A 57,671-nucleotide genomic window follows, 5' to 3' on the forward strand; every position below is an offset into this window, starting at 1 on the left:
AATGATGTGACGTTCTGTTAGCTGCATTCTCAACCTCCTGACCACATAATACCATGCTTGATTACTTATGCTTACAAACTGAATGAAGTTTTACAATACCCAAATTATCCATTTTGATACCACTTCAAAAAAAGAATGCAACCAAGCGTCGAAATTTTGTAGAGTGGAGGCAAGGCGATGAGCGATTAATCTGTAGCACCTGCGCGATAAATCTCCAACCGTACCGCCACCCAGCACGAACCAAAAACTAAAAACCGAGTAAATTCACAATTTTTGAAACCAGCGCTGTATCAGCCAAAAACCTTCGTACTATCGCGGTATTTTTCGGTCGAAAGCAGTCGCCAACTCCCATCACCCAAAAGTTCCAAAACCTGCTGGTGATATTTCAACAAACTCAATCGGTGGCCCACACTCACAAATGTAGTTTTAGTTGCTTGCAACTGTTCGTATAAAAGTTGCTCGTTCTTCAAATCCAAAGCACTTGTGGCCTCATCCAAAATAGCATATCGCGGTTTCGTCAACAACAATCTGGCAAAAGCTAAACGCTGCTGTTCTCCCAGGGACAAAATCTCGACCCAATCTAAAGCCTCATCAAAACCGCCCAATCTGTCCGGCAAATCTGCTAAGTTGACTAATGCCAAAACGCAGCGCAATTGTTCCTCATCAACCTCGCTGCTGGTATTGGGATAAAGAAGTTGCGATCGCAAATTGCCCAAAATCAGATAAGGACGCTGCGGCAAAAACAGCATTTCTCCCAATTCCGGCCGCGCCAGACGACCCGTTCCCGAGTCCCACAAACCCGCAATAGCCCGCAGCAAAGAACTCTTCCCAGAACCGCTTTCACCGACAATTAACAGTCCTTCTCCCGGCGACACCGCTACCGACAAATCCTTAATCAAAGTCTTTTGATGCTTCGGAGTATCTAAAGTAACCTGTTTCAGCATCAACTGAGAATCTACTACGACATCTATAGTAGTTCCTCCGGCACGAGATACCGCCTTTTTTGCTTCCAAAGTATCTGTAAATACAGTTAAACGATTGATACTAGCTGCAAAAGAACTAAGGGGTTCAATGCGACTGACAATCAGTGAAAAAGCGGCTAAAACCTGACGGAAAGCAAAACCCGCCTGAGTGATGTCTCCAAACTGAATCGTATCGGTTGTGTCGGCAAAATAAGCAGGAGCGAGAAACAAAGCCGGAATAATCACCACAGCATACCCATATCCAGTTGTAAAATAATCCAAATTTCGCTGCCAGCCAATTAGCAAATTAAAATTGCGGAATACTTCCACGAACCGCTGCTTTATTTGGATCGATTCTCGCTCTTCCCCTCCATAAAAAGCAATGGATTCAGCATTGTCGCGAATGTGAACCAGTCCGTAGCGGAAATTAGCTTCTTGTTTAAGTTGCTCGAAATTCAGAGGCACTAATTTTTGACCAAAAATCAGACTGGCGGTCGTCCCCAACATAGCATAGACAATCAGGAAAATTGAAAGTTGTTTCGAGATTGACCACAGGATACCCGTGAAAGATATAATATTAACTATTGAACTCAGGAGCGCCAGCATAAATGTCAAACTTGTACGAGTAAACGATTTGACATCTTCAGAAATTCTTTGGTCGGGATTGTCGATTTCCTTGTGTGAATTTATTTCGTAATAAGCCCGATTCTTAAAATACTTGTCCAGGAACTTATTTGTCATCCACTGTCGCCAGTAGAGACTCAATTTATCTTGGATGTAGCCGTAAATTACCACAATGGGAGTGCCGACTGCAAAAACCCCTGCATAGACAAAAAGATACTTCCAATAATTGAGCTGGTCTTTTTTTGCCAGTGCTGTATTGAAAAAGTTACTGACGTAACTAATGATTACATTCAAACCGCTTACGGACAGGGACAATAACAGCAATAAAGCTAAAAAAAACCACGACTGCCAATGCGCTATCAATCTGCCTTTAAAAAACCAAAAAGCGCTCAAAGGAATAATTAGCATCAAGGCAACAATGATAATTGTCGGGGAATCAATAATCTGCTGCAACAAACTAACTAACCCAGCAGCAATATTATTGACAAAATCCGGAAAAAGAGCGGCACCCCCCAAACATACAATACTAACGAGTACAAACATAGCAGCGAACAGAAATATTAATAACAGCGCTACTAATCCCAGAAAAACCCTGCCTCCTCCAGGCTCTAAAGGATAAAAGTAAGGCTGAGCGATCGCAATAAATCTTTCCCACAACTGACGGTCAAATCGATTCATCTTTACTGTTTGCAAAACTACTTCAACTGTTCTAACATATCAAGTTTGATTCTCCATTGTCGCAGTAATTTATTTGGGAGTTTAGGGAAGAGATTGGTCTCCTATGAGGTGCGCGGTCACGACTACAATTAAATTGGTTTGTAGTGAGGACTTTAGTCCTCATGAAAATCAGAGGACTAAAGTCCTCACTACCAACCAGATCGCGGTTATTTTACCGGAGATGATGTCACTCACAGAGGAATATTTGTTTTCCGATTTAAGTCGTGGAGACGCAAACAGTTTGTAGGTTAGTTGTGGGGTAAATCTAAAATCTTAAATCTATGGGATCGGGAGAAGTGGTGGTTTCGCCGATCGACTCCGACGACGATAGATTGTAGTAAAATCGGTGGCTAATCCCCAAACTAACTTGCTTGAGTACCCAATACAAAACAGCAATAACGACAAATGTTGCAGCCATTACTACAACCGGACGCTTACCAATCAAATCATTCATGACGGTGTTAACCAACGCATCGGGATTCGCCAGAATGTCCCAAGTGTTGAACCGGATAAATCGGCCTAAATAAATGCCGATCGCCGAAAGTGCGTGTATAGTTATCTCCGTTGCCAGAATAAATCTACCCCAACCCTGTTGCTTCAGATAGTAACCCAAACCCATCACCGACAGTACATAGGCCTCAAATCCCGCCAACATAAACACCAGATACTGCGGAATCAGCGCCAATGTCACCACCCACACCGAGTTCCCCTCTTTAATCTGCTCGATCAGGTGAATGATATCAGTTAAAACGTAGGGTGCATTGGGCAAAAACGCGATAAACCAGAAAAAACCGCCCCACCAGCGGAGAGAGCGAACTCCGCGCTGTCGCAGCACCCAGATATCTAAAGCCATTAGTGCTAGCGTAATTGCGATCGCCCCCAAAACGTAAGTTGTACCCACATCTTGCACAATGTGCTTGAGATAGGACACAACATGGCGCGTGCTAGGCAAAAAAGTAGCGCCCAGGAGAACCCACGTACCCCACAGCAGCCAGCGCGATCGAGGTTTGCGGAAGAGCCAAAAACTCAACGCCAGCGGTACTAAACCTAAAAACAAATTCCAAGACATCCAGCGGACATTCTGTCCCATTGCTGCGATCGCTTCCAGGATTAATCCCATCATGTCAGTTTTTATACAATTAAAGGTTTCATGCAGCACCGCTTTCTCAGCAGCGTGAATCTATCTTAGTCGCTATAGCATTCGGAAGAGTTGACAGTTGACAGTTGACAGTTGACAGTTGACAGTTGACAGTCTGATTTGTAGGGTGCGTCAGCTAGCCACTTCTCGCTCCCCGCTGTCACATTACATAAAGGTACGTTGTTGCGCTTCAGCGCTCTTCGACGATCTATGAAAGAGCGCTGAAGCGCAACAACGTACCTAAGGAACCTACAGATAGGTTTTGCCGATCGGGATTTCGATCGCAAAAGTCGTTCCGCCTCCGACTTGGGAGAAACAGTCAATCTTGCCCTTGTGCTTTTCTACCACAATCGAGTGCGCGATCGACATTCCCAAGCCAGTACCTTTCCCCACAGCTTTTGTCGTAAAAAACGGGTTAAAAATGCGATCGATCACCGCCTGCGGAATCCCCGTACCGTTGTCCGAAATTTCCACCCTCACAGTGCCCTGGGCCGTGACACCAGTGCAAATCACAATCCGGCCGCTCTTAGTCGCTGCTTCTGGAACTGACAACTTGTGATATTGTTCTTCAATAGCATCAATTCCATTAGCAATAATATTCATAAACACTTGATTCAGTTGGCTGGCATAGCACTCCACCGGTGGCAGTTTCCCGAACTCCTTAATTACTTCTATTTCCGGGCGCCTATCGTGACTCTTTAAGCGATGCTGCAAAATCAACAAAGTGCTATTAATTCCCGCGTGAATATCGACAGGCTTCATTGCCGATTCGTCCAGCCGCGAGAAATTTCTCAGCGACAGCACAATTTGCCGGATGCGATCGGTTCCCACCTGCATCGAACCTACAAGTTTTCTTAGATCCTCAGTCATGAAATCCAAATCAATCTCTGCAATGCGATCGACAATTTTTGCATTAGGTTCGGGATACTCATGTTCGTAAAGATTCACCAGATCCAGCAACTGTGTAGTATACTGGTGTAGATAAGCAATGTTAGCGTGAATAAAGTTAACCGGATTATTAACTTCGTGGGCGATGCCTGCAACTAATTGACCCAAAGAAGACATTTTTTCAGTTTGAATGAGTTGAGATTGAGCAGAGCGCAATGACCGCAGCGCTGACTCTAGCTCTGTAGCTCTTTCTCTTTCTCGCGCCTCGCTTTGTCGCAGAGCTTCCTCTGATTGTTTCCGAATCGTAATATCCTGGGCAAATCCAATTATTACCTTTGACTGACCCTGAGAATTTCTGCTAAAAATAGTATCCCGACTTTGCAGCCAAAACCATTCACCGTTTGCTGCCAGCATCCGGTACTCAATTTCCCTGATTTCGCCATCTTTAATTTCTGCAAAGCTCGCGTGATATTCCAAAATTTTTGGCAAATCTTCGGGGTTAATTAACTGAGTCATTAGTGATGAACCCATCGCTTTAATTTCATCAAATGTATAGCCAAGAAGCGTGCCCATAGAAGAATTAGCATAGACATTTCGCTGTTCTTCCAAGTCATAAAGATACAAAATGCCGGGAGTAGCATCCGCAATTTTTTGAATAAACTGCTGGCTCTCTTGCAAAGCTAACTCAGCTTGTTTGCGATTCGTAATATCAATAGTGATACCGTCCCAAAGAATATCGCCGTTTGCTTTAGCTTCAGGACGCGAAATTGACTGAAACCAGTGAATTTTTCCTGAAGGCAGCACGAACCGTCCTTCCCAGTACCAAGGTTGCAAAGTTTGCGCTGAAATAGCAACAGATTCGTTATAATCTTGGCGGTCGTCGGGATGAACCAAATCTATTAGCAAAGCCGCATTTTTACGAAGACTTTCTGGTTCTAGCTCAAACATTTCTAGGGAAGCAGGACTGACGTAAGGGAAACTTAAATAACCATCTCCACCAAGCAAACATTGATAAATTACTCCCGGCAAATTAGCCGACAGCTTTTGGAATTTTGCTTCACTTTTTTGCAGTGCTTCCTCTGCTTCTTTGCGCTCCGTGATGTCAGTAATTGAACCAACAATGCGGACAGCTTTTCCAGATGCATCCCACAAAGCTTGTCCGCGACTGAGTATCCATTTGTAGGTGCTGTTGTAGCACCACAAGCGGTATTCGGTGATGTAATGCGGCGTTTTTTTGTCTAAATGGTCTTGGAAAGCTTGCATTACTAAATCTAAATCATCGGGATGCGTGTTTCTGTTCCATTCGTCAAAGTAATCGAGCATGGGGATGTGTTCGTATCCCGTGATTTCTTTAAATCGATCGGACAGAAATATTTCTCCTGTTTGCAAGTTCCAATCCCAAATGCCGTCATTGTTACCTTTGAGTGCTAACTGCCAGCGTTCTTCTGTTTGCATCAATTGAGCAGTTCTTTGTTCGACTCTATTTTCTAGTTCTTCATTGAGCTGTTTGAGACTTTCTTCTGCCTGTTTCCGCTCGATCGCAATTCCCGCTAAATGCCTGACAGATTCTATCAATTGCAGCTCAAAATTTTGGGGAGTGCGCGGTTGGGCGTAATACATACCAAAAGTTCCCAAAACTTGACCCCCAGATGAGACAATAGGAGTAGACCAGCAAGCTCTCAGTCCAAAACTCAAGGCTAAATCTCGAAAGTCTTGCCACAAAGGATCGCTGGCAATATCTGTAACGATCACCTGTTCGCAGCGATAGGCAGCAGTGCCGCAAGAACCGACATTCGGGCCGATGGCTACTCCATTAATAGCAGCATTATAACTTTCTGGCAAACTGGGCGCGGCTCCGTGCAGCAAATGTTTGCCGTCTGGAGCTAGAATCAAAATCGAACCCATGACATTTTTAGATTGCTGTTCGATAATTTTAATTAAAGTATTTAAAGTATCGCCAAGAGTTGCGTCCTGAGCAATCATTTCTAAAATTTGTTTTTGACCTGTCAACCAATTTTCAGCTTGCTTGCGCTCGGTAATGTCCCGGGCAATCCACAAAGCCGTGTTGTCTTTCATTGGCGAAATGGTAGCAGCAAACCACTTTTGTTCGCTGCCAATTTCCAGGTGATATTCACAATTCAAAGTTTGATTAGTAGAGACAGCGATAGTAATTTGCTCCAAAAAAAATTCTGCTGTTTCTGGATCGAATAGATCGTGAATTTTTTGACCTATAACTTCCGTCGGTGGCTTGTACAAAAGTTCGGGATTTGTCTGGGCAACTTTTAGATAGCGTCCCTCAATATCGAACACAAAAATTACGTCGTTCATGGCAGCGAACAATGCCCGCAATTCTGCTTCTGAAGCTTGCAGGGCGAGTTCAGCTTGTTTGCGATCGCTAATGTCGCGCCCCACTCCTTGGTATTCGATCGCCGCACCTCGATCGTCAAAAGTTGCTCTGTCAGTCCACTGTATCCAGCGAATTTCGCCCGTGTCGAGAATTACGCGGTGTTCCCAGGTAATAGCGGGATTTTGTAGGCTTAAAGAATTGAAAATATCGCTGCAAAAGTTTCTATCTTCTTCCCAAATCAAAGGCATAAAAGAATTGCCGATCAGCTCCGATCGCGATTTATTGAAATAGCGGCAGTAGGCATCGTTGACAAAAGTCACAACTCCGCTGGGCAAGAAACGGCAAATAAGTTCGGTTTGGTCTTCAATAATTGCCCGATAGCGAGATTCGCTCGCTTGCAGCGCGGCTTCTGCTAGGATGCGATCGCTAATGTCTGTACCGACGAACAGCAGCCCGATCGATCGCCCTTTGGAATCGACCACAGGTTTGTTTCTCCAGGTTATCCAGACTTTTTCCCCATTGCGGCGGATGTTTTCATTTTCGTGTTTGAAGTATTTGTCCGGCTGTGCCACACAGTCTCGAATCATTATGACTAACTGATTTTCCGACAATGTGGCCGGATCTACAATTGTGCCGATCGCACTTTTGCCAAGAATTTCTGCTTGTGAATACCCGAAAAAATTTTCCGCAAACTCATTAAAAAAAGTAATCTTGCCTTCATTGTCTAACTGCACAATCATGCTGTTAGCGTTCTCAACCAGTTGTCGGTACTTAGCTTCGCTCGATCGCAGCATCGATAGGCCGTACATCCCCGTAAAAACCGCCACCCCGCTCAAAACTGCCAGCAAGCCACCTCCTGAGAGCAACCACCCCCGCCGTGGCGAATTCTCGGGCCATCCTCCTGCGGGAATTGCTGCCAACTGCCAGGAACCGTTGGGCAAAATCACTTCCAACACCACCGGATTGTTCTGAAAAATCGAGTTGTCGCCGAAAAACACCTCACCTGACACTCCCTTCGCGTCTTTCCCCCGGACAGCGTATTGCACCTTGGCTGAGGGATCGTTGAGTCCCGCTTCCTCAAGCAGGACATTTTTTTCGAGGATCACACCGATCAACCCCCAGTAAACTCCTGTTTCGGGCTCGGCGTCGGCGGGGGTCAGAAAAATTGGCGATCGGCTGACGAAGGCCACGCCTCCCTCCAATAATTGCACGGGCCCGGCAAGCAGAGTTTTTCTGGTGTGGATCGCATCTTTGACCATTTGCCGCTGTTTGGGTAGCGTCATCAAGTCAACGCCGATCGCCTTTTCATTTCCATCCTTCGGATAAATATCAGCGATCGTCGTCCCTTTAACTAAAGTGATGTTGCGAATGCCGGTTTGCTGTGCCAGCAGAATTCTCGCCGTAGCTGCAAACTCGGCTGCGGTGATGTCTGGGTTGTGGGAAATGTCAGCTACCAATCCCCGGATCAAAAATAGCCGGGAATTCAAAGAACCTTCCAACTTTGAGCGGACTGTGCTGAGCCGATCGATCGTGCTAGCGCGGTTGTGTTGCAAAAATCGCTCTTGTTCCGATCGGTCTAAAATGCCAACTCCGACCAAAATTGCTACTAATGCCGAAAATGCTGCTAAATACGGTGAAATTTGGAATTTTTTCAGCTTAAAGTATTCCATCTGTCGGCAGTTCAACTATATTTTTAAGTCTTTAGATAGATTTATTTTAGTTTCATTTTCCTATGCCGATGCAAGATTTCCGGCAGACGGAGCTTTTCACAAGTCTGCACGAGTTTTGTGTGTTCTAAGCTGTTGTACATCTCAATTGTTTATTTCAATTTCCTCGCACATTCTCCCCATTGGTGTCAACTTAAGGTCAAAAACTTTTGTATTTTTCGTTCGCAGCCGAAGCCAGATCCCCCTAAATCCCCCTTAAGAAGGGGGACTTTGAGTGCTTCTTGTCCCCCCCGACCTAAGGGGGGTTAGGGGGGATCTGGCATTAATCATCAGACAGAAGACTGGAATTACATTTGACGTGTTTGTTGACACCAATTCCCTCTCCCCCTCTCCCACTCTCCAGACTCGCGCACCCGAAACACGGGATTTGTTGGCTAAAATAAGGTTAGCAATAATTTTTGTCAGCGCTGGGCGCAAATAATTCATAGGGGCAATTTGATGCAGGAACAGTTGATGGAAGCGATCGCACCTTACCGCGATCGAGTAGATTATCTAGAAGTTCGCCTCGAACAAAGCGAGTCAACAGCCATTAGTTTTCGCGGCCCTCAGTTAGATGCAGTCAACCGCAGTTTCAGTCTAGCCGGCGGCATCCGCGCCTGTCACAAAGGCGGCTGGAGTTTTGTAACATTTAACGGTTTGGCTGAATTAAAAGCCCGGATTGAAGAAGCTGTCGTGCAGTCTCGTTTGGTAGGTAGCGAAAAAACTGTACTAGCAGATGTCACTCCGATTCAAGATTATGTAGCGGTGGAATTCGGTCGCGATCCGCGGTCTATTACTCTAGCAGAAAAACGCAAGTTGCTCGAATCTTACAACCAATTGCTGTTAGATTTCGACCCGCGAATTCAGACGACAATGGCCGGTTACAGCGATCGATTTGGGATTACTTATTTTGTGAATTCTCAAGGCACTTGCATCGCTCAAGAGCGTTTGGACGTGACGGGGCGGTTTGGGGCGATCGCCCGTGGAGAAGGCGGTGTCGTCCGTCAAGGGTTTGAATCGATTCATTCGCGATCGGATTACAATGTCTTGACAAATATTGAAGATCGTGTTAAGAGCGCGGCGGTGCGAGCTGTGGGCCAATTAGAAGCAAAACCGGTCAAAGGCGGCCAGTATCCAGTGATTTTAGACCCTTATTTGTCGGGGGTATTTATTCACGAAGCTTTCGGCCATTTGTCGGAAGCTGACGGCATTTACGAAAACCCGAAAATGCAGGAATTATTGACTTTGGGCAAGCCTGTGGCGATCGAACAATTGAACGTAATTGACGATGCAACTTTGCCGGGATTGCCGGGAACTTTGAAATACGACGACGAAGGAGTGCCAGCTCAGTGCAAGCATTTAATTAAAAATGGAGTTTTAGCAGCGAGAATGCACAATCGCGAGACTGCGGGCAAAATGGGCGAAGCTCCGACGGGAAATGCTCGGGCCTTGAGCGCTACTTTTATGCCGTTGGTACGGATGACTAATACTGCGATCGAATCTGGCGCACATTCTTTCGATGAAATGGTGGGCGACATTGAGGAAGGAGTCTATGCAGTACGGATGTTGGGAGGACAAACCAACGGCGAAATGTTTACCTTTGCAGCAGCCGAAGGCTTCATGATTCGCAACGGCAAATTGGCCGAACCGGTGAGTGATGTCACGTTAAGCGGCAACGTATTTCAGACTTTAAAGGATATAGAGTCGATCGGCAACGACTCAGTTTATGCCTACGGCGGCTGCGGAAAAGGCGGCCAAAGCGGTTTAGCTGTCAGCGTCGGCGGCCCCCATTTACGGATCAAAAATGTTGTAGTCGGAGGCAGATAATACAATTTTCGATTTCAGATTTTCGATTTTCGATTGAGGATGAAGGATATCATCTCCGGTAAATTACTCAAAAACAGTTCGTCGTGCGGCTCAGTTCATAGTGCGGACTTCAGTCCGCTCTGGGGCAGAGGAATGGGATGGCGCACTACAAACCTTACTTATTGCGGTTCGTAGTGCGGACTTGAGTCCGCTCTGGGGCGGCGGACTGAAGTCCGCACTACAAACCTTACCGTATTGGTTTTTATCCCAGTCAGGTGAACATTTCGCAGCCAAAAGTTCAATAAAAAACCCGGTTTCTTCAAGAAACCGGGTTTTTTTCTACCAACTAAGAGAGGATTGAAAAATTATCGGGTAGAGGTTGCGGGAATTCTGCATTTCTCGCGCAACCCTCTCAACCAAACTACGGGCTAATTTTAGTGGCAGCGACTTAAAGCTGTCTCATCTCATCTTCAAGCACCCGAACCAAATCTTGATTGCCACTGGCTCTAGCGACTTCGATGCGGTGCATCAGTTGCTTTTGAATGTTAGCGCGGTGGGTTTCAGCGATTTTTTTTACGTTTTGGCGATTTGTGTTCATGGTGAACTTTCCTTATATTAAATTTGGTGTAACTCCTACTTCTTTAATATAGCGCAAAATTTCAAAAAGTATCTAAATTTACAAAAAGTTTACAGTTATTGACCGATCGACCACAATAGTGTATACTATATCGCATAAGTCAATAGCGATATCTTGACATTTCCAATAATTTAAATAGTAGGCGTCGGTCAGATTCCCGATCGCCAACAAAATAATTTCCCAAATCAAAGGTACGTAGTTGCGCTTCAGCGCTCTTAGGTACGTAGTTGCGCTTGGGCGCTCTTAGGTACATAGTTGCGCTTGGGCGCTCTTAGGTACGTAGTTGCGCTTGGGCGCTCTTAGGTACGTAGTTGCGCTTGGGCGCTCTTAGGTACGTAGTTGCGCTTGGGCAAAAGCGCCAAAGCAAAGGTACGTGCCTTAGTCAAAACTGAAAACTTCCCCCAGCACCTCTAGCAAATGGTGAAGGTGTGCGAGCTCGTGAGTTGCCATCAGCGAAATCCGAATGCGACTGACACTGACAGTCGGAGGCCGAATCGCCACAGCCAAAATACCCATTTCCTTGAGTTGGCTGCTAACTGCTAAAGCTGTGGCTGCATCTTTTAACAGCAGACTGAAAATTGGGGAGAGGGAATTGCTAATTGGTAATTGGCGATTGGTAATCGCCCCATATTTGAAAGTTTCAATATTTTGTTGCAACCGAACTCGGCGCTCTGGTTCTTGCTGTACAATTCTCACAGCTTCCAAAGCAGCCGCCGTGTCAGCCGGCGTCAATGCTGTAGTATAAATCCAACTCGCGGCTCGATTGCGGAGAAAATCAATTAAAGTAGCGGAGCCCGCAACGTAGCCGCCCAAACTTCCCAAAGCTTTGCTAAGCGTGCCAACTTGAATTAGCGGCAATCCCTTACAGCCGAAATGTTCTGCACAACCGGCACCGCTAGCACCGAAAACTCCTGTAGCGTGAGCTTCATCTACTAATACCATACAGTTAAATTGCTCGCCCAAAGCTAACAACTCCGGCAGCGGACACAAGTCCCCATCCATGCTAAACACGCTATCGGTAATAATTAAACACTTGCGGAATTTAGCACGATTTTGTTCTAGCTTGGCTTTTAAATCCTCAAGATTGCAGTGATTGTACTCTAGCGCTGTTGCACGGCTGAGTATGGCTCCATTTTTGAGACTCGAATGATTGTACTTGTCAGATAATATCAAATCGCGCTGGCCGACAACTGATGCGATCGCCCCTAAATTCGCTAAATACCCGGAACTGAATACTAAAGCGTCTTCAGTTTGTTTTAAATTAGCAATAGCCAGTTCTAGCTGTCGGTGCAAATCGCGGTGTCCGCTGACTAACCTCGAACCCGTCGCACCCGTACCAAATTCCTTAGTTGCAGCCATCGCCGCTTGAATCAACCTGTCATCGCCGGCAAGTCCCAGATAATCGTTGCTGGCAAAGTTAATCAGCCAACGGCTTGCTAATTTTACCACAGGCCCCGGACAGCTTTCGATCAATTGTGGCGATCGATACCAATCGGCCCGGCGAACAGTGTCCAGGGACTTCTCTAGCCAAGCGTAAGGGTCTGCATTCATATTGTCCAGCGATCGAGTAATAAGTTATATTGTCTTATAATCAGTCCCTGCCTATCAGAGAAGCATATGCCACTCACTAAAAAATACAGATTAGTCACCCGCAGTGATTTTGACGGTCTTGTCTGTGCCGTTTTACTCAAAGAACTCGATATGATAGACGAGATTAAATTCGTGCATCCTAAAGATATGCAGGATGGAAAAATCGAAATAACAAATAACGATATTACCACCAATTTACCATATGTTGAGGGAGTTCATCTAGCTTTCGATCACCATTTTAGCGAAACTCTCAGACATGAAAAAATCAAAATCAACCACATCATTGACCCCTATGCAGCTTCCGCAGCCAGAGTGCTGTATAAATATTATGGAGGCAGAGCAAAATTTCCTGATATTTCCGAGGCGATGATGCTAGCAGTTGACAAAGCAGACTCCGCTCAATTTGCCAAAGAAGAGGTTTTGCAACCGGAAGAATGGGTGCTGTTAAACTTCTTGATGGACGCCCGCACTGGCTTGGGCAGGTTTAAAGAATTTACGGTTTCCAATTATCAGTTAATGATGGAGTTAATTGATTACTGCAAAAATCATACCATCGATGAAATCTTGCAGCTTTCTGATGTGAAAGAAAGAGTAGACCTTTACTTCGAGCAATCCCAAAAATTTGAAGACCAAATACAGCGCTGCGCCAAAGTTTACGATCATTTAGTCGTTTTAGATTTGCGTAACGAAGATGTGATTTATGCGGGAAATCGTTTTGTAATTTACGCTTTGTTCCCCGAGTGCAATATCTCGATTCACACACTATGGGGACTGAAGCAACAAAATACTGTTTTCGCCGTTGGTAAGTCAATCTTCAACAAAACTTCTCAAACTAATATAGGGGAGTTAATGTTAAAATATGGTGGGGGCGGCCACCGGAATGCGGGAACTTGTCAGATTGAAAATGATAAAGCTAGTAAAGTTTTGAAAGAGTTAATTGCCCAGATTGAGCAAAAGGGTTAAATTAAATTAACTTGATATTTTTGGCAGTCAGGACTTGAGTCTTTGATGATTTAAATTTTCAGGATTCAAGTCCTTACTACAAAAGGGAATGTTTAGAACTCAAGTCCTTGCTGCTAGCGGGAGTTTAGTCCTCAAGGTTTTGAGGTTGGGGGTTCGGGGCGTTGAAATTTTCTGCACTCTTGCCTTTGACTGGCGGCAAATAATCTACTAAACCCATATCAAAAGCCACATCCGGCAAATCGGCAGCGTTATAATTTCCTGCTTCAAACAATCGCCCAGGAGTAAAACAAGGCTGCTTCAATCTTACCACTTCGCTAGGCGAAAACATTCCCCTAAACATTTTGCGTTCGAGTCCCATAATTTCTGCTCCTAAAACAACTCTCGCATTAATCTTAACAATTTTTTGCCTGTCGCTTCCCAATTAAATAAATCCGCCGTCTCCCGAGCTTTTTGGGCTACCTGAAAACGCATGGGATCCTCCACAATTTTTCGCAACTGTTCGCGAACAGACTCAACATTTGGTTCGGCCCAATGAGGAGCATTTCTAATTTTAAGATACTGAGTATCGTAACATTCTCCGACGGGAATTAGATCGTGAGCAATGGGATAACAGTTAGCACTATTTGCGTACTCCGTCGGGCCACCGTACACAGTCATAGCGACTGGTAAACCCGCAGCAAAGGCATCCAAAATTTTAATCGCAAAACCCTCGCCACGAAACGGAGCCAAAAAAGCATCTGCTGATAAGTATAAATCCGCTAGTTCTGTTTTAGTAAAAAATTTAGGCTTTATCTCTATTTTCGGCTTTAATTTGCCGAATTGTCTTTCCATATTTATGATATGTTCGGTTATGGCATCAGGATTTTTGCCACCATCTTTGACGATCAACTCTACGTTGGCATCATCTTGAAACTCTTGATAAAATGCTTGGATGGCGAGATCCGTGCCAAATCTATACAAGTCAAAAGAATTGGTCATGTGCAGAATAGATTTTACATCGTTCTGGTTTTTTTTAGGTCTGGAAGAATAGAGTTGCGAAATTAAAGGATTGAAACCTAGAGGTATGACGGAGACTTTTTTTGTCGGACATCCAGCTTGGACTAAAACGTTTTTAGAATATTCACTGACGGCTATGATGTGGGATGAATTGTTGACAGCATCGTAAATCCAGTAATCATATTCATCATCATTTCTGGCGAATTCGTAATTGATGGCAAAAAATTCTAAGTTGAGGTGTCCGCTGAGTTCTTTTAAAAAGAAAGGTTTCCAATAATGAGACCATTTTAGCTGAAATAAATCTGATGGTGCGGTGTTCATCCACTTGGCTAGGAGGTGGTTTTCTTCGGCTGTGGAATAGCGTGTGAGGTGAGATGCGATTTCTGAGGGTTCGACTGAAATAGAAATCCCCATTTTGTCTAAGGTTTTCGCCAGCGATAGGGTAATGTCGGCGAAGGAATTAAAATTTTGAAAGCCGACGTTAAAGTGAACCATAATTAGTTATTGGTTATTGGTTATTGGTTATTGGTTATTGGTTATTGATTGTAGGGTGCGTCAGGCGAGTAGGTTTTCAATACAAACTCAGGATTTTTGCCCTGACGCACCTTGGGTTTATTGAGGTGAGAAGGTTTTCAATACAAATTCAGGATTTTTGCCCTGGCGCACCTTGGGGTTTATTGAGGGTTGATTAATTAATACCATTTCTCTAAAATTGTGCAACACTCTTCGACCCCCCCTAGCCCCCCCATGAATCAGGGGGGGAACAAGAATACTGTTATTTCGTTGAAAATTGGTATAAATTATTCATAAAAACATTTGTACAAGCCTCCACGTGAAAGATGCGGATTCATGAGATTGTTGATATAATTTAGGGATGTTCGAGTGCGACGCACCCTACGACTCACATCTCAAAATATACGATTTAAATGCGGTACAGCTTAGGATTTTGCTAAAGTGTAAGGTGCGTCGCTTGATGATTTTGCATATATAGCCTTTCTCAAAAAGATGAGGTATGGCTGACGGCTTATATAATAAACACTAAGAGGGGCTGAAGCCCAACAACGTACCTCATCTTTTTGAACACCGTTATGATTTAGGGATTGTTGATGGCGACGCACGCTACGACTAAAATCTAAGATCGCCAATGGTATGATTTTGCTAGGATGCCGATCGCACTAATATGACTGTACAGTCGCATCCGCGCGCCACAGCTTCCGGGATGTTCCCCTGAATCACCTGTTTCAGCAGCCCTTCGCGACTGGCTCCCAGGACGATCGCATCACATTGATCGTTTTGAGCCAAATCAATTAAAGCATCCGACACCGACTTAGCGCAAACCGCAGTCACTATTACTTCACAACTAACCCGCCCCTGAATAAACTTCGCAGCTTGCTTTAATTCGGCGCGCGAGGGCTCCGCAACAGAAGGCTGGTGCACCTGACACAATTTAATCTCCGATAAGGCACTCGCAGCCACGAAAGCAGGTAGCAGCCGCAATGCCGCAGCTTGCTTGTAACTGCCGCGAATTGGTACTAACCAGCGCTGCAAACCCATCAGTGTGTGCAATCCCAATTCTGGCGCCCGAATGTCGGAATTGGGCGAGGAAAATTCAGTCTCTGGTGTCGCTGATGAATTTGATGTCACAAATTGAGAATTTTCTGCGTCATCAACTCCTGCGGCATTTAACTGCCATTCTGTAGACGCATATTCCCGCCCGCTGCTAGCGGCTGAAAACTCATTTTTCTGGCGTGTTACTAATAGTTTTTCGCTCCATTTAACTAAAACTACTTCGCAGCCTGCTTGCCGAATTACGGTATCGACCACATCGCCAAAAATGCGTCCAGTTGTGGATAATTCGCCTTGCCAGCCCATCAAAATTAGGTCAATGTGACGCTCCCTAATTGTCTCTAAAATCGCGTGAGGCACGTCGTGAGCTACCCGAATTTGAGTGTGTACTGGCAAGTTCCAATTGCGGATAATGCGCTCGGCTTGTTGCAGCAGGCGGCGGCTTTTTGTGGTTCGCACTGCGCTTTCTGAGGGGGAACTGTTGCGCGGTACGATGATGATTTGCAGGCATTCTAATTCATAATTGCGATCGCGCGCAATGGCGGCCGCGAGTCGCAGCAAGGCGGGTGCTGTTTGCGGGTTGGAAAGCGGCACTAATAAGCGGCCGTTTCCGACTTGTGGCGCTCTGGTTTGATACACTACATAGGATGGTTCTGGATGCGGGCCTTGGGTTGTTTCTCCGCTGAGGCGATCGGATTCTACTCGGATTATGTCGCTGCGAGTAATAATTCCAACTAGATGCCGTCCTTCTATGACGGGCAAGCGGCTGATATTGTAGTGATTGAGTCTGTACAGTACCTCGCTTAGGGTATCCTTGGCTTTGACTGCGATCGGCTGTGCAGTCATAAATTCTTTGAGCAGTGTCTTGCCGGACAAATTCTGCTCGCTGGCTTTTGCTAAATCGGTTTGACTGATAATGCCGACCAGTTTACCATTTTCAACTACCGGAAAGCCGCGGTGGTGCGATCGCGAAAAAGCCTGCATCACTTCATCGAAAGTCAGTTGACTCGAAAGAGTTTCAACTCGGCGCTGCATCACGTTAGCTGCGTACAAGTCGCTCAAACCATCAACCGCAGGTTTATCTTTGGTGAGATGAATGCCGCTAAACTCCAAAAGGCGATCGTACAAAGAGCCGCTGTCCACCTTTTCGGCGACTAAATAAGCAACTACAGAACAGATCATCAAAGGTAGCACCAATTTGAAATCCGCCGTAATTTCAAACACAATAACTACCGCCGTAATCGGCGCCCTAGAAACCGCACAAAAAAACGCTCCCATTCCCGCCAAAGCGTAAGTTACCGGCAAACCAACACCCAGCCAATGTGCTTGGATAATTCCCACGATATGGCCGAGTGCCGAACCGAGAACTAAAGAAGGTGCAAACAATCCTCCCGGAGCTCCCGAAGCTGCGGAAAGAATTGTCAAACAAAAGTGAGCGATAAAAGCAATTAAACTGGTGGTTCCGCTAGCTTCTCCGGTTAGCAAAAACTCGCGCAAACCAGTATTATTGCGAAAATTTTCTGGCAAAGCAGCGATGACTATACCACAGATAAACCCCGCACAAGCAATTCGCCAAGGTAAGGCTAATTTCAGCGTTTTTCGATTGAAGTGCAAACCAGCAATAATCCCTTTGCTGAACAAAGCTCCCAGCAATCCCGCTAAAACTCCTAACAGTATATAGAACGGAATTTCCTGAGGAAAAAAACTAATTTTATACTCTCGCAAATTGAGATTTAAACTATCTCCGCCCAAAAGCTGCGAAACAACCGCACCGATGAAAGAAGCAATAATTGCCGTACCTAAAGTCAAGCCAGAAACATCGTGCAGCAGTTCTTCAACTACAAACAAAACCCCTGCAATCGGAGCATTAAAACCAGCAGCCAGTCCCGCCGCTGCACCGCAAGCAATCAATTGGCGGCGGTAGTCTGGGGAAGTCGGCATCAAGTTACCTATCCAGCCGGCCAAAGACGCTCCAATTTGGACGGTTGGGCCTTGTCTTCCCAGGGTTAAACCGGAACCAACTGCTAAAATAGTGGTCAGAAGTTTAACGACAGCTACTCGTAAATTCAAAGAAAGATTGACACCAGCGAGGGCAGCTTTGACGTGAGGAATGCCACTACCAGCAGTTTCTGGAGCGAAACGTTCAACTAAAAAACCTGTTAGAAACCCGCCTAATAAACCGACAGCCGGAAGCAAAATTAAAGCTGGAATTAGCGTTGAGGTAGCAACTCGCCAACTGCCGAGCCATCCGACTCCTAATTTGAGCAAGACGCCAGCCAATCCTGAAATTAAACCGATCAGGCAAGCTTCAAAAATAGCGAGGCGTTTGGGGCGTAAAAAAAGCTGAGATTCGATGACGCTGGAAGGTTCCCTAAGTTGTTTAGGGATAGTAATGTACGGCATAAATAGGGTAGATGACCTAAGAATTGTATGCTCGATTAGACTTTAGCAAACATTCGGTATGTTTGGGGAAATACAGCAAATATTAATGGCTAATTTACTATTTTTTCGATGCCATAATTTTGATTTCTATACTATAGCAGTTCTCGTAAATAATCATTTTACAAGACGACGGTCTAATACATCGATGTCAGGAGGTTGAACAGTTATGGTCAAAGTAGGAAGAGCAGGGTTTATATATCTTTGTTCTTGCCTAAGCATTGTTCCAAAATGAAGCAAATTTAATTAGAGTGGCAACACATTAAAGAAGATGAATTAGCTGCGACATTAATTGAGATTACAAAGTGTTGAAAAATTTATGATTTTTCTTGAATTCTTTTAATTAGGTTTAGTGCCTTTTCATAATCATCTTTTCTTGCTTGTTTCTGAAATAAGTCGGCGGCTTTTTGTAAATCTTGTATCGCACCCTGCTTATCTCCTAATATCGCTCGCGCAATACCAAGGTTGGCGTAGGCTTCAGCATAGTCTGGGTTGATTTTTATAGCCTGGTCGTAATCGGCGATCGCACCCTGCTTGTCTGCTAAGCTCGATCGGGTGACACCTCGGTTATAGTAGGCATGAGCATTGTTGGGGTCAATTTTTAGGGCTTGGTCGTAATCGGCGATCGCACCCTGCTTGTCTCCCAATTGATCGCGGACTAAACCTCGGTTGTAGTAGGCTAACGCATAATTAGGGTCAATTTTCAGGGCTTGGTCAAAATCTGCCTTCGCACCCTGCTTGTCTCCTAATTTTGCTCGGGCGATACCCCTGCCCATATAGGCATTGGCATAATTAGGATTAAGCTTAATTGCTCGATCGCAAGCCTCTACAGCGCCCTGATAATCTCCTTGGTGGTACTTCTGTCCAGCCAAATTATAAAATTCCTCCGCCGTCATCCCAGGCGCCCCAGCCTCACTCACAAGCTGCACGGACAAATCCACTCGATCGTAATGCTCAATCTGTGCGGCCGCGATCGATTTAGCTTCTCTGGCGTCAACTGCGGGGTGGTGGGCGATGAAAATAGTTGCAGTTAAACCAATTAATGTTGCTGGTATTCGGTGATGTAAGTTCATAATTTTAGTTAAAAATTTATTTTTTCCGAACTGTCAAATCTGAGAAATCCTGTGTTATACCAAACAGTAAATATTTTTGATATGGCAATCATAAATCAATACGCTTGGGTTAAGACCGTCCGGTCAATAAAACGATATGAAAAATAGACTCTGCGTTGGCGCGTGCCTGCCCGTTGGCGAAGCCGCCCTGAAAGGGCTAGGGCTTATGCTTCGTTCCTCTCTTCGGACAATTGCTAACCCAAGCGTATTGAATCATAAATGATTTAGATAAATCTGTAGGGGTAGTACCTTTCTTTGCCTACCCTCCTACTTATACTCTTTTTTGCAAAAAGTTGTTTTTGGTAGTGCGAGTTCAAGAGGGCGCACTACCCAAGTTAGCGTGTTCGATGCTCTCTAGATTATTGAGGACTTGACGGTGTGCCTTGAATTTTTTTAATTAACTCTAGCACCTTTTGAGAACTCTCATTGTCTCCTTGTTTCTGAAATAAGTCGGCGGCTTTCTGAAGATCTGCGATCGCTTCTTGCCTGTCTCCTAATTGTGCGCGTACACCACCCCGGCCTATGTAGGCTGGTGCATTATTGGGGTCAATTTTTATGGCTTGGTTGTAATCGGCGAGGGCAGCTTGATTGTCTGCTAAGATATACAGGATAAAACCCCGCTTGATGTAGGCTTCAGCATATTGGGGGTCAATTTTTATGGCTTGGTTGTAATCGGCGATCGCAGCCTGATTGTTTTTTAACCTTAAGTGGGTAACACCCCGGTTCAAGTAGGCTGAGGCATTTTTGGGGTCAATTTTTATGGCTTGGTCGTAATCGGCGATCGCACTCTGGCTGTTTCCTAAATCATCCCGGGCATTACCCCGACCGATATAGGCATTGGCAAAATTAGGATTAAGCGCAATTGCTCGATCGTAAGCCTCTATAGCACCCGGATAATCTTTTTCGCGGTACTTCTTGACACCCAGATTATAAAATTCCTCTGCTGTTTGCTCGTTCCCCAGAGGCTTGCTGGCCACACGCACAGACAAATCCATTCGAGCATAACTATCACTGATTGATTTGGCAGAGTTTGTTGCAACTGCGGGCGGCTGGGCGATGATAATAGTTGCAGTTAAACCAATTAATGCTGCTGGTAGTCGTCGATTAAAATTCATGATTTTAGTTGATGGTTGAGTGTGGTTTTATAACTGTCAAAGCTGAAAGTTTCTGCGATTCTAGCGACTTTCAGATATTAGATTAAGGAAAATTTTATGTTGTCCCTTGAATTCTTTTAATTATCTTTAGTACCTCTTGGTACATCTCTTTGTTTCCTTGTTGCTGAAATAAGTCTGCGGCTTTCTGAAGGTCTGCCACCTCTCCCTGTTTGTCTCCTAAGCTCGATCGCGTAATAGCACGGTTGAGATAGGCAAAGGCATAGTTGGGGTTAATTTTCAGGGATTTTTCGTAATCGGCGATTGCTCCCTGTTGGTCTCCTAATTCATCGCGAACATTACCCCGACTGGTATATACCGCAGCATCGTTGGGGTTAATGTTCAGAACTTGGTTGTAATCGGCGAGGGCACCCTGCTTGTCTCCCAATTGATAGCGAGTTTTCCCGCGGTTGTAGTAGGCTTTGGCATCGTTGGGATTAATTTTCAGAACTTCGTTGTAATCTTGTATCGCACCTTGCTTGTCTCCTAATCTATTGCGGGCATTGCCTCGATTGCCGTAGGCTTCGGCATACTTAGGATTAATTTTCAGGGCTGCGTCGAAATCGGCGATCGCACCTTGGTTGTCTCCTGAGCCTGAGCGGGCAATCCCTCGGTTGTAGTAGGCATTAGCATAGTTGGGGTCAATTTTCAGGGCTGCGTTGTAATCTGCGATCGCACCCTTATTGTCTCCTGAGGCTGAACGGGCATTACCGCGATCGTTATAGGCAGAAGTATAATTAGGATTAAGCGCAATTGCTCGACTGTAAGCTTCTATCGCACCCTGATAATCTCCTTTGTCGTACTTCTGTCCACCCTGATTGTAAAAATCCTCCGCTGTTTCCCCTGCCGCCGATAGCTCACTCGCAACTTGGACAGACAAATCCACTCGATCGTAAGTATCAATCTGCCCAGTAATTGATTTAACAGTGATTGATTTAGCTTCTCTGGCGTAAACTGCCGGGGATTGGGAGATCAAAATAGTTGCAGTCACACCAATTAATGTCGCTGGTAGTCGGCAGAGTAAATTCATAGTTTAAGTTGAAAATTGAGTAGTGGGCGAGACAGTTTGATCCTCAAAAGTTTTATCTTGGCATGGATCGATGCGGTCAATAGTTTAGTTGTTTATGGTACAATACGGTTGACTTAAGAACAATCTGACTTTCAAGAAATGCCTGTATTGCCTAGAAAATCTTGAGATGACATTCGTCAAAAAGCGTTAAGTCCACCGTATTGGTTTATGGTGATTCTTGAAGTCTATTAATTATATTTATTGCCTTTTCGTAAAGAACTTTATTGCCTTGTTTCTGAAATAATTCTGTGGATTTCTGAAGATCTGCGATCGCACCCTGCTTGTCTTTTAACCTCGATCGAGTAATCCCCCGATTGTAGTAGGCTAAAGCATAGTTGGGGTTAATTTTCAGGGCTTGTTCGTAATCGGCGATCGCACCTTGACTGTCTCCTGAGTCATCCCGGACATTGCCCCGATTGACATAGGCGGTGGCATTGTTGGGGTTATTTTTGATGGCTTGGTCGTAATCTGCGATCGCACCCTGTCTGTCTCCTGACTCATCGCGGAGATTGCCTCGATTGATATAGGCATTAGCATCATTGGGCTTAATTTTTATTGCCTGGTCAAAATCTGCCTTCGCACCCTGCTTGTCTCCTGAGTTCGATCGGACAACACCGCGATCGTTATAGGCCTCGGCATAATTGGGGTTGAGTTTAATCGCTTGAGTGTAAGACTCTATAGCACCCGGATAATCTCCTTGTTTGTACTTCTCTACAGCCTGATTGTAAAATTCTTCCGCTGTTTGGTTTTGTGTCAAAACCTCACTCGCTACCTGCGCGCCTAAATCCACCTTCGTTGAAGCCAACAATCTGAAATTTTGGTCGATTGGAATTCTCAATGAAAAGCTTTTATTTTCGGCATAACTCGGTTGACAATTTACTAAACCTGTGGTTGTTGAAACAACTAATCCTGTCAACAGTCCAGTCAAGATTTTAAACTTCATCCTAATCTCCACCTTTTGGTAATTTCAAGCAACTATTTTGACATCTGCGGTTATTTAGGCGATCGCCTCCACCAGCGTTGTCAAATCCGGCACTTCTAAATCCGGCTGGGCGCTGGCCGGCAGTGTCGCACCAAATCCTGTTCGATCGTATCTCCGATTTACCCAAACTGTCGATATTCCCATATATGAGGCTGGTACAATGTCGTGATACAGGCTTTGAGCGACGTGCAGGAGTTTTGACGGTGGTATGCCCATTTTCTCGATCGCCATTTCAAAGTTGCGAGTTGACGGTTTGTACGATCGTACTTGTTCCGCCGTAATTACCCAATCGAATTCAACTTTTAAATGTTTGGCAGTACCAACAAACAAATCGTCATCAATGTTGGAAATTACCGCCAATTTATATTTTTGCTTGAGCGCTCTCAAAGCTGCAACTGTATCCGGGAAAGGCTGCCAATTTTTTATCGATTCAACCAAACAATTAATTTCTGTTGCCGACTCTGTTTCTGTCGGTTCAAAACTAAATTTTTTACCAATTTTTCTGACTATTTCTTGCAGGATTTCCCGATATTTGATATACTCACCCTTGTCTTTTTCCAGTTCCGATTCAAACTCAGCAAACATTTCTAAAGTTCCCTCATCGCTAAAATCGATTTCGCGGTTGGACAGCAACTGTTTCAAGACTGGTAATATCCCACTTTCCCAATCTATGAGGGTGCCGTAGCAGTCAAAACTCACAACTTCAAATTGATTAAAATCTAACATCTGTCATTCCTCCTATTTTATCGAGATTGAGCCAGTCCAACCTATAGAAACCGATTTTTTACAGGAATTAAAGGCGATCGACCAGTTTCTTAGGAAAAAACCCGGTTTCTGAGCAGCAATCCGTAAGTCCTGTTGATTCTATTTTACGGTTGATATTCAGCAAAAATTTCAATTTTGCCGACAATATTGCGATTGAAGTCTGCCAACTCTTCTGCTGGAATCCAATACTCTTGGTGAATCGAACTGCCGACTGTTTGGACGGGATATTTATTCAAGAATTCAGCCAAAACTCTAAACCTGGTTACATAACCAAAATATCCCGATGCTGCATCTTTGGTATTCCAATCTCGTGCAATTTGTATGGCATATGCTTTGTGAAGTACGGGATAAAAAATAGGCTGGAAAGACAGTCGCGGCGGAAATACCAGAAAATCGCTTTCTTTAATTAATTCCATTTCTTTTTTTCCGACTGCTCTAAACAGAGTTACCGTCTCTTTATCTGATATGTTTATATTTTTAAACCAATCTTTCCAAGCCTCCCAATTGTGAATTATTTTAGCCACTTCCTTGTAACCAGCAGCCCGAGGATGGGAACCGTCATTGTTGGTAAGTTCTTCGATCCAAATCTCTGATTTTTCCAGCGGGGTACAAATATCTAAATAAGGCACATTTAACTCGCTACAAACTTGGGAAAACTGCTCGGATAAACTGGCTATTCTGATTGTGCGCTCGACATCAATAACTGGCGGCGGCCCTATCATTAAGACTGGCACTCTTTCTTTCGCAGAGTTGAGAATATAGCGGAGATTTTCAATTGACTTTTCAAGTAAGACGCGAGTTTTTCCGTTTTCAAAATAAGTGTCGTTGACGCCAAAGGAAAATACTATTCTGCCGTCGCAGTAGTGAGGTAAGCGACAAGAAATTTCGCTGAACCACCGAGTTTCTATATCCGTACTGGTTTCTCCCCGCACTCCTAAATTATAGTAGGTGATATCCTGTCTTTGCCCGCTGGCTGCCGCACAAACACGTCCTGTCCAACCAAGATATTTGGGGTCGCCTGTACCATTGACAAAAGAGTCGCCGATAAAACAAATACGCATATTATGTCTGGGAATGGGGAATGGGGAATTGGGAATTGGGAATGGGGAATGGGGAATTGGGAATTGGGAATTGGGAATGGATAATTGGGAATTGGGCGGAGCGAAGGGATTGGCCAAACAGGGAATTGAGAATTGGGAATTGGTTATTTTTTATTAGAAAAACTCCTCACAAGTAACCACTAACCACTAACCACTAACCACTAACTATTAACTACTAAGCTGTTGGGCATCTTAATTGTATTTTTTGGGCGGTTTCTGGGAGCCACCACACGGGTGCATCTCACTCACTTTTGGGGAGGGCGAAGCATGACCGCATATAAATTATTAGTTATAATCCCATATTGACTGCGGTCATGCTTCGCCCCTACAAACATATTTGTTAAAACCAGATGCACCCCACCCACAAGCATTTTATCAAACTTGACTGCACAATTTAAATGCACTTGGGCTTAACCACTAACCACTAACTATTAACTATGAACGATTACCCATTATCGATTACCAATGCCGTATGCCCTGTTTGCCCAATTCCCATGAATTTAGTTTTTGCCGGTGACGGACAATCCCTCTACAATTACAGATGGTGTGTGGCAAGAACCGTTCCACTCGGAGTCTCCTCCTAATTCTACCAATTGTTTGAGGACGCTGTAGACGTTGCCGGCTACCATGGTGTCTTTGATTCTGCCGATTATTTGACCTTTTTTGACTCTGTAGCCGAGATCGACGTTAATTGAAAAATCGCCGGAAATTCCGGCACTGCCGCCAAGCATTTGATCGATGACAATGCCGTCGTCTAATTGAGTGATTAAGTCAATTAACGATCGCTCTCCTGGTTTAATCAAAACATTAAACAAACTCGGCGTTGGATAGCTGCCCAAACCGGGGCGAAATCCGTTGCCGGTGGTGCCGCTTCCCAAGGCTCGACCGGTGGTGCGATCGGTATAAAATAGCTGCAATACTCCGCTGTTGATAAAGACGATCGCCCGAGTGGGAGTACCTTCGTCATCAAAAGGACAGCTATAGGGCCCGATATCCGGCTGCTGCGAGAGAGTGACAAGGGGCGATGTTACTTGTTGGCCCAATCGATCGTTCCAAGGAGAAGCGCCTTCGAGTACCTGTTTACCATTCAACGCCGCACAGACAGTCCCCCACAGCAAATCGGCTGCTTTGGCTGTAAACAGTACCGGCACGCGGCCCGTGGCGGGGGCTACATTTTCTTTCGCCCATTCCAAACGCTGCAAAACGCGCTTGGCGCTGGTGGTTAAGTCGAGGGTGCCGCGTTCGGTTTCGCCATCCCAAATGTTGAGGAAATCTTCGCCGCGGACTAATTCTGCTGACAAATAACCGCTGAGGGTGGTGTCGGTGTGGCTAGAATCCAAGCCTCTGGTATTCAGCAAGCGGGTGCTTTCGATTTCGCAGTCGAGTTCGGCGGTGCAGAGGCTTTCGGGATAGGCTTCGCGGACGATCGCGATCGCTTCTTTTCCCCAGTTTACTAGCTGTTCGGCTGGGATTGACACTCCGCGATCGGGATACACAACTTTGTCACCGGTGCCGAGTTCGATGGTTTCCGGCTCGTTGAGTTGCGAAAGTGCGATCGCGCGATCAACCAAAATCTGCGGTTCCACGGGCCCGTAGGCCACCGCCAAACCCGGCCGCCCGTCCCGCCACAGCCGCAGCGCAATGCCTTCTGCTTGGGCAGTTTCTAGCTGTTTGAGGCGGTTTGCTTCAAAAAAGACCGGCCGCGAGAGCGATTGCGATTCCAATACCTCAGCAGCTTCGGCACCTGCTTTGGTGGCTAATTCTAGCAGTTGTTCTGCTGATTGGTGATTGGTCATTGTTGTAGTTGACAGTTGACAGTTGACAGTTGACAGTTGGCAGTTGACAGTTGACAGTTGGCAGTTGGCAGTTGGTAGTTGACTGTTGTCATTTGTCGGTTGTCATTTGTCATTGGAAGCAATTACCGATTGCCAATTACCAATTACCGATTGCCAATTACCAATTACCAATTACCGATTACCAATTACCAAATTTTTGCGACCGATGCCAGATCGGTTATTGCCAAGGGATCGACTAATTAGTTAGTTAATTAGTTAGTTCGTGCAGCAGCCAAAATCCTGCAAAAGATTCCGATTGTGGATTCGACTGAATTGCTAAAAAATGTACTTGTTTTGCTTGCTTTTTCGCCGCTTCAAATCCTTTCGCTTCTTTCTCAGTTGCTGAGTCTCTGAGATTAGCTATAATCCAGCGATCGTTAGCTCCCGTATCTAATACCAGCCTAGGGATAGGGGCGCTATCATATCTGAGAAAAGCTAATTCCAAACCCGACATCCAACCTGCTAAAGCCGTTGCTCTCGATGAGTAGATGATTAATCCTGGAATTTGTGTTTCCGGGGCGAGGCGTGTCATCGGGAGTCCGAAAGCTTCGCCAAATCCAATATCCCACTCGGACATTTCGTCAAAAGCTGCGATCGGTAAACTCACAAACGACCATTTTTCGCCGATTAAGGCATCCGGCAGCGCTATGGGCGTTTCGGGTACAAATTGAACGGTGGGGTTCACAACCGGCTGATAACCCGGTTCGGCGGGATAAACGTCTTGCATCCGTTCTTCCAGCCACAGGCTGAGGGCGAGGGTGCGGCGGCTGGAGGCTGAGGGAATATCCAATTCCTCGCAGGCTTTGGTAATCATGTTCGCCATTTGGCGGCGAAAAAAGCGGATTTTTTCGGGTGGTTTCGGTGCAGAGGCGATCGCATCTTTAATTGCACCAGCCAGCCACAGGGAATTCACGGTTGTACTGGGGCAGAATTGCGAATAGCGAAACAGAGATTCTGCCTTGTCGCCTACATTCAGCGGGCTTTCGCAAATCAACACTTCCCATTTTTTTTTCTCTCGCTCGTCTAGGATTGGACGGCTGTAAAAGTCGAGTTCCCAAATAGTAGCCATGCCGCGCTGTTAAAAATTAATCCTTTCTCATGTTACCTGACATCGGGCAGGTTTCTGATGAGTGAGAATTTAAGACTGATTTTCAATTGCGGGCGATCGCGATTACCAAAGAAATGGGTTTAAAGCCCCGTCTTTCAAGACGGCTTTTCTTGATTCTGGATATAGCGTTTGAGGACTTCCAGTGGCGCTCCTCCGACAGAAGCAGCAAAATAGCTAGGACTCCATAAAGCTTCTTTCCCGCAAGGCTTTGGAAACCCCTCTTGTCCATATTTCCTGCTAGAAACGCCCTTGAGTGCATTCACCATAGCAGAAATCGATAGCTTGGGAGGATACTCGATCAAAGCGTGGATGTGGTCGCTTTCTCCATTAAACTCTCGAATCTGAAAATTCATCTTCTTAGCCACATCCCTAAACGACGCTTCAATCACCGCAAGGCTGTTGGCAGTAAATACCGACCTACGATATTTGGTCACACAGACCAAGTGAATTTTCAGATCCGTAATGCTGTGCCTTTCTTTGCGAAGAAGAGTTTTCATCTTGAGCGCACCGATGTATAATTGAGCAACAGACCAACTATAGCACCTCAACGTGAAAGCCAGATATCGCTACCGATTCTACCCAACAAACCAGCAACGACAAAGCTTAAGTCGGTTGTTCGGCTGCGTCCGGGTAGTTTGGAACGATGCGTTGGCTTTGTGCAAGGCTTCCTCCAAATTGTCAAGCAACGGAGATTTGCAGAAATTGCTTATCACTGAAGCGAAAAAGACTGAAGAAAGGTGCTGGCTGTCAGAAGTTTCAGCAATACCATTGCAGCAGTCCATCGCCGATTTAGGTGTTGCTTATAAAAACTTTTTTAGCTCTCTCAATGGCAAGCCCAAAGGCAAAAAGTTAGGCAGTCCCAGGTTTAAGAAAAAGACCAATCAGCAATCGGCAAGACTAACTCGCGGCGGTTTTTCAATTAACAATGAAACGGTTTACTTGGCAAAAATTGGGAGTGTAAATCCAATTTGGTCAAGAGAACTGCCGTCTGAACCTAGTTCTGTAACAGTAATTAAAGACTGTGCCAACCGTTATTTTCTCAGTTTCGTGGTCGAGATCGAACCAGTCAATATCAATCCTAAAAACCAAAGCATTGGGATTGACCTGGGGATAAAAACCTTCGCGTTCATGAGTGATGGCACAAAAGCTGAAAGCCCAATCTACACAAAGATTGACCGCAAAGTGAGGAAGTTGCAGCGCAAGTTGAGCCGACAAGAAAAAGGCTCCAGAGGCTGGGAAAAGACTCGGATTAAAATAGCCAAAACGCACAACAAAATTGCGGACACGCGCCAAGACTTCCTGCACAAGCTATCGACTAAAGTGGTCAGCGAAAACCAAGCCATCATCTTAGAAGACTTGAATGTGTCGGCAATGATGAAAAACCGCAAACTTTCTAGGGCAATCAGCCTTCAGGGTTGGCGACAATTCAGAGTATTTTGCGAGGCTAAGTCGGTCAAATACGGCAGAGAGTTTGTAGTAATTAGTCGTTGGGAACCGACCAGCCAAGTTTGTTCCGAATGTGGATACAAATGGGGCAAGCTAGACTTAAAAGTGCGGTCAGTGCAGTGCGTAAATTGCGGGGCTACACACGACCGCGACGAGAATGCCGCCAAGAATATAAATAAAGTCGGGATGGGGAATCGCCACGACTCTAAATGCACGTCGAGACGGAGTAAAACTATTTCGGTAGTATCTGTCGGTGAAGCGTGAAGAATCCCCGTCCGCGACGGTCGGGGAGTATTTCAACTAACTAATTATGCCTCTCGCTACTTGGCGGGCGATCGCACTTTCCCCAAAAATACCGCTCTCCCTCGCCGCTTCCCGTCTAAATTTCCGCAGCACCACCCAACCGGACACATTAGCAATTGCGATCGTAACAGTTCCCCAGCAATCTCAACCCGCGATATTTGTTAAACTTGTCGAAGCCAAGGAAAACTCAAACTATAGCTTGATCCCATGAGACAAATCATTCTCGACAAGATTGTTTCAACCCTACAACCTTTAGATTTTGTTCTCGCTTTGTGGCAGGGAGGTTCAGCAGCCCACGGCTACACAGACGAATGGTCAGACCTCGATATTGCAGTTGTGGTTGCAGATAACTGCGTCGAACAAGCGTTTGAGATTGTCGAAAAAACTATCGCCGAAATTGGTGAAATCGAACTCAAATATCGAGTTCAAGAACCTGCTTGGCACGGTCAATCCCAGTGCTTTTGGCGACTCAAAGAAACCCCACCGTTCTTGCTAATTGATTTTGCCGTTTTCCGGCGCAGCAGCCGCAACGAATTTCTGGAAATCGAGAGACAGGGACAGGGTGCATCTGGGTTTGGCGAATACATCCGTAGGGGCGAAGCATGACCGCAGAAAATATGGGATGATAACTAATAATTTATATGCGGTCATGCTTCGCCACAAAGCCAATTTAATTGTACCGCCTCATTTGGATACAAACAAGCATCTTTCCCAAATGCAAGCCAGATTCAACGAAATCAAAATTCGTTTTGATTTGCTGCAACCTCTGGTCAAAAAAGAGATATATCGCGGTCATTTAGGAATAGAAATTAAATAACTTAAGCAAATTTGTGGGATGGGCGGGAGAGCCCGTGCAGAAAGGACGGGCTCTCCCGCCCATCCCACAACAATCATCACGCTTTTACCCTTGGTGGAACGGGAGCATCTCAGGCAAGGCGAATATATCCGTAGGGGCGAAGCATGACCGCAGAAAATATGGGATTATAACTAATAACTTATATGCGGTCATGCTTCGCCCTCTTCAAAAGTGAGATGCACCCGGTGGAACTCTTGGGCACGATCTACCGTCCCCACAGATACGACTTTAAACTCAAATATTTCACCCGAGATTTTCCGGCCGCAATAGTCGATCGCGTCACACCGCTTTTCTGCATTGCCAATCTGGAAGATTTAGCAGCAAAACAGCAAACAGCCGAGGCTTTTTTTGCAGAAATATTACCGCAGGCAGAAGCTAAATTATACTCTAATACCAATTCTCAAAATTAGTAGTAGGGTGCGTCAGCCACTTCTGGCTCCCCACCTAAAAATTAGGCTCCTCGCTGACGCACCCTACAATATCTTCGATCCTTCAACCGCAGATGTCAGACAGATGCAACACAGATAAACGCAGATAATTTCCGGGTGTTTTCCGATTTTTGTAAGAGGTCTATTATACTCTAATACCAATTCTCAAAATTACGGAAACAGGACTGCCGTTTCGACCCAGAGATGACCGACAAGGCACTGCAATTTGCCACGCAGATCGCGAAAACGGTAAAACCAGTTTATCAAGGTAATATGAAAGTTTTAACAATTGGCATAAAATTTAGGATTGTAGCAATATACTGTCAATCTTGTGCAAGAATATCCTATTAAACCTAGAGGGCTGAAGCCCAACAACGTACCTCATCTTTTTGAGAACCGCTATAACCTAAAGTGCTAAAGATTTCGTTCCCAAAGCGATTAATATAGTAGCAGCAACCTTAAAGATTAACATCCCATGACAAAACTCAGCGTCAACATCAACAGAATCGCCCTCCTCAGAAACTCTAGAAATATCGGCATTCCCAGCGTTACCGAAGCTGCAAAAACAGTAATCGCCGCTGGAGCGCACGGCGTCACAGTCCATCCCCGCCCCGACGAAAGGCACATCAAAGCTGCCGATGTTTACGAATTAGCCAAAATGCTAACCGTCGAGTTCAACATCGAAGGAAATCCGTTTCAGCCGCCATTTATGGATATAGTTTGCGATGTCAAACCGGCTCAGTGTACCTTAGTGCCAGACGCTCCAGACGTGCTCACCTCGGATAGCGGTTGGGATATTCCCGAAAATCGCGATCGCCTCTTACCAATTATTGAAAAATTAAAAGACAACGGCATCAGAGTCAGCTTGTTTATGGACGCAGATGCTGCTCTCATGCCCCTAGCCAAAGAAGTTGGAGCAGACCGAGTAGAGCTGTACACGGAACCCTATGCAACTGCTTTTCGTGAAGGGAATGTAGAATCTGTTTTTCAACAGTATGTTTTAGCAGCTAAAGCGGCTCAATCTGTAGGTTTGGGAGTGAATGCTGGACACGATTTAAATTTGCAAAATTTAGCTAAGTTTTGCTCGATTCCTGATATACTAGAAGTCTCGATCGGTCACGCTTTAATTGCGGAAGCGTTAGAAATGGGCTTGTCGAACACAGTAGAAGCTTACCTAAAGATTCTGTCGGGTTTCTAGTACAAATAAACCTCGCTGTAAAAGCCCGGTTTTGCACAAAAATCGCAACTAAACCCGCCTGGAGAAACGCTACTCGCCTCTAAGCGCTCTCTACAAAATAGAGTTTGTGCGATCGCCCGCAACAGCTAACAGTAGAAACCGTCACCCCCTGCGGGTGATAGCGGTTTTCTAGTAGCAAGCTAAATCCCGGAGCGAAGATACCGGGTTTTTTGGGCGTTGGCATTTTTTGGGGCCAACTCCCCGATAAAAGCTTTAATTTTCCTTGACCAAATTACTAATATTTTCACCGATACTATGCTGTCAGGAGTATGATTAAAATGTCACGGCAAACTGAGGCTACCACTTAGCTCCCGCATTGTAAATTTGCTACCAGTAGGTTTGGTGCAAGTACGGGAAATTCAGGTATCCTCTATACTGCTGTAGCCGATCGCGATCGCGCCTACTTAATCCGGTGCAAACAGGCAAACACAAGTAACCATATACAACTCCTTACCCCTGCCAAGTGCGACATGAAAAAACTAATTTTACTGACTGGAATGCTACTCATGATGACGGCAAAATCCGTATTTGCCAGCCCTGTAGCCCCCAAATTTGAACCGAGCGAGCGGATGGCCGCTGCGGAAATTACACAAACTGTTAATACACCCGTTACTTCTGTCCTAGTTGCTAAGCAAGAACCGATCGAGCCAACATCAGTTACCCCAGCCCCGGTTGCGAAGCTAGAGCCGATCGAGCGAATGTCAACCTCGGAAATTCGAGCCACCATCAGCCAACCAACCACCTATATTTTTGAAGGCGTCAAAGGGCGAGAACTCACACTCTCGCTGTGGGCGGGAAAACTGACAGCCCAACTGTACAGCCCCAACGGTCAAAATCTGGGAGTTGTTGACAAAAGTGACAATCAGTGGATAGGTCAGTTGCCAGAGTCCGGCATTTATCGCGTGCGAGTTACTCCGAAAGGTGAGACTAGCGCCTTCGTACTCGAACGCGACTTTAACGCCAAGTGGACTTATAGGCCCGATCGCGCACTTCCCATAGCATACGGGGAAACAGAAGCCACAGTTAGGCTCAAAATGTCCGGCTACCAAATCCAGCCCCTGACAGTTCCCGGAAAACAGGGACAGACAATCACCGTGAATGCTAGCAACAAAAATCTCGATGTGGCGATCGAATCTCCATCGGGACAACTCCTAGATCAAGGCGAAGGTCAAACTTTTGCTCAACTCCCCGAGTCTGGCACCTACAAGGTGCTGATAGTTGCCAACAGGCCAGTTAAATCCTCGATCAGAGTTGCGGTGCGATAGATCGAGATAGATAGCAAAAACATTCTTGATGGCGATCTAAATTTCCCTCGCCCAACCACAAAAGCTCGCCCGAAACGCGAGCTTTTTTTTTGCGTAAAATCAACCGCCCAGAACTTCAACAGTTGACAGTTGACAGTTGACAGTTGACAGTTGATCTTTGGTAGGGGCAGTGGATGGTGCGTGCCTGCCCTCTTAGTTGACCTGTGACAGTTTGAGAATAACCTCTACCCTTAAGTCCGAGTATTGGAGTAATGAATAGTCTGATTTTAATTTCTCCCGCTCCGGCGGGCGGGCTTTCAACCAATTCTTTCTGGTTAGTTATATCAATTCTGGTTACACCGAAATGATGTTGACAGTTAACTGTTAACTGTTAACTGTTGATTGTTGATTGTTGGCGGATTAAACAATACCGATGCAACCGGAAACAATATTAGGGGAGCATCTCAGTTTTGGAAAAAGCATTTTTTTTACAGTGCGAGCGTCCCCGCTCGCGAGTAGTGTACAGCTCGCGAGCGAGACGCTCGCACTGCGCTATAATTTCGATTTAACGTAACTGTCAACTGTCAACTGACAACTGTCAACTGTCAACTGACCTCTCAACCTTCGATCAGTGCTGCAAAACGTTCTTGTTTCCAAATACAGCTTAAATCGGAGTCAGCTACAGCTAGCTCTCGGTATAAATTAGGCATAAACTCCACAGCCCGCTGCAAATTGTCAAGGGCCAAATCAGCAAAGCCCAGCAGCGCATAACAGCAAGCTTGATTGTAAAAAGCGTTAGCAAAATTAGGATTGATTTCTAAGGTAGTTTCATAGCAAGCGATCGCCTCTGAATAGCTACCTTGCCGCGCCAATTCCACACCCCGATTGTACCAAATCAAATAATCCTCAAAGATACACTCTGATGTGGGAGTGAACTTGGCATTTTTCTGATTTAAGCCGACTAATTTTTGCAAAGCAATTCGTCGCTCGCCTACAGCTTCGGCTCTGTCCGGTTTCAGAGCGATCGATCGACTAAAACTAGCCACTGCTTGCTTGTAAAGTCCCATGGAGTTGGCAGCTAGACCGCGATTGTACCAAGCCTTGGCATCATCTGGGTTAAACTCGATCGCGCGATCGAAACTGTTGAGCGCCTGATAGTAAAGTTTTAGCTCTAACAGAGCATTCCCTCGGTTGTACCACGCCCAAGGCGCCTCTGGCTGCAAACTCAAAGAGCGATCGAAACTCAGAACCGCCTTCTGGTAAAGCCCCATATCAATTAGCAAAAGTCCCCGGTTGTGCCAAATACTCGCCGCATATGGGTTGAACTCCAGAGCCCTGTCAAAACTGTTAAGAGCCTCCAAAAAGCGGCCCAACTTTCCTAAAGCAATAGCCCGGTTGTGCCAGCCAAAGCTCGCATCCGGCTGCACCGCCAAGGCCTCATCAAAACTTGAAAGCGCCTCTAAGTGTCGTTCTAAGTTGCCCAAAGCCATACCTCGCCCGAACCAAGCCTTATAATGATCCGATTGCAAGTTCACAGCTCTGTCAAAATTCGCCAGAGCACTATCATGATCGTTAGCTTCGAGGTGGCGCGAACCCAGATGATAATACCAAGCCGCTTCCAAGTTTTGAATTAAGTTCATAATACTTCGCATCTATCTTAGGGATGATTCTACACGAAAAATGCCCGGAGTTAAACTGTAATTTGACTACAAATCAGAAAATTTTGATACAGGGCGATCGCCCGTACAAACAGCCATTAACAACCTCAACAATTGACAGTTGAAACCGACTATTTTCCTCTCATCAAATGCTCTTTTAGCTAACCACACTCATCACTGGTTGGAGCTGCTGCAAATCTCAGGCTGGCGCGAGTCACGCAACTATTACCAGAAAGAATTGGTTGAAAGCCGTAACCCCGATCGGGAGAAATTAAAATCAGACTATTCATTACTCCAATCCTCGGACTTAAGGGTAGAGGTCGCTCTCAAACTGTCAACTGTCAACTGTCAACTGACTAAAAGTGCAAATCTCGTAGTGCCAATAGATCCAACTTCTGCTTACCCAATTCAAGCAACCACAACCACTGTTTGAGCAGTCTCGCTCAACAACAACCTGCCTGAAGCATCAATACTAAAATCCTTCCCCAGCACAAAACCCTTGCCCATCAAGCGCTTGCAAACAACCAGCGCCGTAATGCGGCGAATTTCTTCCATCACATCAGCAGGAATCAAATAACTCAAACTCCAGATCACCGACTCACAGTCAGACCAAATCAAGCGCTCAATACTGACAATCATCAAAGCAGCTACGCTGTCTGTTGACAGCCGCCCTCTGAGATCTGCAATCAAATCTTTACCAATTAAGCTATTGCGAGTCATCATCGCTCTAGCCATCTTTCCAATTTCTTGTTCGAGTTCTAAATGATTCATGCTTGGCACTGGCTGTTATGTTTTTAAAGCACTAATCGGAGTAAAAACAGTGACTGCTACCAGGCTCTGCTCTAGGGTAGCTGACGCAGGCTCTACCGCAACTCCTTTTAACAAAGTATACCTAAAGAAAGATTAAAAATGTATCTAAAGGCAGATACTAAAATTTATTTTTTTTATCATAAATGGATGAAAAACTTCCCACAACAGTTGGTCTGAGCAGCAACTCAGAGCCTGAGGCAAGTTAAGAATTGGTAAATTCGATACATAATAAAGATGTAGTTGCTTCGGAGAAAAAATAGCAATGGCTGCACAAGGGCCAGATATCGATATTGCCCCCTATATCGACCACGCCCTCATCGATCCGGGCGCCACTCCCGAGCAAGTAGAACACTGCTGCCAACAAGCAGAAAGATTTGGGTTTGCCACAGTTTGCGTGTATCCCGCCTACGTGCGACAAGCGGTAAGTCTTCTGCACGGCACAAAGTCAAAAGTTTCGACAGTCATAGGTTTTCCCACGGGAGCAACCACATCAGCAGTCAAACTCTACGAAGCTCTAGAAGCGGCAGACAGCGGAGCCGTTGAGTTAGATGTCTCGGTCAATTTAGGATTGTTGAAAGCCGGAAAAAGCGACGAATTTCACCGGGAATTGGCCGAAATTTGCGAAGAAACCGGACTAACTATCAAGGCGATTATCGAATGCTCGATGCTTTCTGATGAGGAAAAACAATTAGCGGCTGAGCTTTGCATGGAGGCGGGCGCCGTTTATATCAAAACTAACACGGGCTTTTTTGGTGGGGCGACAGTTGAAGATGTACGGTTGTTGAAGGAATTTACTAAGGGAAGAGTTGGTATTAAAGCGGCCGGAGGAATTCGCACTCACGAACAAGCTATAGATTTGATCGTGGCTGGTGCGACTCGTTTGGGGACTTCTCGCGGCCCGGAATTAATCCGCCAGCGGGATAATTTAAATCAGACTCATTAGTGATGGAAAGGTACGTAGTTGCGCTTGAGCGCTCTTTCATATATCTAAGAAAAGAGCGCTAAAGCGCAACAACATACCTCAAAATTAATTCCTAGTCATTAGTGATGGAAAGGTACGTAGTTGCGCTTGAGCGCTCTTTCATATATCTAAGAAAAGAGCGCTAAAGCGCAACAACATACCTCAAAATTAATTCGTATAAGAGTGCCGTTGTAAATCTAAAATCTATAATCTAGTGACTCGAACTTACAAAGCAATTGGAATCAATCTTAAGAGTGCGCCGATCGGCGAATCCGATCGCCTGCTGACAGTTTTGACGCGGGAATTCGGCTTAATTAAAGCCGTAGCACCGGGTGTTCGCAAACAACGATCGAGCATTGGCGGTAGAAGCGAATTATTTGTAGTCAACGAATTGCTGATTGCCAAAGGTCGATCGCTCGACAAGATTACCCAAGCGTCCACCGTCGAATCCTATCCGGGTTTGAGCCGCAATCTCGGAAAACTATCAGCCGCGCAATATCTGGCCGAATTGGCGATCGCCAGCGCCCTATCCGACGAGCCGCAAGAATCACTGTTCTTTTTGCTGGGCGAACACTTGAGCCGTTTGGAGCGTTTGTCCGATCGCACAGAAATTGAATCCGCCGCCCTGCTAGTCGCCCATCTAGCCCAGGGTATTTTTCACTTGCTAGCCCTAGCAGGCCTCGCGCCCCAAGTCCAAGTCTGCTGTGCCACCAGAGTGCCACTCATCCCAAATTTCACAGATCCGAACTGGCAAACCGGGTTTAGTATACCCTCTGGGGGAACCTTCAGCTTGCCAGAGCTAGCTAACCTAGAGGCAGAACTTTCCTCACAAACTGGCAGCCTGTACAGATCCAGCTCCCGTTCCCGGCAAACGAGCGACAGCAAACACTTGACAAATTTCCATATTAATGCTAAAGAATTAGCTGCACTGCAACAGTTGGGGAGTGCAGAACTAGGAGAGGGGATTGCCGATCGGGGGACTTGGATATCAGTAGAAAATATTTTGCGGCAATATGCCCAGTATCATTTAGGTTGCACGATTCGATCGGGAAGCTCGATCGACACGTACTTGGAGAGTTTTGAGTTTTAAATTTTGAATCTCGTGGAGTAAAAATCTCACCCAGCTTGCGGGATATCCGAACCTGTAAGCAATTTCAGGTAAATGCTCAAAATTCTTGCAAAACTAGATAATAAGAAAAGTTACGAGTTATTAAATTTAGAGGTTAACGCCTCAATTTGAAATTCCCATCCCCCCAAGCTCAACCATCCCAGGCGATCCACCCCAAATCCTATGATGCGACTGTCCGATACTGATTTGAGAAGATCTATTTTAGCTGTGACCCACCACAAGATGGAAGAACGAGAAAATTTTCCAGATTTTAACTCATCGCCCGTCTTTGCCGATCGACAATGGAGTAACGCCCAAGACCCAGAAATGGACAAATATCCCACAAATCCAGAAACAGACTGGAACAACGGCAACAGCCAGCAACCAGAAGCCATCCCCGCGCTGTCAACAGCAGCAACCGCAGCAGAGCTCGCGGAAGCAGCAGGCGAAACTCCCGAGCAACAAACCGGATTTCTGCCGGTGCTCAAAAACCGAAATTTTCTAGCGCTGTGGAGCGGGCAAGTTTTCTCGCAACTAGCAGATAAAGTTTATCTCGTACTGACGATCGCCCTGGTAGCCAGCAGATTTCAAGCGCCAGATCAAACCATCAGCAGGTGGGTATCGGCAATCATGATCGCCTTTACCATACCTGCGGTGTTATTTGGGGCTGCTGCGGGCGTATATGTCGATCGTTGGTCAAAAAAAGCAGTGCTCGTAGCCACAAACCTGCTGCGGGGAGGCTTCGTCTTGACATTGCCTTTGCTGTTGTGGCTCTCCGACGGGTGGGAACTCGGTCAACTACCGCTCGGATTCTGCTTGCTGCTGCTAGTGACATTCCTAGTTTCCACCCTAACTCAATTTTTCGCCCCAGCAGAACAGTCAGTAATTCCCTTAATTGTTGAACGCCGCCACCTGCTATCGGCAAACTCGCTCTACACCACAACCATGATGGGTTCGGTGATTATCGGCTTTGCAGTCGGAGAACCCTTACTAGCCTTAGCCGACACTCTATTTACCAATCTCGGTGGCGGACTCGGCATCGGCAAAGAATTAGTAGTCGGCGGAAGTTACGCCTTCGCCGGAGTGCTGTTGCTGTCGATGAAAACAGGCGAAAAAAACGAAGTCGAACACGAACCGCCGCATCCCCTAGCAGATTTAAAAGACGGGCTGCGTTACATCAACGATCAACCGAAAGTCCGCAATGCTTTAATTCAACTAATTATTCTATTTTCCATTTTTGCAGCCTTAGCAGTTCTAGCGGTGCGGCTGGCAGAAATCCTGCCCGGTATGAAAGCGTCACAATTTGGCTTTTTGCTGGCTGCGGTGGGCGTCGGGATGGCTGCTGGGGCGACGACTGTCGGCTATCTCGGCCACAAATTTTCTCATTCCCAACTTAGTTTAATCGGATCTGTTGGTATGGCAATTGCTCTGATGGGTATTTCTGCATTTACACACCATTTGTGGATCTCGGTGCTGTTCATTACCCTGTTGGGTTTGTTTGCTTCGTTGGTGGGAGTGCCGATGCAGACGACAATTCAAGCAGAAACCCCAGAAGAAATGCGGGGAAAAGTTTTCGGGCTGCAAAACAATGCGACTAATATCGCTTTGAGTTTACCATTAGCTTTAGCGGGAGTAGCAGAAACATTTCTGGGTTTGCCGACGGTATTTTTGGCTTTAGCGGGATTGGCGATCGCAGGTGGCGTCTTAACCTGGTATATTTCCCGTAGCACTAATAGCAAAGTCGATCGAATTTAAAACATAACAAACTCTGATTTACTCGAATGCACATCGCTTGGCTAGGAAAAAAATCACCTTTTTGCGGTAATGTAACTTACTCCAGGGAAGTCACTAACGCCTTATTAGACCGGGAATACCAGGTCAGTTTCCTGCACTTTGCCCAAGAAGCGGGCCAAATTGACAGGAATAATGCCGCGTGGAGCGTAGCAAATGGAAAATGGGGAAGTGGAATTACTCCAACTTCATATACCAATTCGCTTTCGCCCGCGAGTTGCAACGAAGTTTCTTTACCCTGTCACTACAAATCGCAAATTTATACGATTCCAACTCTCAAATCCCGCACAGTGTTGATGAAGTCTTTGCGGCGGCTGAAACCGGATGTTGTTCACGCTTCCCTGACGCTTTCGCCCCTAGACTTTTTGCTGCCGGAAATTTGTCAGGAATTGAATTTGCCTTTGGTGGCGACTTTTCACCCGCCGTTCGATCGCAAATTGCGGAATTTGACATCGGGAACCCAACACCTGATGTATCAACTGTACGCTCCGTTTTTGGCTAACTACGACTCGACGATCGTCTTTTCTTACATTCAGCGAGATATTTTGGTGAAGTTGGGAGTGCCGGAAGAACGGGTAGCTGTGATTCCCAACGGCGTAGACGCCCAGAAGTATTCGCCCGGGCCTTCGGGGTTGAAGTCGGAATTAAAAGCCGATCGCATATTTGTATATCAAGGCCGCATTGCCCCCGAGAAAAATGTTGAGGCTTTGCTGAAGGCCTGGAAACAATGTAATTTTGGCCCTGGCAACGTATTGGCGATCGTAGGCGACGGGCCCCTCGCCGCCTCGCTGCAACTGTCCTACGGCGAAGAGGACGGCATTGTATGGCTCGGATTTGTCGCCGAGGAGGAACGCCGGATCGAAATTCTGCGCGGTGCAGATGTATTTATTCTGCCTTCTTTGGTGGAGGGATTGTCCCTGTCGCTGCTGGAAGCGATGGCCTGCGGTTTAGCTTGCTTGGCAACGGATGCCGGTGCTGACGGCGAGGCGTTGGAGGAAGGCGCGGGGATAGTTTTGAACACTCAGCGGGTGCGGAGTCAGTTACTAACTTTGCTGCCGTTGTTTTGCGATCATCCTGAGTTTGGAATGCTGCTGGGCCAAAAAGCGCGCCAACGGGCGATCGAGCGCTACACTCTCAGTCAAAATATTACTGAGTTGGAAAAGCTTTATGCAGAAGTTTTGCAGAGGCAGCGCGTGCCAGTTCGCGGTTTAGCATGATTTAGCAGGAACAAGAAAAGGAAGAATGCTCGTCCCCAGGCAGAGCCTCTGGGTATCGGTTCCCAGGCTCTGCCTAGGAACCAGTTCAATGCCCAATTCTCAATCCCTCCGCTTCGCTTCGCCCAATTCCCAACAGAATGACTTACAAAAATCCTGCTCCTACAGTTGATATTATCATCGAATTGGTCGATCGCCCGCAGCGACCGATCGTACTTATAGAACGCTTGCATATTCCCTACGGTTGGGCGATTCCCGGCGGCTTTGTCGATTATGGGGAATCGGTAGAAACGGCGGCAAAACGCGAAGCTTTAGAAGAAACAAGTTTGAATGTAGAATTAATCGAGCAATTTTACGTTTATTCCGATCCAAATCGCGACGCGCGGCAACATACAATCAGTATTGTATTCTTGGCTGCGGCAACTGGCGAACCTCAAGCTGCGGATGATGCTAAAAATTTACAAGTTTTTGAGTCTTGGCAGATTCCCGAGCAATTGTGTTTCGATCACGATCGCATTTTACGCGATTATTGGCGTTACCGTCATTACGGATTGCGGCCGCGTTTGACAGTTGACAGTTGACAGTTGACAGTTGACAGTTGTTATGTTTTGGTGACAATAACCAAATAACCAATTCCCAATTCCCAATTCCCAATTACCAATTACCAATTACCAATTACCCATTACCCATTACCAATGAAAATATTGACAATATTAGGTGGAGGTGCATGGGGTTCGGCCCTGGCAAATCTGGGAGGTAAAAAGGGCGATCGGGTAAATTTGTGGTCGCGCCGCAGTTCTTTTAGTCTAGAATCGGTTATAACTGGCGCCGATGTTGTGGTTTCGGCAGTTTCGATGAAAGGAGTTGGCGAAACAGTCGATCGCCTGCTTGCCTTAAATCCAAATCCCCGTACAATTATAGTTACTGTCACCAAAGGTTTAGATCCCGCCACGACGCGCACTCCATCTCAAATTTGGCAAAATGCCTTTCCTAATAATCCAATTGTCGTACTTTCCGGCCCCAATCTTTCCGAAGAAATTCAGCGAGGATTACCCGCTGCCACGGTAGCGGCGAGTTTGGATTTAGCGGCGGCGAAGCAAGTGCAAACTATTTATAGTTCGGATATTTTTCGGGTTTATGTCAATCAAGATCCCCTGGGGACTGAGTTGGGGGGCACTTTGAAGAATGTTTTTGCGATCGCCGCTGGTGTTTGCGATGGTTTACAATTAGGAACTAATGCTAAATCTGCTTTGTTAACTCGCGCCTTGCCGGAAATGATTCGGGTAGGGGTTCGTTTGGGAGCACGCGCCGAAACTTTTTATGGTTTGTCTGGCTTGGGGGATTTACTCGCTACTTGCAATAGTGCTTTGTCGCGCAATTATCGGGTTGGTTTCGGATTGGCGAAAGGCAAGTCTTTGGAGCAAGTATTGCACGAATTGCAGAGCACTGCTGAAGGAGTTAATACTACTAATGTGTTAATTGATTTGGCGGATCGGCGCGAGATTGAAGTTCCTGTTTCTCGTCAAGTTTACCGTTTGCTGAATGGGGAAATTACTCCAGAACAAGCTGTTTTATCGCTGATGGAACGTGCTTTGAAACCGGAGATTTAAGAACCGTACAGGTGGCGATTAGCGAAAATTCATCAACTGCGATCGCAAATCGAGTACAACCAGCACCAAACAACTTACTTAAATTCTGGAAACTATGGTTAAAATACCCAATTGGTTAATCTATGCACTCGTTTGTTCATTATTATACGGCTTTTGGGGATTTTTTGGCAAGTTAGCAACTAAATCTATTGACTATAAAACAGTTTTTGTTTATGAAACAATCGGCGCTATTTTAACTACAGTATTTATTCTGGCCAGCAGTAAAGACTTGAGTCTTGAGGGGAATATTACAGGAATCGTATTTGCTTTATTAATCGGTGTTTGCGGAACTGTAGCATCGGTGATTTTTCTGAGATCCATTGAAAGCGGGCCAGTTATCAGCGTCATCAGCATTACATCACTGTACCCGCTAATTACTGTATTTCTATCATATTTCTTCCTGAAAGAAGCAATTACAATCCCGCAAATTATCGCTCTTGTGCTAGCCATAGTTGCAGTTATACTTGCGTCTTAGTTGAAATATAGGAGTTATCAAAAAAGTATTGTAGGGTGCATCGCTCTTGACAATTTAGGAATCAGTTTGAAAATCTCGCAGCGACGCACCCTACCAATATTTAGAGCAGCATCACTGAGAATGAGTTTTTTAGAAAAGGCGCTCTAATTTTTTGTATACTTCATCATCGTTACGCTTACCAACTAGAATAATTTCTACCAAATCTTCTTCGGGATTAAAGTTGTAAATAATCCGATACTCGCCACTATCTACCCGATAATAACCCAGATATCCGATTAATTGCTTGCTATCATTAGGTAAAGGATCGACATTCAGCGCTAACACTTTTTTAGCAATTTGAGCCGCTATTTTAGGTTGCAAACCCTTGAGAAAGTCGAGAACTGTTTGTAAACCATCAAGTTTCGCCATTTGCCAGTTGTTTTAGTGTTTCTACAAAGGTTTTAGTACCAACCATTTGAGACTGACTCAGAGCAGATTTTGCTGATGAACCTAAAAGCATATCTTCTAATTCCATCAGTCGCTCTATCAAGCCCTGATAGGCATCAGCGGACATGATTACGTGGCTGGGCTGCGATTTATCTGTGAGTAAAACTGGCTCCACAGCAGCTAGGTTAAAGACTGTCCCCTGTGGATTGCATACTTCTGCGAGGGTATAGCTTTGCATGACAGATGTTATGAGTTTGGGTTATGTCTATTTTAAGCAAAATCGGCAGGGGTTGGGAGGTCGATCGATAATTTGGGATTGCAAAAGTAGTCCTGAATGCAAAAAATTAGGTTTTTGAGAAAAATCGCGCACATCTGGGAGAAGTTTCGCAGTCTCGTAAGGTGCGTCACTGTTGAAAATCTAGGAATCAGCTTGAAAATCTCGCAACGACGCACCATACCAAGGAATGCAACCGAAAATGATATAAATACGCTCTATTTACCGCCGTAATAAAACGCAACTTCTTTGTCTTTTAGCGGTGCAAAGTCGGCAGCAATTAGCATTGGATCGAGTTCTGCTTGAGGCAGGTGTTTGACTCCAATTCGGACAATGCGCGATCGCATGGTGTTCGACACGCCGCTGCGCTGTCTTCCGGCTTCTAATCCCATTACTTTCTCGTACAGGTCTAATTTTGCTTTCGGAATCGCAGTGCCGTCAAAATCGATTCCTGAGGCGATCGCCACATCGATCGCATCTGCACCAGTTGTCGATTGAGCTGCTGAGTTTGTTTCTGAAGACATTGTGCTGTGATATCAAAGTTTGTTGTGGGAGCATTTTATCAGAGAAGTATCCCCATCTACGAAAAAAAGCGATCGACCTCTTTAATATCCACATTTCCCCCGCTGACAATTACACCAACTCTGCTATTTTCTGCTTTCACAACTCCAGACAGCAAAGCCGCCGCAGCTAACACTCCCGTAGGCTCGACAACAATCTTCATCCGCTCCCACATAAAAAACATTGTATTGCGAATTTGCGCTTCCGAAACAGTTGCCATATCGTCCACATAATGCAGCACCAAAGGAAAAGTTAATTTCCCCAAAGAAGGTGTGCGCGCGCCGTCAGCAATTGTATCTGGGTTGCTAACAGTTTGCAGCGTTTTGGTGCGGAACGATCGCGCGGCATCATCTGCTTGCTCGGGTTCCACCCCTATTACTTTACACTGGGGAGACAAAGTTTTAGCTGCGATCGCACATCCCGACAATAAACCTCCACCGCCGCAGCAAACCAGCAGCAAATCCAACTCCCCAACTTCTGCGATCAATTCCATCGCCGCCGTACCTTGTCCCGCGATCACTCGCGCGTCATCATAAGGAGGAATAATTGTGAAGTGTTGTTCTCTCGCAATTTGGGCGGTGAGATCTTCGCGGGAATTGCGAGTGCGATCGTACAAAACAATTTCGGCACCGTAGCCGCGAGTCGCTTCCTGCTTGACTTTGGGCGCGTCTGCTGGCATTACGACAGTAGCAGGAATTGAGAGTAATTGTGCGGCAAGGGCGATCGCCTGCGCGTGATTTCCCGAAGAAAAAGTCACTACTCCGTTGTGTTTTTGGGCTTCAGATAGCTGCATCAAAGCATTACAAGCACCGCGAAACTTAAACGAACCCGTCCTTTGAAAATTCTCGCACTTGAAAAATACTTGAGAATGGGTTTGTTTGTTTACAGTCTGCGAAGTCAGCACCGGTGTCTTGAAAGCTTTGCCCTGCAATCGTTTTGCCGCCGCCTCCACATCAGCAAAACAGACTTGCAAAGCATTTTTATCGGTAAGGTTGGCTGTCATATTTTTTTCTGCCTGGGGTGCTTGGGCGGCATTATATCATACATAGAATCAAAGCTTAATCAATTTTGATGATATGACATATCGGAAATAATTATCAATAGACTATTGCAACTAATTACCAAAAGCGTTGTAGGATAAGTTGAAGATTATTGCAATTAATTATCAAATAGTTTAGGTTAGGTTAGGAGATCGATTGATGAATGCAAAGTTTAAAGTGCTAGCAAGCGCTAGCGCAGGATTGTTGCTGCTAGCGGGTTTGACAGCGAATGCAGTCGGAGTTGGGCAGAAGGCGATCGCGCAAACAGCACCAAAGGGCGAGCGAGATTTAACAGCACAAGCAGCTATAAGTCGCATTAGGATCGTATTTGCCAACCGCAGAGATGCTACAGACTTGCAAAACAAAGCCAATCAAGTAGCGCAAATACTATCCAAAGAAATGGGAATTCCTATTGATGCAGTCATCGGCGACGAAACCGCTGCTGTAGAAGCTTTGAGGGCCGACAGGGCAGATGTCGCATTTGTAGCAGGGCGCGCGGCATTAAAAGCAGAACAATTAGCCAAAGCGCGGATGTATTTAGCAGAAGTTCGCAGCGATTATTCCGGCGGAAATACCTACGATTCTGTATTTGTAGTGCGGCAAGATAGTCCGCTGCGCCCCAAAGGTTCAGCAAAGCAAACCCTCGAACAATTGAAGGGTAAAAAAATGGCTTTCACTTCTCGAACTTCCGGTTCGGGATTTATTTTCCCAGTCTCAGAATTAGTAGGTCAAGGATTAGTCTCAGGCCCGGATAGACTCGAAAGTTTCTTTGGAAATGTTACCTACGGCGATGGTTACGGCAGCGCTTTGCAATCAGTTTTAAGAGGTCAAGCAGAAGTCGCAGCAGTTTCCGAATACGCTTTACTACCGCCTTGGATTACAGCAGAAGAAGGCAAGAAATTGCGAGTTTTGCAGCAGATTCCAGGAGTTCCAGCCCACGGAATTGTAATTGACGATCGCATTCCGGCACCGATGCGCGAAAAACTGATCAATGCTTTCATGAAAATGAACGAACCTGCAAACAATCAATTGTTCCGCAGTTTGTACAATTCCCAAAAATTAGTAAAAGTCGATCATGCGCGCCATTTGGCAACCTTGCGCCAAGCTTTGCAGCGCGCTAAACTCGAACCATAAAACAAAGGTTCGTAGTGAGGACTTCAGTCCGCAAAAAAAGCCGGACAAAAATCCTCACAGTAAAACAAAGGTTCGTAGTGAGGACTTCAGTCCGCAAAAAAAGCCGGACAAAAATCCTCACAGTAAAACAAAGGTTCGTAGTGAGGACTTTAGTCCGCAAAAAAAGCCGGACAAAAATCCTTACACAGTAAAACAAAGGTTCGTAGTGAGGACTTTAGTCCTCAGAAAAAGAAGGACTAAAGTCCTCACTACAAACCTATTTTATTGTAACAGTTAGATCGTAAATTATATTAAGGGCAAAGTTTATCAACAAATATTTACCAAGTTAATACAGCCAATTAAAAGTCAGCTAAACTAAAATTTTTATGTGTATCTCTTACTCATTCTCGCGCGAAGACAATTAAAAAATCTTCCCTCTTCCTTCTTCCCTCTTCCTTCTTCCCTCTTCCTTCTTATTATGACTATCGAATGCAGTAAAATAGAAACAGCTTATTCAACTTCGCTAAAACGCCCGATTTTGAACGGAATTGATTGCAAAATAAAACAGGGCGAATTTGTAGCGCTGCTGGGTTTAAACGGTGCAGGAAAATCCACACTTTTGCGTTCATTTGTCGGATTAGTTCCCGTCAAAACCGGAGAAATTAGAATTAACGATACAGTAATAACTCCGCGCACATTGAGGCGAATTCGGCGCGATATTGGCTTGATTTTTCAAGGCGGCGGATTGATTAAACAGCTACCTGCGATCGACAATGTGCTGTGTGGTTGCTTGGGAGGATTGAATACTTGGGAGACTCTGTGGGGTTTTCCTAAGCAAAAGCGCGATCGAGCTTTTGAATTACTGGCAAACTTCGGACTGCAAGACCTAGCATACCAAAAAACCGGACTGCTCAGCGGCGGACAACAGCAAAAAGTCGCTATTGCCCGCGCCCTCATCCAATCTCCCCAGATTTTACTAGCAGACGAACCCACCACCGGATTAGACGTAATCGCCGCCCAACAAGTAATGGAAATCCTCGCTAAACTGCACCGCGAACAAGGGATGACAGTAGTTGTAGTATTGCACGACTTAGGAATGGCAAGCAGATATCCAGAAAGAGCGATCGTCCTAGATGCCGGTCAGATAGTCTATGATGGCAAATGTCACAACCTGTCCGACAAATTCAGCAAACTAACACCGCCCAAACTAGCAGTGTGAACTCCCCTCTTCTCAACTCTTCCTCTGTGCCCTCTGCGCCCTCTGCGGTTCACAAAAAAAGCCCCTTCATCAAACCAAAAAATAGCCGTACATAAATCTCAAAACCAACTGAAATGATCGAAAAAAAATCAACTAACTTCTCAAAAAAATATAGCTTGATTAAAACCCCAGGTATTACAACAATCTTAATTGTAATTTATGGCTGGGCCTTGCAGGGATTAGAAATAGATGCCACAACATTGGCTAGCAGTTGGCCATACATGACAGATTTTATGTCCCGCTTGTGGCCCCCAAATCTCGAAATTATAGATGTTGCAATTAATGCCTTAATCGAAACAGTTCAAATGTCCTTGTGGGGAACGACTATCGGCGCAATTCTTTCCGTACCGATTGCGATTTGCAGCGCCCACAATATAGCACCAAAGTGGTTGCAATGGCTAGCTAATTTATTGCAAAATGCGGTGAGATCGGTTCCTTCAATTGTCCTGGGATTGCTGTTTGTATCCGCGACTGGTTTGGGCGCGCCTGCTGGTACTTTGGCTTTGGGAATTTATACTATAGGTTATCTTGCTAAATTTTATCAGGAGGCGATCGAGTCTGTGGAAGCGCGATCGATCGAATCGTTGCAAGTGGCGGGTGCATCTTGGCTGCAAGTTGCCCAATACGGCATTTTCCCCCAGGTGTTGCCGCTAGCGTTGGGTTACACGCTGTGGATGTTTGAATACAACATTCGGGCGGCTTCGGTGTTGGGTGTGGTGGGCGCCGGCGGTATTGGTTTTGAATTAGTCAATTATATTCGAGCTTTTGAATACAATAAGGCTACTACGATGATGTTGGTATTGTTAGTTGTCGTGACTGCGATCGATGTTATTAGCAGCAAATGGCGGCAGCGGTTGGAAACGAGGTAATACCAATTATTCAAAATCATTCAACAGTAATAGAGACGGCGGTTGAAACCGCGTCTACACAGACAAACCCACCTCCGTGGGTTGAAGAGTTAATTTTCTAATAGTCGATCGCACATTTCCCCCAAAAGTCGATCGAATTACTCGTAGGGGCGATCGCATTTTGGCGACAAACCTTAACAAAAAACCAAAGATTTTCTGTCCAAAAACCAAATATTCATTGACTCTCGCGCATCAAGGGTTGACCAATATTTGGTAATTATGACTTGTCTGTGGGGGCTGGGTGAAGCATTCGGGTATTGGATGGTAGGTTGGGAATCAACTATTCTCGCCCGAATGCTTCACCCCTACAAATTTATCGGTATCCCGGCGTAGCGTAGCGGGGCGTAAGCCATCGCACAAATCCCCAAAAAGGCGATCGCGCGATCGTATCCACCATCAACAACACCGCAAAAAAAGACGGGGTAGTGCCGTTTCCCCGCCCAAAACAAAGCCACTAAATTGTTTGAAAATCAACAACAACAAAATAAGGACACAGCATTGCCGTGTCCTTATCTTGTTGGGATACAGCATTGCTGTATCCCCGTGCATACCCTTGATATTCAGATTAGAATTCTTGCCGTTTAGAACAAGAACAATTCAGAATTACCCGAAACTCCCAAATTGACATTGACAGTAGCAAACAAACTGTTGCCACCAACCGTCGAACCGTTGCTATCGTAATACAGCTTAGTAGTATTAGCTGCACTATCGAAGAGAGCAATAATCGACGGCGAAGTCAACGTAGACTCGATCGCGCTTACAGTAGCAACAGTGCTGCTGTACCGGTAGAAATTCACACCCAAAGGCCCCGATCCCAACCCAGCAAAAGCAATCTTGTCAATGTTAATTACATCATCAACAATGCTGTAATCCGTAATGATATCCCCGCCACCAGCAGTAGTTCCGGTGAACACAAACACATCAGAACCCAATCCACCGCTGAGAGCATTTGTTCCCAAACCGCCGATTAAAGTGTCATTACCAGCACCACCGGAGATGCTGTCATTACCAGCACCACCGGAGATGCTGTCATTACCAGCCCCACCGTTGAAGATATCAGCACCGGAACCACCGTTCAAAATATCGGAGAACTCAGTACCAGTGACGTTATTCGCCACAGTTGAATTGCCAGTAAACAAGACAGGAGTGGTAAAGTTATAACCGCCCGCACCAGAACCGAAGTTGTAAACTCCAGTTGTCGGGAAAGTACCTGGATTAGTCACTAAATTGACAATGCTACCAGAAGTCGGAGCAGGGGTAGTTGGAGAAGCAACGATCGTCCCTGTGAACACAAAGTCTGCTGTGCCCAAAGTCCCCGCAGCCGTACCCAAATTAGCAACAGTTGTGAAACCGCCTGCCGCTGTACCATTCGAGTCAAACACCAACACCGTCTCGCTGTTCGTATTCGTATATACGAAGAAACCAGGAGTTGTAGAACCACCCACAGCCTTAGCTTGAGCCGCCTCCACAGTCGAATAATTGGCACCGGTGAAAATCACCAATTGTTTGCCAGTAATGTCAGGATTTGAACCGCTCGCACTGACAAAATTCGTAGAAGTCAAATTGCCGAAAGCGTTCGCAGCAAACTGCAATTTGTCAGTTCCGAAGGTAAAGTCAGTAATCGTATCCGGGCCGTCGCCGGGAGCCTTGAAAGCAAAGATATCTGCACCAGAACCGCCAGTCAAAATATCTACACCGGCACCACCGGTGATAGTATCTGCACCGCCGCCACCAGCGATCGTATCTGCACCGCCACCACCGTTGAGGATATCAGCCAACTCAGTACCAGTGACGTTATTCGCCACAGTTGAATTGCCAGTAAACAAGACAGGAGTGGTAAAGTTGTAACCGCCCGCACCAGAACCGAAGTTGTAAACTCCAGTTGTCGGGAAAGTACCCGGATTAGCAACTAAATCAACAATGCTGCTGGAATTTGTAGAAGTACCAGTCGGAGCAGAACCAGTAGCACCAGTAAACAAGAAGTCTGCTGTGCCCAAAGTCCCCGCAGCCGTACCCAGATTCGCAACAGTTGTGAAACCGCCTGCCGCTGTACCGTTCGAGTCAAACACCAACACCGTCTCGCTGTTCGTATTCGTATATACGAAGAAACCAGGAGTTGTTGAACTGCCCAAAGCCTTAGCTTGCGCCGCTTCCACAGTCGAATAATTCCCGCCGGTGAAAATCACTAACTCTTTGCCAGTAATGTCAGGAGTTGAACCCGTCACACCGTCAAAGTTAGTAGTAGTCAAATTCCCGAAAGCACCACTGGCAAACTTGAATTTGTCAACCCCAAAGGCAAAGTCAGTAATCGTATCACCGCCTTCACCGGGAGAATTGTAAACAAAGATATCTGCACCACTGCCGCCAGTCAGAATATCTGCACCGCTACCACCGCTGAAGATGTCAGCAAATTGAGTACCAGTGACATTGTTAGCCTTCGCATCTCCGGTAAATAAGACGGGTGTGCTGAAGTTGTAACCGCCAACACCTGAACCGAAATTATTGCTCGCACTCGGATAGGTATTCCCAGCAGCAGTTAAATCAACAGTGCTGCCGGAATTTGTAGAAGTACCAGTCGGAGAAGTTGCGATCGCACCAGTAAACACAAAGTCTGCTGTGCCCAAAGTCCCCGCCGCAGTACCCAGATTCGCAACAGTTGTGAAACCGCCTGGTGCTGTACCGTTAGAGTCAAACACCAACACCGTTTCGTTCGCAGCATTGTTATATGCGAAGAAACCAGGAGTTGTAGAACTTCCTGTAGCCTTAGCTTGTGCCGCTTCGAGACTGGCATAGGTTCCGCCAGTGAAAATGACTAACTCTTTGCCGGTAATGTCAGGAGTTGAACCGCTAACACCGTCAAAGTTAGTAGTAGTCACATTGCCGAATTCGCTCGATACAAACTGGAATTTATCTGTTCCAGATTTGAAATCAGCAATTTTATCGCCACCTTCTTTAGTTGTGTTGTAAACAAACAGATCTGTGCCACTGCCACCGCTGAGAACATCAGCACCGAGGCCGCCGGTGATGGTATCGTTGCCGTCACCGCCGTCGATGGTATCGTTAAAGTTGCTGCCGACAATGTTGTCATCGCCAGCCAAAGCCTTGAAATTAACTGCGGCCGGATAAGTGCCGAAGTTTAAATTGTCAGGGCCGGAAGTACCGACAGGAACATTTAGTTGCGGGCCGCTGAAGACAAAGTTCCTGATTTGCAGGCTAAATTTCAGCGAGAAACTGGTGACAATTTCAAAGCGCGCCCCAACAGCAAATACCAGCACGGAACGGTTAGTTTCGGCATCTGTAAACTGACAGAAAGTAGGTGCGTCACTGTTGCCGCCCAAAGCTGCAAACCGCGCTTGCAAAGTGGCGATGCTGGTAACGGTGATATCGGCGCTGAAGTCGAGTAAGTTAGAACTGCCGATCGATCCAACAGTAGAAGTAGCCGTAATCGCCAGTCGAGTCAAGCTGGTAAGGCTGAGATTGCCAAAAGCTGCGGCAGACAACTCTAAGAGATCTTCATCAGCCTTAAAGTCAGTAATTAAGTCAGCATCTAGAACTGTTTTAATCTTTTCGCGGGAAACTTTGTAAATAAAGCGATTCTTACCAGCGCCTCCAATTAGAGTATTGGTTCCTTCGCCACCGTCGATCTCATTCTCGCCATCGCCGCCTTTAATTTTGTCATTGCCAATACCGCCGATGAGTTTGTTTTTGCCTTTACCACCTTCGATATCGTCATCGTCATCGCCACCTTCGATATCATTATCGCCATCACCGCCTTTGATTTTGTTTTTGCCTTTACCTCCTTTGATTTTGTTTTTGCCTTTACCACCTTCGATATCGTCATCGTCATCGCCACCTTCGATATCATTCTCACCATCACCGCCTTTGATTTTGTTTTTGCCTTTACCTCCTTTGATTTTGTTTTTGCCTTTACCACCTTCGATCTCGTCATCGTCATCGCCACCTTCGATCTCGTTATCGCCGCCATCGCCACCTTTAATTTTGTTTTTGCCGTTACCTCCTTTAATTTTGTTTTTGCCTTTACCACCTTCGATCTCGTCATCGCCATCGCCGCCGTCGATATCGTTATCGCCGCCATCGCCACCTTTAATTTTGTCCTTGCCTTTGTTTGCTTTAATTTTGTTGGTCTTGTTACCGCCTGTAATGGTATCGTCGCCGTCGCCGCCTTCGATGTCGTTATCTAGCGTGAGCGAACCGACAATCACTTGAGGAGTTGTATTGCCAGCAAAATTAAAGATATTTTGCTCGACATTGAAGCTAAAACGTTGGCTGGTGACAATATTTCTGCCGTCGCTTACTTCAAAACCAAAACTAGCCGCACCGCTAAAACCTTTTACAGCTTGGAAAGTTAACAAATTGAGGCTAATGTCTACTTGAGTGAAGCTCAAACCGACTTGTGTTACCTCTACTCCCTTAAAGAATAGTTTCCCGGTTTTAGCATCAGGGAGCTCCGTTAACTTAAAGACTGTTTCGCTAGCACTTTGCTCGTTATCGACAAACTTCAACAAGTCACCAGTAATAGTTTGTGGCAAGCCGTCGGAACCGACAGTGAGTGTTTTGTTGGCTTGCGATCGCGGAGGGGTACTAACTATTCGACTTGGGGTTGGAGTTGGAGTTGGGCTTGGGCTTGGAGAGCTACCATTAACTCCCAAAAAGTCGCCAGCATTGAGAATCGTGGCGCTAACATTCAACAATAGTGCCAGCACCAACTGATTGCTGCTGAGTCGAATTTCGGTATTGAGGCCGACTTGTACAAACAACAAGCTGCTAAAGTTCAAGCTGCCAGACAGTAGAAACTTGTCGAAGCCGTCTGCGTAGTCAGTGATGACGGAACTTCCGGGAGTGGTATTGTTACCCATATCCATGACAAAAACGTCATTTCCAGCACCGCCGCTACAGGTATGGTTGCCAGTACCGCCAACGATCGTATCGTTGCCAGCATTACCCATCAGCGTATCGTTGCCAGATCCGCCGCCGACAACGCTGTCGTCGCCATCGCCGCCGTCTGCCATGTCATTGCCGTCGCCAGTAACGAGGGTATCGTTGCCAGTACCGCCCATCACGGTGTCGTCACCAGCGCCACCGACAATGCTGTCGTCTCCTTCGTCGCCGCTGCAAACGTCGTTGCCTTCGCCACCGATCAAGGTATCTTTGCCGTCGCCGCCGACAACGCTGTCGTCGCCTTCGTCGCCGCTAACGTTGTCGTTGCCGGCACCACCTGTTGTGGTGTCGTCGCCGCTGCCTCCCATTACGGTGTCGTCGCCGTCGTCGCCGCTGCAATCGTCATTGCCAGCACCGCCGATGACGGTATCGTTATCTTTGCCACCGTTAACGGTGTCATTGCCTTCGCCGCCGTTAACGTTGTCGTTACCCCGATCGCCCCTGACAGTATCGTTGCCTTCGCCACCATTGCAGGTGTCGTCGCCTTTGCCGCCGTAGACGGTATCACTGCCGCTGCCGCCGTCAACGTCATCCTTGCCGTCGTTGCCGTGTACCCAGTCATCGCCGTCATCGCCTTTGCAGGTATCGTTGCCGGTGCCACCAGAAAGAGTGTCGTTGTCTTTGCCGCCGTAGAGGGTATCGTTGCCTTCGCCGCCGTCGCACTTGTCGTCGCCGCGATCGCCTCTTATTTCGTCATCGCCATCGCCGCCCTCGCAATCGTCGCCGTCTTTGCCTCCATAGAGTTTATTTTTGCCACTCTTTCCTTTGAGTTTGTCTTTGCCTCTTTTGCCGTAGAGCGACTGGTTAGCGCCCGTGGCAACAATTATGTCATCGCCATCGGTACCTTCGATCGTCTGCGGATCGCTACCGCTGTCATCTTTTTTGTCTTTGTCTTTTTTGTCGCCCGCACCTTCTTCGGGTACACCGCTCAATTCAGGAATTTTGCTGCTATCATCAGTAACTTTGGGGGATTCGTCCTTAGGCGGATTCGGAACTTTGCCGCTAGTGATGCCGCTGTTTTGTGCGATCGCATCGTCCACTAACTTGCCTAACCCGCTATCGGAATTGATAGCACTAGCATCCCGAAAATCGGCGAGTCGATCGAGCTCGCTGGGGGAAAACACGAGTTTTGGCTGCTCATCATCCAGGGCGATCTGTGAAAACAAAGTGGTTTTTTTTAGGTCAGAAATTTCTGTTTCATCTCGATCTGGAAAAAGTGTTCCCGATACATTTTCCAACATTTCTTCTTTCATCTTTGATATTTCCACAAAAGGGCTGAGTTTCTTTGAGTCAGTTTATCAGCAAGGAGGATGTAGCAGAAGCATAATTTTACAACTTCATACTTTCGCCTGTTAGAGCGGCTGATGTCCTACCTTTCTGTTTATAGATGCTATTTATTTAAACTGCAAGGGGTTATTTCCATCCGTTGCGAGTTGTATATTCTGCAATTGCCCACCCCAAATAATTAAGCCGCGACATACACCCCAAGTCCTGCGCCGGAGCGCAACTCGCTTTTGATGTTATCCGTAATTTCTACAGTAAGCCGCGCCTAAATGGGCCGGATTGTAGATTTTCTACGTAATTTCTACAGTGGATTTGCAGAATGTAAACTCGCAACTGACAACTCCCACATAACTACCCAAAACCTTTATTACCCAAATTTTACCTTGCTTTTCCTGCGATCGAGCCTAGTTGCCTTAACTTTTTGTAACACTCCCAGCTCTGACAAATCCTTCCCTGACTTAGGATTTGCATCTCTTTTGCCAGTGACTGTACGCTCCTAATTTTAGTTCCCGATGATTAATAAATAAATTAGATGATTCGCCCCGGCAAATATTTGTTTTAATTTTCTGTCGTATAAGTTTATCTGAATTCGAGCCAGCCTCGCGAACTGATAAGATTTTGTATTTTAGAACAAAATAGCAATTCTGCCCAATAATATCTGGCTCAATACAGATTTTCAACAGTTGACAGTTGACAGTTGACAGTTGACAGTTTGAGAGCGGCCTCTACCGAAAAGTCCGAGTATTGGAGTAATGAATAGCCTGATTTTAATTTCTCCCGCTCCGGGTTCCGGCTTTCGACTAATTCTTTCTTGTAAAATTCTATAACACATAGCAATAAACACATAATTTATACGATTTTAGGTTTGAGATTTTAAATTTGAGATTAGTAATGACAGATTTTGTATTGTCTTGAACCTTGCCTACAATTGCATTAATTTTTGCCAAGAAGAATGGGTTTAAATTCTCCTCCTTTTAGGGGGAAATAAAACAAAATTCTTCACTGTTTCAATCCTCTTCCTTTTATGGAGAGGTAGCCCTCAAGCGGTCAACAGTCAACTGTCAACAGTCAACTGTCAACTGAAAAGTGGCATTGTTTTTGGTTAAAATTACAAGCTCGATCGGCATTTTGAGCGCAAATGACCCGTGGTGGACACGATAAACCCGGTTTATTTGTAAGTTTATGGTTGCCTTTTCCCAATATTTCACCGAAAAAGAGGCTGGATGAGGCTCAGTCCTCTAGATGAGAAAAATCCTGGTTGCTGGAAAGGGCTGGAATATTCGATAGCAGTTGTATTCTGAAAACTTCTCGGACACTTGACTTTATTTTTCCTGCTTCACTTTAGCTAGATTAAGACAGTTAAACAAAAAAATAACATTAACATAGAAGCGGTAAATTAGCAATAATCGATGAGGAATTTTAGAGGGTCGCTCTATCGATTAGCGATCGCCGCTCAGGGCTTATGGATGAGGACTCAGGGCTTACGGATGAGGACTCGCCGGCTGACCAATTCATTAATTGACACAAAATCAAGATTTGAAATGGGGGGTTGATGGTAGAGGATAAGTGGTGAGGACACAGCGATCGATCGCTACCGCCAAAAATTTACTCAAAATTGCCTGCGATATTGCCCTGAAACAGGTGGGCGATAGCTGAAGTAATCTTAATAAGAACTAGAGATCCGCCTGGTAAAGTGCCTCCTATTTAACTTTACTGAGCAATGACAAACTCAAGTTTCCGACGAATGTAAAGGGGTCTGCGGTAGAGGTGCAAAATGTTCAAAATAGCAAGATTGGAGAAAATTCGGCTTTCACCAAGCCATAGGGCAATCAAAACTAATAAACTGTTATTAAAGTACAAGTTTTATAGCCTCAAAGTGTTTGAACAAATATATTTGATCCCAGCGATCGCCCGATCGGGGGAAGCGCATTCAGAAACTTTGATTGAAAGAGTAAAAATTAGTTGGCCGATCGCGATTGCTAGCTGCAAAAACGCAGGCACATTCAGACTTGAGGCGGGGGGGCGCTAAATTGGTGAGCCAAGAATTTAAACTCTCAGTCACCCCAGTTGGGGACGACGAATATCTAGTGCGGACAGAAAAGGTTGCACCCGGTGTACCCTTAGCAGAGCAACAAGTCCGCTGGCCGATCGACCAATGGCTGGCACTGTCTGCTCAACTGATGAATGACCCGATGGTGGGCGTGTTCCAAGGAACTGGTGCTGCCGGTCGCACAGGGCGATCGACAAAAAACTCAGCGCCGAATTTAGTAGCCCTGGGGCAACAATTATACAGCGGACTGTTTCAAGGAAACTTGCGCGATAGCTGGACTTGCGCTCAAGGCATCGCCCAGCACCGCCGAGAAGTGCTGCAACTGCGCCTGGGACTCAAAGGCAGGCACTTGCCGCGGCTGCCGTGGGAAGTGCTGCACGCGGGCGATCGCCCTTTAGCAACCGGCACCGATGTCGTGTTTTCCCGCTACCAACCAGGTACAAGTTTGTTCAAACAAACCCGGGTGGTACCCAGCAGCGGCCCGCTAAAAATTTTAGTGGCGATCGCCTCTCCGAGCGATCGAGACAGCTTGCAGCTCAAACGAGAAGCGCTCCACTTGCAACAAGAACTGCAAAACCGGAGCGCTAATCCCCTCAAAAACGGCCCACACTCCGAAATTCAACTGACGATTCTCGAACAGCCCGATCGAGAACAGCTTACTCAAGCCCTAGAACAAGGACACTACCAAGTCTTGCACTACGCAGGCCACAGCAACTTAGGTTCCAGAGGTGGCGAACTCTACCTAGTCAGCAGCCGCACCGGGTTAACCGAAACCTTGAGCGGCGACGACTTAGCCGGATTGCTGGTTAACAACGGCATTCAGATGGCCGTGTTCAATTCCTGCCGCGGGGCCTACGGCGACCCCTCAGACATCGGCGAGGACAGTTCGGAACGCAATTTAACCGCAGCCTTAATCAAGCGGGGCATTCCGGCAGTGCTAGCAATGGCAGAAAGCATTCCCGACGATGTAGCCCTAACTCTGACGCGACTGTTTTACCGCAACCTGAATCAAGGCTATCCAGTCGATCTCAGCCTGAGTCGGGCCAGGGCGGGACTAATTTCTGCCTACGGTTCTCACCAGTTATACTGGGCTTTGCCGATTCTCTACCAGCACCCG

At 46.0% G+C, this 57,671-nt stretch carries 50 protein-coding genes (1 of these 50 running past the window's edge); 22 read left to right on the plus strand and 28 right to left on the minus strand.

The genetic code is table 11. The features are described from left to right. Nucleotides 1-290: 290 nt before the first annotated feature. The 3 genes from JGK14_RS25700 to JGK14_RS25710 form a co-directional block, all read right to left on the minus strand. Complete coding sequence (locus JGK14_RS25700; protein ID WP_325315643.1) at nt 291-2,264, minus strand: ABC transporter ATP-binding protein/permease; 1,974 nt, start codon at nt 2,262-2,264, stop codon at nt 291-293. Between the two features lie 304 nt (nt 2,265-2,568). Further along, nucleotides 2,569-3,426, minus strand: a complete 858-nt coding sequence (locus tag JGK14_RS25705; protein WP_293185131.1) for a DUF1361 domain-containing protein — start codon at nt 3,424-3,426, stop codon at nt 2,569-2,571. Nucleotides 3,427-3,690: 264 nt separating this feature from the next. After that, nucleotides 3,691-8,346, minus strand: a complete 4,656-nt coding sequence (locus JGK14_RS25710; RefSeq protein ID WP_293314249.1) for a PAS domain S-box protein — start codon at nt 8,344-8,346, stop codon at nt 3,691-3,693. Between the two features lie 495 nt (nt 8,347-8,841). Between JGK14_RS25710 and JGK14_RS25715 the strand changes: the two genes are divergently transcribed. Next, nucleotides 8,842-10,209 carry a TldD/PmbA family protein gene (locus tag JGK14_RS25715; protein ID WP_293185135.1) on the plus strand — a complete coding sequence of 456 codons (1,368 nt, stop codon included), beginning with the start codon at nt 8,842-8,844 and terminating at the stop codon, nt 10,207-10,209. Nucleotides 10,210-10,636: 427 nt separating this feature from the next. Here the strand turns inward: JGK14_RS25715 and pirA are convergent, their stop codons facing one another. Then, the gene (gene pirA, locus JGK14_RS25720) at nt 10,637-10,786 is read right to left on the minus strand and encodes an arginine synthesis PII-interacting regulator PirA (RefSeq protein ID WP_293143575.1); all 150 of its coding nucleotides are present in this window, start codon (nt 10,784-10,786) and stop codon (nt 10,637-10,639) included. A gap of 417 nt (nt 10,787-11,203) precedes the next feature. After that, nucleotides 11,204-12,376 carry an 8-amino-7-oxononanoate synthase gene (gene bioF, locus JGK14_RS25725; protein WP_293193391.1) on the minus strand — a complete coding sequence of 391 codons (1,173 nt, stop codon included), beginning with the start codon at nt 12,374-12,376 and terminating at the stop codon, nt 11,204-11,206. Nucleotides 12,377-12,442: 66 nt separating this feature from the next. Here bioF and JGK14_RS25730 point away from each other — a divergent pair, with 66 nt between their 5' ends. Beyond that, entirely contained in the window at nt 12,443-13,378 is a 936-nt protein-coding gene (locus tag JGK14_RS25730; protein WP_293185139.1) for an exopolyphosphatase, read from the plus strand. A gap of 124 nt (nt 13,379-13,502) precedes the next feature. On the opposite strand, the gene JGK14_RS25735 is transcribed toward JGK14_RS25730, so the two are convergent. The 9 genes from JGK14_RS25735 to JGK14_RS25775 all read right to left on the minus strand — a co-directional run bounded on the left by JGK14_RS25735 (nt 13,503) and on the right by JGK14_RS25775 (nt 24,519). Then, a complete protein-coding gene (locus JGK14_RS25735) occupies nt 13,503-13,736 on the minus strand; it encodes a hypothetical protein (RefSeq protein ID WP_293143588.1) in 234 nt (77 codons plus the stop codon). Between the two features lie 11 nt (nt 13,737-13,747). Further along, nucleotides 13,748-14,869, minus strand: coding sequence for a glycosyltransferase family 4 protein (locus JGK14_RS25740; RefSeq protein WP_293185141.1), 1,122 nt, complete (start codon nt 14,867-14,869; stop codon nt 13,748-13,750). Between the two features lie 663 nt (nt 14,870-15,532). Further along, a complete protein-coding gene (locus tag JGK14_RS25745; protein WP_293185143.1) occupies nt 15,533-18,343 on the minus strand; it encodes a chloride channel protein in 2,811 nt (936 codons plus the stop codon). A gap of 353 nt (nt 18,344-18,696) precedes the next feature. Further along, the gene (locus tag JGK14_RS25750; protein WP_293185144.1) at nt 18,697-19,452 is read right to left on the minus strand and encodes a tetratricopeptide repeat protein; all 756 of its coding nucleotides are present in this window, start codon (nt 19,450-19,452) and stop codon (nt 18,697-18,699) included. A 398-nt stretch (nt 19,453-19,850) separates the two neighbouring features. Further along, entirely contained in the window at nt 19,851-20,606 is a 756-nt protein-coding gene (locus JGK14_RS25755; RefSeq protein WP_293185145.1) for a tetratricopeptide repeat protein, read from the minus strand. A 94-nt stretch (nt 20,607-20,700) separates the two neighbouring features. Next, on the minus strand, nt 20,701-21,672 hold the full coding sequence (locus JGK14_RS25760; protein ID WP_293198333.1) for a tetratricopeptide repeat protein: 972 nt from the start codon (nt 21,670-21,672) through the stop codon (nt 20,701-20,703). A 205-nt stretch (nt 21,673-21,877) separates the two neighbouring features. Further along, complete coding sequence (locus JGK14_RS25765) at nt 21,878-22,654, minus strand: tetratricopeptide repeat protein (protein ID WP_293185149.1); 777 nt, start codon at nt 22,652-22,654, stop codon at nt 21,878-21,880. 54 nt (nt 22,655-22,708) lie between these two features. Next, on the minus strand, nt 22,709-23,419 hold the full coding sequence (locus JGK14_RS25770) for a haloacid dehalogenase type II (protein ID WP_293198334.1): 711 nt from the start codon (nt 23,417-23,419) through the stop codon (nt 22,709-22,711). A gap of 143 nt (nt 23,420-23,562) precedes the next feature. After that, complete coding sequence (locus tag JGK14_RS25775; RefSeq protein ID WP_293198337.1) at nt 23,563-24,519, minus strand: GDSL-type esterase/lipase family protein; 957 nt, start codon at nt 24,517-24,519, stop codon at nt 23,563-23,565. A 13-nt stretch (nt 24,520-24,532) separates the two neighbouring features. Between JGK14_RS25775 and JGK14_RS25780 the strand changes: the two genes are divergently transcribed. After that, on the plus strand, nt 24,533-24,676 hold the full coding sequence (locus JGK14_RS25780; RefSeq protein ID WP_293193387.1) for a hypothetical protein: 144 nt from the start codon (nt 24,533-24,535) through the stop codon (nt 24,674-24,676). Between the two features lie 382 nt (nt 24,677-25,058). Here JGK14_RS25780 and JGK14_RS25785 read toward each other — a convergent pair whose 3' ends face one another. From JGK14_RS25785 to tnpA, 3 genes are all read right to left on the minus strand, one after another. Further along, a complete protein-coding gene (locus JGK14_RS25785) occupies nt 25,059-26,354 on the minus strand; it encodes a TldD/PmbA family protein (RefSeq protein WP_293185156.1) in 1,296 nt (431 codons plus the stop codon). 247 nt (nt 26,355-26,601) lie between these two features. Further along, on the minus strand, nt 26,602-27,462 hold the full coding sequence (locus tag JGK14_RS25790) for a Tab2/Atab2 family RNA-binding protein (protein ID WP_293185160.1): 861 nt from the start codon (nt 27,460-27,462) through the stop codon (nt 26,602-26,604). Between the two features lie 134 nt (nt 27,463-27,596). Beyond that, complete coding sequence (gene tnpA, locus JGK14_RS25795; protein ID WP_293185162.1) at nt 27,597-27,998, minus strand: IS200/IS605 family transposase; 402 nt, start codon at nt 27,996-27,998, stop codon at nt 27,597-27,599. Nucleotides 27,999-28,050: 52 nt separating this feature from the next. On the opposite strand from tnpA, the gene JGK14_RS25800 reads away from it, so the two are divergent. From JGK14_RS25800 to JGK14_RS25825, 6 genes are all read left to right on the plus strand, one after another. After that, nucleotides 28,051-29,211 (plus strand): RNA-guided endonuclease InsQ/TnpB family protein, encoded by a 1,161-nt coding sequence (locus tag JGK14_RS25800; protein WP_293185163.1) that lies wholly within the window; start codon nt 28,051-28,053, stop codon nt 29,209-29,211. A gap of 46 nt (nt 29,212-29,257) precedes the next feature. Continuing rightward, nucleotides 29,258-29,461, plus strand: a complete 204-nt coding sequence (locus JGK14_RS25805; RefSeq protein WP_293271370.1) for a hypothetical protein — start codon at nt 29,258-29,260, stop codon at nt 29,459-29,461. Next, nucleotides 29,458-29,856, plus strand: a complete 399-nt coding sequence (locus JGK14_RS25810) for a nucleotidyltransferase domain-containing protein (RefSeq protein ID WP_293226081.1) — start codon at nt 29,458-29,460, stop codon at nt 29,854-29,856. The genes JGK14_RS25805 and JGK14_RS25810 overlap by 4 nt, the downstream gene beginning before the upstream one ends. A gap of 43 nt (nt 29,857-29,899) precedes the next feature. Continuing rightward, a complete protein-coding gene (locus tag JGK14_RS25815) occupies nt 29,900-30,067 on the plus strand; it encodes a hypothetical protein (RefSeq protein WP_325315644.1) in 168 nt (55 codons plus the stop codon). 182 nt (nt 30,068-30,249) lie between these two features. Then, nucleotides 30,250-30,516, plus strand: a complete 267-nt coding sequence (locus JGK14_RS25820) for a hypothetical protein (protein WP_325315645.1) — start codon at nt 30,250-30,252, stop codon at nt 30,514-30,516. Between the two features lie 493 nt (nt 30,517-31,009). Further along, nucleotides 31,010-31,732, plus strand: a complete 723-nt coding sequence (locus JGK14_RS25825) for a pyridoxine 5'-phosphate synthase (RefSeq protein ID WP_293219271.1) — start codon at nt 31,010-31,012, stop codon at nt 31,730-31,732. A gap of 79 nt (nt 31,733-31,811) precedes the next feature. Here the strand turns inward: JGK14_RS25825 and JGK14_RS25830 are convergent, their stop codons facing one another. After that, entirely contained in the window at nt 31,812-31,955 is a 144-nt protein-coding gene (locus JGK14_RS25830; RefSeq protein WP_293185168.1) for a hypothetical protein, read from the minus strand. A gap of 286 nt (nt 31,956-32,241) precedes the next feature. On the opposite strand from JGK14_RS25830, the gene JGK14_RS25835 reads away from it, so the two are divergent. Next, nucleotides 32,242-33,036 (plus strand): hypothetical protein, encoded by a 795-nt coding sequence (locus tag JGK14_RS25835; protein WP_293185169.1) that lies wholly within the window; start codon nt 32,242-32,244, stop codon nt 33,034-33,036. Between the two features lie 596 nt (nt 33,037-33,632). Here JGK14_RS25835 and JGK14_RS25840 read toward each other — a convergent pair. From JGK14_RS25840 to JGK14_RS25850, 3 genes are all read right to left on the minus strand, one after another. Then, nucleotides 33,633-34,655: a tetratricopeptide repeat protein gene (locus tag JGK14_RS25840; protein ID WP_293185170.1), complete on the minus strand. Its 1,023-nt coding sequence runs from the start codon at nt 34,653-34,655 to the stop codon at nt 33,633-33,635. A 179-nt stretch (nt 34,656-34,834) separates the two neighbouring features. After that, entirely contained in the window at nt 34,835-34,963 is a 129-nt protein-coding gene (locus tag JGK14_RS25845; protein WP_293185171.1) for a hypothetical protein, read from the minus strand. 118 nt (nt 34,964-35,081) lie between these two features. Continuing rightward, nucleotides 35,082-35,444 (minus strand): hypothetical protein, encoded by a 363-nt coding sequence (locus JGK14_RS25850; RefSeq protein ID WP_293143633.1) that lies wholly within the window; start codon nt 35,442-35,444, stop codon nt 35,082-35,084. Between the two features lie 301 nt (nt 35,445-35,745). Here JGK14_RS25850 and deoC point away from each other — a divergent pair, with 301 nt between their 5' ends. From deoC to JGK14_RS25885, 7 genes are all read left to right on the plus strand, one after another. After that, a complete protein-coding gene (deoC, locus tag JGK14_RS25855) occupies nt 35,746-36,426 on the plus strand; it encodes a deoxyribose-phosphate aldolase (protein WP_293185173.1) in 681 nt (226 codons plus the stop codon). 232 nt (nt 36,427-36,658) lie between these two features. After that, the gene (recO, locus tag JGK14_RS25860; protein ID WP_293185175.1) at nt 36,659-37,534 is read left to right on the plus strand and encodes a DNA repair protein RecO; all 876 of its coding nucleotides are present in this window, start codon (nt 36,659-36,661) and stop codon (nt 37,532-37,534) included. Between the two features lie 201 nt (nt 37,535-37,735). Further along, nucleotides 37,736-39,307, plus strand: coding sequence for an MFS transporter (locus JGK14_RS25865; RefSeq protein ID WP_293207747.1), 1,572 nt, complete (start codon nt 37,736-37,738; stop codon nt 39,305-39,307). A gap of 26 nt (nt 39,308-39,333) precedes the next feature. Continuing rightward, nucleotides 39,334-40,560: a glycosyltransferase family 4 protein gene (locus JGK14_RS25870; RefSeq protein WP_293185178.1), complete on the plus strand. Its 1,227-nt coding sequence runs from the start codon at nt 39,334-39,336 to the stop codon at nt 40,558-40,560. 137 nt (nt 40,561-40,697) lie between these two features. After that, nucleotides 40,698-41,138, plus strand: coding sequence for an NUDIX hydrolase (locus tag JGK14_RS25875; protein WP_293185179.1), 441 nt, complete (start codon nt 40,698-40,700; stop codon nt 41,136-41,138). Between the two features lie 114 nt (nt 41,139-41,252). After that, nucleotides 41,253-42,167 (plus strand): NAD(P)H-dependent glycerol-3-phosphate dehydrogenase, encoded by a 915-nt coding sequence (locus tag JGK14_RS25880; protein WP_325315646.1) that lies wholly within the window; start codon nt 41,253-41,255, stop codon nt 42,165-42,167. Nucleotides 42,168-42,261: 94 nt separating this feature from the next. Then, the gene (locus JGK14_RS25885; protein ID WP_293185182.1) at nt 42,262-42,681 is read left to right on the plus strand and encodes an EamA family transporter; all 420 of its coding nucleotides are present in this window, start codon (nt 42,262-42,264) and stop codon (nt 42,679-42,681) included. 129 nt (nt 42,682-42,810) lie between these two features. Here the strand turns inward: JGK14_RS25885 and JGK14_RS25890 are convergent, their stop codons facing one another. The 4 genes from JGK14_RS25890 to JGK14_RS25905 all read right to left on the minus strand — a co-directional run bounded on the left by JGK14_RS25890 (nt 42,811) and on the right by JGK14_RS25905 (nt 44,945). Next, the gene (locus tag JGK14_RS25890; RefSeq protein ID WP_293185183.1) at nt 42,811-43,089 is read right to left on the minus strand and encodes a type II toxin-antitoxin system RelE family toxin; all 279 of its coding nucleotides are present in this window, start codon (nt 43,087-43,089) and stop codon (nt 42,811-42,813) included. Continuing rightward, a complete protein-coding gene (locus JGK14_RS25895; RefSeq protein WP_293193382.1) occupies nt 43,076-43,345 on the minus strand; it encodes a prevent-host-death protein in 270 nt (89 codons plus the stop codon). The genes JGK14_RS25890 and JGK14_RS25895 overlap by 14 nt, the downstream gene beginning before the upstream one ends. A gap of 254 nt (nt 43,346-43,599) precedes the next feature. After that, nucleotides 43,600-43,905 (minus strand): small RNA NsiR4-regulated ssr1528 family protein, encoded by a 306-nt coding sequence (locus JGK14_RS25900; RefSeq protein ID WP_293185185.1) that lies wholly within the window; start codon nt 43,903-43,905, stop codon nt 43,600-43,602. A 56-nt stretch (nt 43,906-43,961) separates the two neighbouring features. Next, nucleotides 43,962-44,945 (minus strand): threo-3-hydroxy-L-aspartate ammonia-lyase, encoded by a 984-nt coding sequence (locus JGK14_RS25905; protein ID WP_325315647.1) that lies wholly within the window; start codon nt 44,943-44,945, stop codon nt 43,962-43,964. Between the two features lie 196 nt (nt 44,946-45,141). On the opposite strand from JGK14_RS25905, the gene JGK14_RS25910 reads away from it, so the two are divergent. From JGK14_RS25910 to phnE, 3 genes are all read left to right on the plus strand, one after another. Then, nucleotides 45,142-46,116 (plus strand): phosphate/phosphite/phosphonate ABC transporter substrate-binding protein, encoded by a 975-nt coding sequence (locus JGK14_RS25910; RefSeq protein WP_293185187.1) that lies wholly within the window; start codon nt 45,142-45,144, stop codon nt 46,114-46,116. Nucleotides 46,117-46,573: 457 nt separating this feature from the next. Next, on the plus strand, nt 46,574-47,314 hold the full coding sequence (locus tag JGK14_RS25915; protein ID WP_293193379.1) for a phosphonate ABC transporter ATP-binding protein: 741 nt from the start codon (nt 46,574-46,576) through the stop codon (nt 47,312-47,314). Nucleotides 47,315-47,427: 113 nt separating this feature from the next. Further along, on the plus strand, nt 47,428-48,222 hold the full coding sequence (gene phnE / locus JGK14_RS25920) for a phosphonate ABC transporter, permease protein PhnE (protein ID WP_293317929.1): 795 nt from the start codon (nt 47,428-47,430) through the stop codon (nt 48,220-48,222). A gap of 54 nt (nt 48,223-48,276) precedes the next feature. Here the strand turns inward: phnE and JGK14_RS25925 are convergent, their stop codons facing one another. The 3 genes from JGK14_RS25925 to JGK14_RS25935 all read right to left on the minus strand — a co-directional run bounded on the left by JGK14_RS25925 (nt 48,277) and on the right by JGK14_RS25935 (nt 54,473). Beyond that, nucleotides 48,277-48,402 (minus strand): hypothetical protein, encoded by a 126-nt coding sequence (locus JGK14_RS25925; protein ID WP_293185190.1) that lies wholly within the window; start codon nt 48,400-48,402, stop codon nt 48,277-48,279. A gap of 164 nt (nt 48,403-48,566) precedes the next feature. Then, a complete protein-coding gene (locus JGK14_RS25930; RefSeq protein WP_293213004.1) occupies nt 48,567-48,716 on the minus strand; it encodes a hypothetical protein in 150 nt (49 codons plus the stop codon). Between the two features lie 126 nt (nt 48,717-48,842). Beyond that, a complete protein-coding gene (locus JGK14_RS25935) occupies nt 48,843-54,473 on the minus strand; it encodes a cadherin-like domain-containing protein (RefSeq protein ID WP_325315648.1) in 5,631 nt (1,876 codons plus the stop codon). Nucleotides 54,474-56,278: 1,805 nt separating this feature from the next. Between JGK14_RS25935 and JGK14_RS25940 the strand changes: the two genes are divergently transcribed. Together JGK14_RS25940 and JGK14_RS25945 are read left to right on the plus strand one after the other, a co-directional pair. After that, the gene (locus JGK14_RS25940) at nt 56,279-56,533 is read left to right on the plus strand and encodes a hypothetical protein (RefSeq protein WP_293198368.1); all 255 of its coding nucleotides are present in this window, start codon (nt 56,279-56,281) and stop codon (nt 56,531-56,533) included. Nucleotides 56,534-56,537: 4 nt separating this feature from the next. Next, nucleotides 56,538-57,671 carry the 5' portion of a CHAT domain-containing protein gene (locus JGK14_RS25945; RefSeq protein WP_293198371.1) on the plus strand. Its footprint extends 537 nt past the window's final position, so only the first 1,134 of its 1,671 coding nucleotides appear in the window; its start codon is at nt 56,538-56,540; its stop codon lies beyond the right edge, outside the window.

This window comes from Microcoleus sp. PH2017_28_MFU_U_A, assembly GCF_020738035.1.
Classification (GTDB): Bacteria; Cyanobacteriota; Cyanobacteriia; order Cyanobacteriales; family Microcoleaceae; genus Microcoleus.

What these genes read in the sequence shown, in the direction of transcription:
- JGK14_RS25700 (WP_325315643.1), bottom strand. Translation starts at nt 2,264, where the DNA reads ATGAATCGATTTGACCGTCAGTTGTGGGAAAGATTTATTGCGATCGCT.
- JGK14_RS25705 (WP_293185131.1), bottom strand. Translation starts at nt 3,426, where the DNA reads ATGATGGGATTAATCCTGGAAGCGATCGCAGCAATGGGACAGAATGTC.
- JGK14_RS25710 (WP_293314249.1), bottom strand. Translation starts at nt 8,346, where the DNA reads ATGGAATACTTTAAGCTGAAAAAATTCCAAATTTCACCGTATTTAGCA.
- JGK14_RS25715 (WP_293185135.1), top strand. Translation starts at nt 8,842, where the DNA reads ATGCAGGAACAGTTGATGGAAGCGATCGCACCTTACCGCGATCGAGTA.
- pirA (WP_293143575.1), bottom strand. Translation starts at nt 10,786, where the DNA reads ATGAACACAAATCGCCAAAACGTAAAAAAAATCGCTGAAACCCACCGC.
- bioF (WP_293193391.1), bottom strand. Translation starts at nt 12,376, where the DNA reads ATGAATGCAGACCCTTACGCTTGGCTAGAGAAGTCCCTGGACACTGTT.
- JGK14_RS25730 (WP_293185139.1), top strand. Translation starts at nt 12,443, where the DNA reads ATGCCACTCACTAAAAAATACAGATTAGTCACCCGCAGTGATTTTGAC.
- JGK14_RS25735 (WP_293143588.1), bottom strand. Translation starts at nt 13,736, where the DNA reads ATGGGACTCGAACGCAAAATGTTTAGGGGAATGTTTTCGCCTAGCGAA.
- JGK14_RS25740 (WP_293185141.1), bottom strand. Translation starts at nt 14,869, where the DNA reads ATGGTTCACTTTAACGTCGGCTTTCAAAATTTTAATTCCTTCGCCGAC.
- JGK14_RS25745 (WP_293185143.1), bottom strand. Translation starts at nt 18,343, where the DNA reads ATGCCGTACATTACTATCCCTAAACAACTTAGGGAACCTTCCAGCGTC.
- JGK14_RS25750 (WP_293185144.1), bottom strand. Translation starts at nt 19,452, where the DNA reads ATGAACTTACATCACCGAATACCAGCAACATTAATTGGTTTAACTGCA.
- JGK14_RS25755 (WP_293185145.1), bottom strand. Translation starts at nt 20,606, where the DNA reads ATGAATTTTAATCGACGACTACCAGCAGCATTAATTGGTTTAACTGCA.
- JGK14_RS25760 (WP_293198333.1), bottom strand. Translation starts at nt 21,672, where the DNA reads ATGAATTTACTCTGCCGACTACCAGCGACATTAATTGGTGTGACTGCA.
- JGK14_RS25765 (WP_293185149.1), bottom strand. Translation starts at nt 22,654, where the DNA reads ATGAAGTTTAAAATCTTGACTGGACTGTTGACAGGATTAGTTGTTTCA.
- JGK14_RS25770 (WP_293198334.1), bottom strand. Translation starts at nt 23,419, where the DNA reads ATGTTAGATTTTAATCAATTTGAAGTTGTGAGTTTTGACTGCTACGGC.
- JGK14_RS25775 (WP_293198337.1), bottom strand. Translation starts at nt 24,519, where the DNA reads ATGCGTATTTGTTTTATCGGCGACTCTTTTGTCAATGGTACAGGCGAC.
- JGK14_RS25780 (WP_293193387.1), top strand. Translation starts at nt 24,533, where the DNA reads ATGGGGAATGGGGAATTGGGAATTGGGAATGGGGAATGGGGAATTGGG.
- JGK14_RS25785 (WP_293185156.1), bottom strand. Translation starts at nt 26,354, where the DNA reads ATGACCAATCACCAATCAGCAGAACAACTGCTAGAATTAGCCACCAAA.
- JGK14_RS25790 (WP_293185160.1), bottom strand. Translation starts at nt 27,462, where the DNA reads ATGGCTACTATTTGGGAACTCGACTTTTACAGCCGTCCAATCCTAGAC.
- tnpA (WP_293185162.1), bottom strand. Translation starts at nt 27,998, where the DNA reads ATGAAAACTCTTCTTCGCAAAGAAAGGCACAGCATTACGGATCTGAAA.
- JGK14_RS25805 (WP_293271370.1), top strand. Translation starts at nt 29,258, where the DNA reads ATGCCTCTCGCTACTTGGCGGGCGATCGCACTTTCCCCAAAAATACCG.
- JGK14_RS25810 (WP_293226081.1), top strand. Translation starts at nt 29,458, where the DNA reads ATGAGACAAATCATTCTCGACAAGATTGTTTCAACCCTACAACCTTTA.
- JGK14_RS25815 (WP_325315644.1), top strand. Translation starts at nt 29,900, where the DNA reads ATGCTTCGCCACAAAGCCAATTTAATTGTACCGCCTCATTTGGATACA.
- JGK14_RS25820 (WP_325315645.1), top strand. Translation starts at nt 30,250, where the DNA reads ATGCGGTCATGCTTCGCCCTCTTCAAAAGTGAGATGCACCCGGTGGAA.
- JGK14_RS25825 (WP_293219271.1), top strand. Translation starts at nt 31,010, where the DNA reads ATGACAAAACTCAGCGTCAACATCAACAGAATCGCCCTCCTCAGAAAC.
- JGK14_RS25830 (WP_293185168.1), bottom strand. Translation starts at nt 31,955, where the DNA reads ATGCCAACGCCCAAAAAACCCGGTATCTTCGCTCCGGGATTTAGCTTG.
- JGK14_RS25835 (WP_293185169.1), top strand. Translation starts at nt 32,242, where the DNA reads ATGAAAAAACTAATTTTACTGACTGGAATGCTACTCATGATGACGGCA.
- JGK14_RS25840 (WP_293185170.1), bottom strand. Translation starts at nt 34,655, where the DNA reads ATGAACTTAATTCAAAACTTGGAAGCGGCTTGGTATTATCATCTGGGT.
- JGK14_RS25845 (WP_293185171.1), bottom strand. Translation starts at nt 34,963, where the DNA reads ATGAATAGTCTGATTTTAATTTCTCCCGATCGGGGTTACGGCTTTCAA.
- JGK14_RS25850 (WP_293143633.1), bottom strand. Translation starts at nt 35,444, where the DNA reads ATGAATCATTTAGAACTCGAACAAGAAATTGGAAAGATGGCTAGAGCG.
- deoC (WP_293185173.1), top strand. Translation starts at nt 35,746, where the DNA reads ATGGCTGCACAAGGGCCAGATATCGATATTGCCCCCTATATCGACCAC.
- JGK14_RS25865 (WP_293207747.1), top strand. Translation starts at nt 37,736, where the DNA reads ATGATGCGACTGTCCGATACTGATTTGAGAAGATCTATTTTAGCTGTG.
- JGK14_RS25870 (WP_293185178.1), top strand. Translation starts at nt 39,334, where the DNA reads ATGCACATCGCTTGGCTAGGAAAAAAATCACCTTTTTGCGGTAATGTA.
- JGK14_RS25875 (WP_293185179.1), top strand. Translation starts at nt 40,698, where the DNA reads ATGACTTACAAAAATCCTGCTCCTACAGTTGATATTATCATCGAATTG.
- JGK14_RS25880 (WP_325315646.1), top strand. Translation starts at nt 41,253, where the DNA reads ATGAAAATATTGACAATATTAGGTGGAGGTGCATGGGGTTCGGCCCTG.
- JGK14_RS25885 (WP_293185182.1), top strand. Translation starts at nt 42,262, where the DNA reads ATGGTTAAAATACCCAATTGGTTAATCTATGCACTCGTTTGTTCATTA.
- JGK14_RS25890 (WP_293185183.1), bottom strand. Translation starts at nt 43,089, where the DNA reads ATGGCGAAACTTGATGGTTTACAAACAGTTCTCGACTTTCTCAAGGGT.
- JGK14_RS25895 (WP_293193382.1), bottom strand. Translation starts at nt 43,345, where the DNA reads ATGCAAAGCTATACCCTCGCAGAAGTATGCAATCCACAGGGGACAGTC.
- JGK14_RS25900 (WP_293185185.1), bottom strand. Translation starts at nt 43,905, where the DNA reads ATGTCTTCAGAAACAAACTCAGCAGCTCAATCGACAACTGGTGCAGAT.
- JGK14_RS25905 (WP_325315647.1), bottom strand. Translation starts at nt 44,945, where the DNA reads ATGACAGCCAACCTTACCGATAAAAATGCTTTGCAAGTCTGTTTTGCT.
- JGK14_RS25910 (WP_293185187.1), top strand. Translation starts at nt 45,142, where the DNA reads ATGAATGCAAAGTTTAAAGTGCTAGCAAGCGCTAGCGCAGGATTGTTG.
- JGK14_RS25915 (WP_293193379.1), top strand. Translation starts at nt 46,574, where the DNA reads ATGACTATCGAATGCAGTAAAATAGAAACAGCTTATTCAACTTCGCTA.
- phnE (WP_293317929.1), top strand. Translation starts at nt 47,428, where the DNA reads ATGATCGAAAAAAAATCAACTAACTTCTCAAAAAAATATAGCTTGATT.
- JGK14_RS25935 (WP_325315648.1), bottom strand. Translation starts at nt 54,473, where the DNA reads ATGAAAGAAGAAATGTTGGAAAATGTATCGGGAACACTTTTTCCAGAT.
- JGK14_RS25940 (WP_293198368.1), top strand. Translation starts at nt 56,279, where the DNA reads ATGTTCAAAATAGCAAGATTGGAGAAAATTCGGCTTTCACCAAGCCAT.